53 protein-coding genes, 1 tRNA gene, 1 pseudogene and 1 riboswitch (1 of these 56 cut by a window edge) are annotated in these 55549 nt (G+C 65.6%); of the genes and pseudogenes, 34 read left to right on the plus strand and 21 right to left on the minus strand.

The window, feature by feature from the left end; translation table 11 throughout:
* Window positions 1-234: pseudogene (locus tag AC1DZT_RS20915) on the plus strand (IS110-like element ISHne4 family transposase); the annotation flags it as partial.
* A gap of 69 nt (window positions 235-303) precedes the next feature.
* Complete coding sequence (locus AC1DZT_RS20920) at window positions 304-657, plus strand: hypothetical protein (protein WP_478008588.1); 354 nt, start codon at window positions 304-306, stop codon at window positions 655-657.
* A 119-nt stretch (window positions 658-776) separates the two neighbouring features.
* On the opposite strand, the gene AC1DZT_RS20925 is transcribed toward AC1DZT_RS20920, so the two are convergent.
* Together AC1DZT_RS20925 and hemB are read right to left on the minus strand one after the other, a co-directional pair.
* Complete coding sequence (locus AC1DZT_RS20925) at window positions 777-1346, minus strand: lipid-binding SYLF domain-containing protein (protein ID WP_478008589.1); 570 nt, start codon at window positions 1344-1346, stop codon at window positions 777-779.
* 211 nt (window positions 1347-1557) lie between these two features.
* Complete coding sequence (hemB, locus tag AC1DZT_RS20930) at window positions 1558-2565, minus strand: porphobilinogen synthase (RefSeq protein ID WP_478008590.1); 1008 nt, start codon at window positions 2563-2565, stop codon at window positions 1558-1560.
* An 84-nt stretch (window positions 2566-2649) separates the two neighbouring features.
* Between hemB and AC1DZT_RS20935 the strand changes: the two genes are divergently transcribed.
* Complete coding sequence (locus tag AC1DZT_RS20935) at window positions 2650-3174, plus strand: component of SufBCD complex (protein WP_478008591.1); 525 nt, start codon at window positions 2650-2652, stop codon at window positions 3172-3174.
* A 3-nt stretch (window positions 3175-3177) separates the two neighbouring features.
* Window positions 3178-6621, plus strand: a complete 3444-nt coding sequence (gene mfd / locus AC1DZT_RS20940; RefSeq protein WP_478008592.1) for a transcription-repair coupling factor — start codon at window positions 3178-3180, stop codon at window positions 6619-6621.
* Window positions 6622-6726: 105 nt separating this feature from the next.
* On the opposite strand, the gene AC1DZT_RS20945 is transcribed toward mfd, so the two are convergent.
* From AC1DZT_RS20945 to AC1DZT_RS20955, 3 genes are read right to left on the minus strand one after another with little or no spacing between them, the layout of a single operon-like run.
* Window positions 6727-7920 carry an MFS transporter gene (locus AC1DZT_RS20945; RefSeq protein ID WP_478008593.1) on the minus strand — a complete coding sequence of 398 codons (1194 nt, stop codon included), beginning with the start codon at window positions 7918-7920 and terminating at the stop codon, window positions 6727-6729.
* Between the two features lie 7 nt (window positions 7921-7927).
* Entirely contained in the window at window positions 7928-8572 is a 645-nt protein-coding gene (locus AC1DZT_RS20950) for a DsbA family oxidoreductase (RefSeq protein ID WP_478008594.1), read from the minus strand.
* Window positions 8569-9777, minus strand: coding sequence for an MFS transporter (locus AC1DZT_RS20955; protein ID WP_478008595.1), 1209 nt, complete (start codon window positions 9775-9777; stop codon window positions 8569-8571). Before AC1DZT_RS20955 ends, AC1DZT_RS20950 begins: the two co-directional genes overlap by 4 nt.
* 144 nt (window positions 9778-9921) lie before the next feature.
* Here AC1DZT_RS20955 and AC1DZT_RS20960 point away from each other — a divergent pair, with 144 nt between their 5' ends.
* The gene (locus tag AC1DZT_RS20960) at window positions 9922-10566 is read left to right on the plus strand and encodes a DNA-3-methyladenine glycosylase family protein (RefSeq protein WP_478008596.1); all 645 of its coding nucleotides are present in this window, start codon (window positions 9922-9924) and stop codon (window positions 10564-10566) included.
* Window positions 10563-11225: an alpha/beta hydrolase gene (locus AC1DZT_RS20965; RefSeq protein ID WP_478008597.1), complete on the plus strand. Its 663-nt coding sequence runs from the start codon at window positions 10563-10565 to the stop codon at window positions 11223-11225. Before AC1DZT_RS20960 ends, AC1DZT_RS20965 begins: the two co-directional genes overlap by 4 nt.
* Window positions 11226-11265: 40 nt before the next feature.
* On the opposite strand, the gene AC1DZT_RS20970 is transcribed toward AC1DZT_RS20965, so the two are convergent.
* The 3 genes from AC1DZT_RS20970 to AC1DZT_RS20980 form a co-directional block, all read right to left on the minus strand.
* Window positions 11266-12228, minus strand: a complete 963-nt coding sequence (locus tag AC1DZT_RS20970; RefSeq protein ID WP_478008598.1) for a glucokinase — start codon at window positions 12226-12228, stop codon at window positions 11266-11268.
* 128 nt (window positions 12229-12356) lie between these two features.
* The gene (locus tag AC1DZT_RS20975; RefSeq protein ID WP_478008599.1) at window positions 12357-13385 is read right to left on the minus strand and encodes a LacI family DNA-binding transcriptional regulator; all 1029 of its coding nucleotides are present in this window, start codon (window positions 13383-13385) and stop codon (window positions 12357-12359) included.
* A 226-nt stretch (window positions 13386-13611) separates the two neighbouring features.
* A complete protein-coding gene (locus AC1DZT_RS20980; RefSeq protein WP_478008600.1) occupies window positions 13612-14493 on the minus strand; it encodes a LysR family transcriptional regulator in 882 nt (293 codons plus the stop codon).
* Between the two features lie 153 nt (window positions 14494-14646).
* Here AC1DZT_RS20980 and AC1DZT_RS20985 point away from each other — a divergent pair, with 153 nt between their 5' ends.
* Together AC1DZT_RS20985 and AC1DZT_RS20990 are read left to right on the plus strand one after the other, a co-directional pair.
* Window positions 14647-15414: a phytanoyl-CoA dioxygenase family protein gene (locus tag AC1DZT_RS20985; RefSeq protein WP_478008731.1), complete on the plus strand. Its 768-nt coding sequence runs from the start codon at window positions 14647-14649 to the stop codon at window positions 15412-15414.
* A gap of 151 nt (window positions 15415-15565) precedes the next feature.
* Window positions 15566-16633 (plus strand): SLAC1 family transporter, encoded by a 1068-nt coding sequence (locus AC1DZT_RS20990; RefSeq protein WP_478008601.1) that lies wholly within the window; start codon window positions 15566-15568, stop codon window positions 16631-16633.
* A 52-nt stretch (window positions 16634-16685) separates the two neighbouring features.
* Here the strand turns inward: AC1DZT_RS20990 and AC1DZT_RS20995 are convergent, their stop codons facing one another.
* Entirely contained in the window at window positions 16686-17411 is a 726-nt protein-coding gene (locus AC1DZT_RS20995) for a type 1 glutamine amidotransferase (RefSeq protein WP_478008602.1), read from the minus strand.
* Between the two features lie 163 nt (window positions 17412-17574).
* Between AC1DZT_RS20995 and guaB the strand changes: the two genes are divergently transcribed.
* From guaB to AC1DZT_RS21030, 7 genes are all read left to right on the plus strand, one after another.
* On the plus strand, window positions 17575-19023 hold the full coding sequence (gene guaB, locus AC1DZT_RS21000) for an IMP dehydrogenase (protein ID WP_478008603.1): 1449 nt from the start codon (window positions 17575-17577) through the stop codon (window positions 19021-19023).
* Window positions 19023-19754 carry an SDR family NAD(P)-dependent oxidoreductase gene (locus AC1DZT_RS21005; protein ID WP_478008604.1) on the plus strand — a complete coding sequence of 244 codons (732 nt, stop codon included), beginning with the start codon at window positions 19023-19025 and terminating at the stop codon, window positions 19752-19754. The genes guaB and AC1DZT_RS21005 overlap by 1 nt, the downstream gene beginning before the upstream one ends.
* A complete protein-coding gene (locus AC1DZT_RS21010; protein ID WP_478008605.1) occupies window positions 19751-20896 on the plus strand; it encodes an RsmB/NOP family class I SAM-dependent RNA methyltransferase in 1146 nt (381 codons plus the stop codon). The genes AC1DZT_RS21005 and AC1DZT_RS21010 overlap by 4 nt, the downstream gene beginning before the upstream one ends.
* A gap of 186 nt (window positions 20897-21082) precedes the next feature.
* Window positions 21083-23326 carry a hybrid sensor histidine kinase/response regulator gene (locus AC1DZT_RS21015; RefSeq protein ID WP_478008606.1) on the plus strand — a complete coding sequence of 748 codons (2244 nt, stop codon included), beginning with the start codon at window positions 21083-21085 and terminating at the stop codon, window positions 23324-23326.
* Window positions 23327-23549: 223 nt separating this feature from the next.
* Window positions 23550-24635: a recombinase RecA gene (gene recA / locus AC1DZT_RS21020; RefSeq protein ID WP_478008607.1), complete on the plus strand. Its 1086-nt coding sequence runs from the start codon at window positions 23550-23552 to the stop codon at window positions 24633-24635.
* A gap of 147 nt (window positions 24636-24782) precedes the next feature.
* Entirely contained in the window at window positions 24783-27437 is a 2655-nt protein-coding gene (gene alaS / locus AC1DZT_RS21025; protein WP_478008608.1) for an alanine--tRNA ligase, read from the plus strand.
* Window position 27438: 1 nt separating this feature from the next.
* Window positions 27439-27729 carry a DUF1330 domain-containing protein gene (locus AC1DZT_RS21030; protein ID WP_478008609.1) on the plus strand — a complete coding sequence of 97 codons (291 nt, stop codon included), beginning with the start codon at window positions 27439-27441 and terminating at the stop codon, window positions 27727-27729.
* A 95-nt stretch (window positions 27730-27824) separates the two neighbouring features.
* Here AC1DZT_RS21030 and typA read toward each other — a convergent pair whose 3' ends face one another.
* The 3 genes from typA to AC1DZT_RS21045 all read right to left on the minus strand — a co-directional run bounded on the left by typA (window position 27825) and on the right by AC1DZT_RS21045 (window position 30985).
* Complete coding sequence (gene typA / locus AC1DZT_RS21035) at window positions 27825-29645, minus strand: translational GTPase TypA (protein ID WP_478008610.1); 1821 nt, start codon at window positions 29643-29645, stop codon at window positions 27825-27827.
* Window positions 29646-29746: 101 nt separating this feature from the next.
* Window positions 29747-30349, minus strand: a complete 603-nt coding sequence (locus tag AC1DZT_RS21040) for a YitT family protein (RefSeq protein ID WP_478008611.1) — start codon at window positions 30347-30349, stop codon at window positions 29747-29749.
* 24 nt (window positions 30350-30373) lie between these two features.
* The gene (locus AC1DZT_RS21045) at window positions 30374-30985 is read right to left on the minus strand and encodes a YitT family protein (RefSeq protein WP_478008612.1); all 612 of its coding nucleotides are present in this window, start codon (window positions 30983-30985) and stop codon (window positions 30374-30376) included.
* Window positions 30986-31474: 489 nt separating this feature from the next.
* Between AC1DZT_RS21045 and AC1DZT_RS21050 the strand changes: the two genes are divergently transcribed.
* The gene (locus AC1DZT_RS21050) at window positions 31475-32224 is read left to right on the plus strand and encodes a hypothetical protein (protein WP_478008613.1); all 750 of its coding nucleotides are present in this window, start codon (window positions 31475-31477) and stop codon (window positions 32222-32224) included.
* A gap of 58 nt (window positions 32225-32282) precedes the next feature.
* On the opposite strand, the gene AC1DZT_RS21055 is transcribed toward AC1DZT_RS21050, so the two are convergent.
* Both AC1DZT_RS21055 and AC1DZT_RS21060 read right to left on the minus strand, forming a co-directional pair.
* On the minus strand, window positions 32283-33497 hold the full coding sequence (locus AC1DZT_RS21055; RefSeq protein WP_478008614.1) for an NADP-dependent isocitrate dehydrogenase: 1215 nt from the start codon (window positions 33495-33497) through the stop codon (window positions 32283-32285).
* Window positions 33498-33622: 125 nt separating this feature from the next.
* A complete protein-coding gene (locus tag AC1DZT_RS21060; protein ID WP_478008615.1) occupies window positions 33623-34729 on the minus strand; it encodes a hypothetical protein in 1107 nt (368 codons plus the stop codon).
* Between the two features lie 213 nt (window positions 34730-34942).
* Between AC1DZT_RS21060 and AC1DZT_RS21065 the strand changes: the two genes are divergently transcribed.
* Window positions 34943-36142 carry a hypothetical protein gene (locus AC1DZT_RS21065; RefSeq protein WP_478008616.1) on the plus strand — a complete coding sequence of 400 codons (1200 nt, stop codon included), beginning with the start codon at window positions 34943-34945 and terminating at the stop codon, window positions 36140-36142.
* Between the two features lie 4 nt (window positions 36143-36146).
* Here AC1DZT_RS21065 and AC1DZT_RS21070 read toward each other — a convergent pair whose 3' ends face one another.
* From AC1DZT_RS21070 to AC1DZT_RS21080, 3 genes are read right to left on the minus strand one after another with little or no spacing between them, the layout of a single operon-like run.
* The gene (locus tag AC1DZT_RS21070) at window positions 36147-36740 is read right to left on the minus strand and encodes an HD domain-containing protein (protein WP_478008617.1); all 594 of its coding nucleotides are present in this window, start codon (window positions 36738-36740) and stop codon (window positions 36147-36149) included.
* Entirely contained in the window at window positions 36737-37000 is a 264-nt protein-coding gene (locus tag AC1DZT_RS21075; protein ID WP_478008618.1) for a hypothetical protein, read from the minus strand. Before AC1DZT_RS21075 ends, AC1DZT_RS21070 begins: the two co-directional genes overlap by 4 nt.
* The gene (locus AC1DZT_RS21080) at window positions 37001-37660 is read right to left on the minus strand and encodes an alpha/beta hydrolase (RefSeq protein WP_478008619.1); all 660 of its coding nucleotides are present in this window, start codon (window positions 37658-37660) and stop codon (window positions 37001-37003) included.
* Window positions 37661-37825: 165 nt separating this feature from the next.
* Between AC1DZT_RS21080 and iscR the strand changes: the two genes are divergently transcribed.
* The 11 genes from iscR (at window position 37826) to AC1DZT_RS21135 (ending at window position 46670) form a co-directional block, all read left to right on the plus strand.
* Window positions 37826-38302, plus strand: coding sequence for a Fe-S cluster assembly transcriptional regulator IscR (gene iscR, locus AC1DZT_RS21085; RefSeq protein WP_478008620.1), 477 nt, complete (start codon window positions 37826-37828; stop codon window positions 38300-38302).
* Between the two features lie 90 nt (window positions 38303-38392).
* Window positions 38393-39439: a cysteine desulfurase family protein gene (locus tag AC1DZT_RS21090; RefSeq protein WP_478008621.1), complete on the plus strand. Its 1047-nt coding sequence runs from the start codon at window positions 38393-38395 to the stop codon at window positions 39437-39439.
* Window positions 39440-39478: 39 nt separating this feature from the next.
* Complete coding sequence (gene sufB / locus AC1DZT_RS21095) at window positions 39479-40999, plus strand: Fe-S cluster assembly protein SufB (protein ID WP_478008622.1); 1521 nt, start codon at window positions 39479-39481, stop codon at window positions 40997-40999.
* Window positions 41000-41086: 87 nt separating this feature from the next.
* Window positions 41087-41608: a hypothetical protein gene (locus tag AC1DZT_RS21100; RefSeq protein ID WP_478008623.1), complete on the plus strand. Its 522-nt coding sequence runs from the start codon at window positions 41087-41089 to the stop codon at window positions 41606-41608.
* 24 nt (window positions 41609-41632) lie between these two features.
* Window positions 41633-42217 (plus strand): hypothetical protein, encoded by a 585-nt coding sequence (locus AC1DZT_RS21105; RefSeq protein WP_478008624.1) that lies wholly within the window; start codon window positions 41633-41635, stop codon window positions 42215-42217.
* Between the two features lie 17 nt (window positions 42218-42234).
* Window positions 42235-43002, plus strand: a complete 768-nt coding sequence (gene sufC, locus AC1DZT_RS21110) for a Fe-S cluster assembly ATPase SufC (RefSeq protein WP_478008625.1) — start codon at window positions 42235-42237, stop codon at window positions 43000-43002.
* Complete coding sequence (gene sufD / locus AC1DZT_RS21115) at window positions 43002-44276, plus strand: Fe-S cluster assembly protein SufD (RefSeq protein ID WP_478008626.1); 1275 nt, start codon at window positions 43002-43004, stop codon at window positions 44274-44276. Before sufC ends, sufD begins: the two co-directional genes overlap by 1 nt.
* Window positions 44276-44752 (plus strand): YIP1 family protein, encoded by a 477-nt coding sequence (locus tag AC1DZT_RS21120; RefSeq protein ID WP_478008627.1) that lies wholly within the window; start codon window positions 44276-44278, stop codon window positions 44750-44752. Before sufD ends, AC1DZT_RS21120 begins: the two co-directional genes overlap by 1 nt.
* The gene (locus tag AC1DZT_RS21125) at window positions 44749-45336 is read left to right on the plus strand and encodes a YIP1 family protein (RefSeq protein ID WP_478008628.1); all 588 of its coding nucleotides are present in this window, start codon (window positions 44749-44751) and stop codon (window positions 45334-45336) included. Before AC1DZT_RS21120 ends, AC1DZT_RS21125 begins: the two co-directional genes overlap by 4 nt.
* Window positions 45329-46546 carry a cysteine desulfurase gene (locus AC1DZT_RS21130; RefSeq protein WP_478008629.1) on the plus strand — a complete coding sequence of 406 codons (1218 nt, stop codon included), beginning with the start codon at window positions 45329-45331 and terminating at the stop codon, window positions 46544-46546. The genes AC1DZT_RS21125 and AC1DZT_RS21130 overlap by 8 nt, the downstream gene beginning before the upstream one ends.
* Window positions 46547-46593: 47 nt before the next feature.
* A tRNA-Arg gene (locus AC1DZT_RS21135) sits at window positions 46594-46670 on the plus strand.
* A 64-nt stretch (window positions 46671-46734) separates the two neighbouring features.
* On the opposite strand, the gene AC1DZT_RS21140 is transcribed toward AC1DZT_RS21135, so the two are convergent.
* Window positions 46735-47331 (minus strand): TetR/AcrR family transcriptional regulator, encoded by a 597-nt coding sequence (locus tag AC1DZT_RS21140; RefSeq protein ID WP_478008630.1) that lies wholly within the window; start codon window positions 47329-47331, stop codon window positions 46735-46737.
* A 150-nt stretch (window positions 47332-47481) separates the two neighbouring features.
* On the opposite strand from AC1DZT_RS21140, the gene AC1DZT_RS21145 reads away from it, so the two are divergent.
* The 4 genes from AC1DZT_RS21145 to cobD all read left to right on the plus strand — a co-directional run bounded on the left by AC1DZT_RS21145 (window position 47482) and on the right by cobD (window position 51191).
* Window positions 47482-48306: a Rid family hydrolase gene (locus tag AC1DZT_RS21145; RefSeq protein ID WP_478008631.1), complete on the plus strand. Its 825-nt coding sequence runs from the start codon at window positions 47482-47484 to the stop codon at window positions 48304-48306.
* Between the two features lie 198 nt (window positions 48307-48504).
* Window positions 48505-49290 carry a propanediol utilization protein gene (locus tag AC1DZT_RS21150; RefSeq protein ID WP_478008632.1) on the plus strand — a complete coding sequence of 262 codons (786 nt, stop codon included), beginning with the start codon at window positions 48505-48507 and terminating at the stop codon, window positions 49288-49290.
* Between the two features lie 3 nt (window positions 49291-49293).
* Window positions 49294-50235 (plus strand): adenosylcobinamide-phosphate synthase CbiB, encoded by a 942-nt coding sequence (gene cbiB, locus AC1DZT_RS21155; RefSeq protein ID WP_478008633.1) that lies wholly within the window; start codon window positions 49294-49296, stop codon window positions 50233-50235.
* Entirely contained in the window at window positions 50232-51191 is a 960-nt protein-coding gene (cobD, locus tag AC1DZT_RS21160; protein WP_478008634.1) for a threonine-phosphate decarboxylase CobD, read from the plus strand. The genes cbiB and cobD overlap by 4 nt, the downstream gene beginning before the upstream one ends.
* Window positions 51192-51210: 19 nt before the next feature.
* On the opposite strand, the gene AC1DZT_RS21165 is transcribed toward cobD, so the two are convergent.
* The 3 genes from AC1DZT_RS21165 to cobO are packed head-to-tail and all read right to left on the minus strand — an operon-like array spanning window position 51211 to window position 53896.
* Window positions 51211-52656 (minus strand): cobyric acid synthase, encoded by a 1446-nt coding sequence (locus AC1DZT_RS21165; protein ID WP_478008635.1) that lies wholly within the window; start codon window positions 52654-52656, stop codon window positions 51211-51213.
* Complete coding sequence (locus AC1DZT_RS21170; protein WP_478008636.1) at window positions 52653-53255, minus strand: HAD family hydrolase; 603 nt, start codon at window positions 53253-53255, stop codon at window positions 52653-52655. Before AC1DZT_RS21170 ends, AC1DZT_RS21165 begins: the two co-directional genes overlap by 4 nt.
* Complete coding sequence (gene cobO, locus AC1DZT_RS21175) at window positions 53252-53896, minus strand: cob(I)yrinic acid a,c-diamide adenosyltransferase (protein ID WP_478008637.1); 645 nt, start codon at window positions 53894-53896, stop codon at window positions 53252-53254. The genes AC1DZT_RS21170 and cobO overlap by 4 nt, the downstream gene beginning before the upstream one ends.
* Window positions 53897-53933: 37 nt before the next feature.
* Window positions 53934-54142: riboswitch (cobalamin riboswitch) on the plus strand.
* Window positions 54143-54223: 81 nt separating this feature from the next.
* Between cobO and AC1DZT_RS21180 the strand changes: the two genes are divergently transcribed.
* Both AC1DZT_RS21180 and cobW read left to right on the plus strand, forming a co-directional pair.
* On the plus strand, window positions 54224-54574 hold the full coding sequence (locus AC1DZT_RS21180) for a DUF1636 family protein (RefSeq protein ID WP_478008638.1): 351 nt from the start codon (window positions 54224-54226) through the stop codon (window positions 54572-54574).
* Between the two features lies 1 nt (window position 54575).
* A protein-coding gene (gene cobW / locus AC1DZT_RS21185; RefSeq protein ID WP_478008639.1) for a cobalamin biosynthesis protein CobW crosses the window boundary here: on the plus strand, window positions 54576-55549 show its 5' portion. It continues 55 nt past the right edge of the window; 974 of the gene's 1029 nt are visible here — the first part of the coding sequence; the start codon lies at window positions 54576-54578; its stop codon lies beyond the right edge, outside the window.

The following is a 55549-nucleotide window of genomic DNA, read 5'->3' on the forward strand; positions in this document are numbered from 1 at the left end:
ACCCTGCGCGGAAGGCGCCACATCTGGGGCGGGCGACCCGCCATCAGACGCAGCCTCTACCTGGCCGGCTTCATCGCCTCGCGCCACGATCCGAACATCAAGGCCTTCAGAGCAAGACTCGCCGCTGCCGGAAAACCGACAAAGGTCGCAATCATCGCCTGCGCAAGAAAACTCCTGACAATTCTCAACGCAATGGTCAAAACAGGCAAAGACTACGCCCAAACCAAAGCCTGAAAGACAGTTGCTACCTACCGGTGGCTGGTCAGGCGCCACCGAGGCGATGTCCCGCGACCGGAGCGCCCCGTGAAACGACACAAGCCCTCGGGCGGCTTTCCCACACTCTGGCTTCCGGATGACTTTGACGCCGCCGGCGAGGAAGAGGCCAGGACGAGAGGTCTGCTGGACCATGTGACCGTGGAACTGGCCGATGGCCGACGATTTGCCATGGGCTTCCATGTCCCCAGCCGCGTCACGCAGGAGGCGGAGAGTTCCCTGGCCCATGATCCGGTCTGCTTCGCCGATCCGAGGATCGTCATGGTCAAGGACGTGACCTTGGACCTGATCCTGCAGGCCGTTCAGCATTTGGAGCGACGGAATTACTTCGATGCGCTGGTGCCCGATCCAGACCGCAGACAATGCCGGACGGTTGGTGGATAGAGACAGGGCCTGCGCGTTCAGCCAGGCCTTCCGTTTGCTGGAGGTAGGATGGGCAATTTGCCCATCTTCGGGGCTTGCGGGAGGCAAGATGGGCGGATCGCCCATCCTGCTTGCTGACCTTACGGGATGATCCGGCTGTATTTGACGCCTTCCAGCGTGGCGCCGGCGATCAGGCCTTGCTGGCCGAAGATCAGGGCCACCACCGGGTCAAGCTCGGTCGTGTCCTTGCCGATGCTCGCGCCCTGGTCGGGGGTGGCATATTCGACCCCGGCCCCGGCGGCCCAGCCGCTCGAGGTGCGGAAGGCCTGCAGCGCGTCGGAGGTCAAGAAGAAGATCGCATGGGCATATTGCTGGGCGCCGATCTGGATGCCGAAGGAGGCGGAGGTGGCCGAATAGTAATCCACCGTCACATTGTTGATCCTGAGCGCGCCCCGCCCGTAAGAGCCGCCGAAGCCGAAGCCGACCTCGGTCACCAGCGGCATGTAGAGCACGCCCTTGGCGTTGCGCGCCATGTCCTGGGTGCCCGGATAGCGCGAGAAGAGGTAGTCGCGCGTCGCATCGACCCGTGCGTCGATCTTCTGGGCGGCATTGGAGTTGACGCCATTGCCCAGAATGGCCCCATCGCAAGCCGCCAGCGTGGATGTCGCAGCCACCGCCGTGCCCAGCACCACGAAATTGCGCCGGGACATCAGTCCTTTGGAGTTCACTGTCATTTTTGCCTCTCACTGCCCCATGGGCCTGGTTCAGGCTCTTTGGCCCTTGGCGCGATGATAACAGGCCGGCTGCCCTTCGCCAAGCGCGGGGCCGCGCAGAGGCGAAGCGCCGCCGATGGGGCAGAGGGCGGGAGCCTCCGGCGGGGATATTTGCAGGACCGATGAAGGGCCGGGGCGCGTGCTCGGCTCAGGCCTTGCCGGCGCGGATCAGTTTGGCGGCCTCGGGGGCGAAATAGGTCAGCACGCCGTCGCAACCGGCGCGGCGGAAGGCCATCAGGCTTTCCAGCATCGCCTTCTCGCCGTCGATCCAGCCGTTGAGCGCGGCGCCCTTGATCATCGCATATTCGCCCGAGACCTGATAGGCATAGGTCGGCGCGCCAAAGCTGTCCTTCACCCGCCGGCAGATGTCGAGATAGGGCATGCCGGGCTTGACCATCACCATGTCGGCACCCTCGGCCAGATCGCGTTCGACCAGGCGCAGCGCCTCGTCGCCATTGGCGGGGTTCATCTGATAGGTCTTCTTGTCGCCCTTGAGCGCCGAAGTGGCACCCACCGCATCGCGGAACGGGCCATAGAAGGCCGAGGCATATTTGGCGGCATAGGACATGATCGTCACATTGGTGTGACCGCCCGCCTCCAGCGCCTGCCGGATCGCGCCGATCCTGCCATCCATCATGTCCGAGGGCCCGATGATGTCGGCGCCGCTTTCGGCCTGGGCCAGGGCCATCCTGACCAGGCATTCCACCGTCTCGTCGTTCAGGATCACCCCGTCCTTCACCAGCCCGTCATGGCCGTTGATGTTATAGGGGTCGAGGGCCACATCCGTCATCACCGCGATGCCGGGCACCGCCTTCTTGATGGCGCGGATCGCGCGGTTGGTCAGGTTGTCGGGGTTCCAGGCCTCTTCGCAGCCTTCGCTCTTGGCCTCGGGCCGCGTATAGGGAAAGAGGCAGATGGCGGGGATGCCAAGCGCTGCCGCCTCTGCCGCCGCCTCCACCACCAGATCGACCGAGCGGCGCACCACGCCGGGCATCGAGGCGATCTGCTGGGTCACCGCGGCGCCGTCGCAGATGAAGACCGGCCAGATCAGGTCGTTCACCGAGAGGGTGTTCTCTTGCGCCAGCGCCCTGAGCGGGGCCGAGGACCGCAGCCGGCGAAAGCGGAAGGACGGGTAGGGGGCGGAGATCGGACGCATGGTGGCCTCGGAAAACGGCTTGCAGCTTTCCCCCTTGCCTGACATGGAATGAAGCAAGGCTCAAGGGCTGAGAAGGAACCTGTTTTGACCTGGTACAAGATGCTGGTCGCGCTGCTCGACCTCCGCTCTTTTTCAAACCTGTGGTATTGGATCGCCCTGGCGGTCATCTGGTCATCGGCCAGCCATTGGGTCCTGGGCATTCCGCATGACATGGTCTGGCGGGCAAAGCGCGAGGGCGGTCAGGCGCAGGAGGATCTGGAGGTCCTGGCCCGGATCAACACCGCGCGGATGCTGCATTACTCGCGCCAGCGCGGGCCCTGGATGGTGGGGGTGATCTGCTTCATCGCCACCGTTCTGGTCCTGAGCGGTTTCGTCTATCACTGGGAATTCGGTCAGGCCGTGCTGTTCCTCTTCGTGCCGCTCTGTGTTTTGGGCTATCTGTCGCTGGCCGCGTCCTTGAAGATCGAGGCGGGCGAGGGGCAGGGCGAGGCCCTGCACCGCCGGCTTTTCTGGCACCGCTTCTCGGTGCAGGTGCTGGGCATGGTCTCGATCTTCGTGACGGCGCTTTACGGCATGTATTTCAACCTTCAGAACATGATCCCCTGGTAGACCATGGCAGACCGCATCCTGCTGGGCGGCGCGCCCGAGGGCTATGACGCCCGCCTTCTGGCCAAAGAGCTGACCCGCGGCCAGCCGGTCATCCATGTCGCCCGCGACGACCGGCGGATGGAGGCGATGAAGGTGGCCCTTTCGGTTCTGGCGCCGGGGACCGTGGTGCTGGAATTTCCCGCCTGGGATTGCCTGCCCTATGACCGCGTCTCGCCCAATCCGGAGATCGGGGCGCGGCGGATGTCGACTTTGGCGGCCCTGGCCTCGGGGCTGGGTGGGGCTTTCGTCGTGCTGACCACGATGGCTGCGGCGACCCAGCGCATTCCGGCCCGTGCCGTGCTGGAGACGGCGAGTTTCGCCGCTAAGGTCGGTGACCGGGTCGATGAGACGCGGCTGAAGCGGTTTCTGGCCAATATGGGCTTTTCGCCCGTCTCCACCGTGGCCGAGCCGGGGGATTATGCCCTGCGCGGCGGCATCGTCGATATCTTCCCGCCCGGCGGCGGCGGCCCGGTGCGGCTCGACTTCTTCGGCGACCAGCTCGACGGCATCCGCCGCTTTGACCCGGTCACACAGCGGACCACGCAAAAGCTGACCTCGGTCGAATTTGCGCCGATGTCCGAGGTGCTGCTGGACGAGGCCGCCATCGCCCGCTTTCGCCAGAACTACCGGGTGGAGTTCGGCGCCGGCGGCTCGGATGACCCGCTCTACGAAGCGGTCAGCGCCGGGCGCAAGCATCAGGGCATGGAACACTGGCTGCCCTTCTTCCACGAGCGGCTGGAGACGATCTTCGACTATCTGCCCAAGGCGAGCGTCCTGCTCGACGACCAGATCACCGCCGCCCGCCTGTCGCGCTGGGAGGGGATCGAGGATCAATACGACAGCCGCCACGAGGCGATGAGCGCCAAGGGCCGGCTGGATACGGTCTACAAGCCGGTGGCGCCGGGGCTTCTCTACCTTGATGATGCCGCCTGGGAGGCGGTTCTGATCGACCACCGGATGGTGCAGCTCTCGCCCCTGTCGCAGGCGCCGGGGCCTGGCGTGCTGGATGCGGGCGGGCGCATCGGCCGCAGTTTCGCGCCGGAGCGTCAGCAGGAAAACGTCAGCCTTTTCGGGGCCTTGGCGGATCATATTCGCAAGTCACTCAAAGATACCCAGGTGGTGATCGCCTCCTATTCCGAAGGCGCGCGCGAGCGGCTGAAGGGCCTTCTGGAAGACGAAAAGATCAAGGCGGTCCATGAGATCAAGGACTTCCGCGAGGTTCCCGAAGGCTCGGGCAAGCTGTTTCTGGTGATCTGGGGGCTTGAGGCCGGGTTCACCGCGCCGGGGCTGACCGTGATCTCGGAACAGGATGTGCTGGGCGAACGGATGGTCGGCAAGGTGCGCAAGAAGCGCAAGGCCGACAACTTCCTGCGCGAGGTCGATACGCTGACCCCCGGCGATCTGGTGGTCCATGTCGAACATGGCGTGGGCCGCTATCTCGGGCTGGAGACCATCACCGCCTTGGGCGCGCCGCATGCCTGCGTCGCCCTGGAATATGCTGAAAACGCGAAACTTTATTTGCCCGTCGAGAATATCGAACTCCTCAGCCGCTATGGCCACGAGGAGGGTCTGCTCGACCGGCTTGGCGGTGGCGCCTGGCAGGCCAAGAAGGCCAAGCTCAAGGAACGCATCCGCGAGATTGCCGACCGTCTGATGCGGGTCGCCGCCGAGCGCGCCCTGCGCCATGCGCCGATCCTGGAGGCGCCGCACAGCATCTGGGAGGCCTTCGCCGCCCGCTTCCCCTATCAGGAGACCGACGACCAGCTTGCCGCCATTGCCGATGTCGTGGCGGACCTTGAAAAGGGCTCGCCGATGGACCGGCTCATCGTCGGCGACGTGGGCTTTGGCAAGACCGAGGTCGCCATCCGCGCCGCCTTTGTCGCAGCCCTGTCCGGTCAGCAGGTCGCGGTGATCTGCCCGACCACGCTTCTCGCCCGCCAGCACTACCGCAGCTTTGCCGAGCGGTTCCGCGGATTCAACATCTCCGTCAAGCCCTTGTCGCGCTTTGTTGGCACGAAGGAGGCCAATGCGACGCGGGCGGGTCTGGCCGATGGTTCGGTCGATATCGTCGTGGGCACCCATGCGCTGCTGGCCAAGGGCGTCAGCTTCAAGAACCTCGGCCTGATGGTGATCGACGAGGAACAGCACTTCGGCGTCGGCCACAAGGAACGGCTGAAGGAGATGCGATCCGAGGTCCACGTCCTGACCCTGACCGCCACGCCGATCCCGCGCACGCTGCAGCTGTCGCTGACCGGGGTGCGCGACCTCAGCATCATCGCGACCCCGCCGGTCGACCGCCTGTCGATCCGCACCTATGTGTCCGAGTTCGACACGATCACCATCCGCGAGGCGCTGCTCCGCGAACATTATCGCGGCGGGCAAAGCTTCTACGTCGTCCCCCGCATCAGCGACCTGCACGAGATCGAGGATTTCCTGAAGACCCATGTGCCGGAAGTCACCTATGTCATCGCCCATGGCCAGCTTGCGGCGGGTGAGCTGGATGACCGGATGAACCAGTTCTACGACGGCAAATATGACGTGCTTCTGGCCACGACCATCGTGGAATCCGGCCTCGACATCCCGACCGCCAACACGATGATCGTCCACCGCGCCGACATGTTCGGCCTGAGCCAGCTTTACCAGATCCGCGGCCGGGTCGGGCGTTCCAAGACCCGCGCCTATGCGTATCTGACCACCAAGCCCCGCGCGCCCCTTACCCCGCAGGCGACCAAGCGGCTGCGGCTTCTGGGCAGCCTCGACAACCTCGGCGCGGGCTTCAACCTCGCCTCCCACGACCTCGACCTGCGCGGCGCGGGGAACCTTCTGGGCGAGGAACAGTCGGGCCATGTCAAGGAAGTCGGCTACGAGCTTTACCAGCAGATGCTGGAAGAGACGATCGCCAAGATCAAATCGGGCGAGTTGCAGGGCCTGTCCAAGCTCGATGACTCATGGTCGCCGCAGATCAACCTCGGCGTGCCGGTGATGATCCCGGAGGATTATATCCCCGACCTCGACGTGCGCCTTGGCCTCTACCGCCGCCTGTCCAGCCTTGCGACCAAGGTCGAGCTGGAAGGCTTCGCCGCCGAGCTGATCGACCGTTTCGGCCCCTTGCCGAAAGAGGTCAACACGCTCATGGTCATCGTCCGCATCAAGGCGCTCTGCAAGAAGGCCGGGATCTCGCGGCTGGATGTCGGCCCGAAAGGCGCCAATATCCAGTTCCACAATGACAAGTTCGACAATCCGGCGGGTCTGGTCGAATTCGTCAAGGACCAGGGCCCCGCCGCCCGCATCCAGGGCAACAAGATCGTGCTGATGGGCGAGATGAAGGCCGAAAGCGACCGGATCAAATCCGCCTTCGCCATCGCACGCGACCTCGCCGAAAAGGTCGTCCGCCCCAAGAAGACCTGAGCCAAGAAAGCCTGGGGGTGCGAGGCAACCCCCCGCACCCCCCATTTGCTCCTTTTGAAATACTCCGGGGTGAGCCGCAGGCGAGGGGCAGCGCCCCTGACCGCCTCACCCCTTGCGGGTCACCAGCAGGATCAGGACCAGCGACAGGGTGGAAAAGCCGAGGACCCCGACCTGCAAGGGCAGCGGCGTGCCGTTGAAGGCCTGGCCCACCGGCACCGCCAGCAGGACCGAACCTACGGTCGAAATCGCGGTGATCAGCGAAGAGGCGAAGCCCGCCATATGGCCGAGATCCTCCATCGCCAGCGCGTTGAGGTTGCCCATGGTCAGCCCCATCATCGCAAAGATCCCGATGCCCCAGAGCATGAAGACCGGAAAGGCCACCGGCGCCACGATGCCGCTGGCGAACCCGGCCAGCACCACCAGCGTCATGGTGACCTGCGCCACATAGGTCGCGACCAGCACTCGCCGCATCCCCAGCCGCACCACGACGCGGGAGTTGAGGAAAGACCCGCTCATCGCGCAAAGGGCGATCACGGTGAACCACAGGGGGAAACCGGCGCCACGGTCGAAATATTGCTCGAAGATGCCCTGGATCGACGACAACATCGAAAACAGGCAGGCCAGCGTCAGGGTCTGGCAGGCGGTGGCGATCAGCGCGATCCGCGTCCGGGCGAGCTCCCGGGCCGAGGCCCAGAGGAGGCCAAGCTGCAGAGGCCTGCGCGCCGCTTTCGGCAGGGTCTCGTCCTGGCGCAGCACCAGCCAGCTGTTGACCGCCAGCGAAAACACCATGCAGACGAGGAAGATATCCCGCCAGCCCGCGACCAGCGTCACGCCACGCCCGACCAGCGGGGCCACGGCCGGGACCAGGGTGAAGACCATCATCACGAAAGAGACGATCCGCGCCATCTCGCGCCCCTTGAAGAGGTCGCGCACCAAAGCCATGCCCACGGCGCGCGGCCCGGCGGCGCCAAGGCCCATCAGCAGGCGGGCAAAGAGCAGGGTTTCCAGCGTCGGGGCGGCATAGCAGAGGAACGCGGCACCAATGTAGATCGCCCCGAAGGCCACCAGCACCGGCTTGCGCCCGAATGCGTCCGAGACCGGGCCCGAGATCAGCGTGCCGAGCCCCATGCCCATCACGAAGCTCGTCACCACCAGCTGGGCGAGGTTGGGATTGGCCGGCGACAGGGTCTCGGCGATCTGCGGCAGGGCCGGCAGCATGGAATCGATGGCCAGCGAGACAGAGGCGAAGAGCATCGCCATCATGGCCACGAATTCGCGCTGCGACAGATGTTTGGGCATGGGCGGCTCAGCTGCTTTCTTTGGCCATCCGGGCCAGTTCGTCGATCACTTGACCCCACATCTCGGGCGGTTGCGCGCCCGACAGGACATATTGGTTGGCAATCAGGAAGGTCGGCACGGCATTGACGCCGCGTTCGCGCGAATGGGCCTCGCGCGCCTTGATGAGGTCGATATCGGCCTCCGAGGCGAGAAGGCGGGCCACCACGGCGCGCTCCATCCCGGCTTCGGCGCCCAGATCGGCCAGAACCTCGAGGTCGCCGATGTCGCGCCCCTCGACCCAATAGGCCCGCATCAGGGCGGCGACCATCAGGCTTTGGCGGCCCTCAAGACCGGCCCAGTGGATCATCCGGTGGGCGTTCAGCGTGTTGGGGATGCGCGGCGGCTTGTCGGGGTCCATCGCGACCCCGGCCTTGGCGGCCATGTCCTTGAAATGCTGGTGGATCTGGTTCAGCTTTTCGGTGCCACCGAAGCGGCTGCTCAGAAACTCGCGCTTCGGCACGCCTGCGGCGGGCATCTCGGGGTTCAGCTGGAACGGGTGCCACTCGATCTCGAAAGCGTGGTCGGGATGGGATTCCAGCGCCCGCTCGAGGTTGGCCTTGCCCAGATAGCACCAGGGGCAGACCGGGTCGGAAAAGATATCAAGCTTGATCATGCCGTCTCCTTGGGCCGGAAGGCCAACCAGATCAGGGCGCCTCCCGCGAGGGCGAGGAAGGGCAGCATGGCCATGTTGACCGCCTGCCATCCCGCCTGCGGCGAACCGCCCGAACAATTCATCAACCCGCCCGAGGACAGGCTGGCGAGGGTCACCCCGCCGAAAACCAGAAAGTCGTTCAACCCCTGCATCCGGCCGCGTTCTTCCGCGGTATGGGAGGAAGTGAGCATGGTGGTCGCACCGATGAAGCCGAAGTTCCAGCCGAGGCCCAGAAGCATCAGCGCGCCGAAGAAATGTTCAAGCTCCACCCCCGACATCGCGACCACCCCGGCACCGGCGAGGATCAGAAGCCCCGTCGCCATGATCTTCTCCACCCCGAAGCGGGCGATCAGGTTGCCGGTGAAGAAGCTTGGCACGAACATCGCCAGCACATGGGCGGTGACCACATTGGCCGCATCCGAGGTGTGATAGCCGCAGCCGACCACCGCAAGCGGGGAGGAGGTCATCACCAGGTTCATCAGCGCGTAAGACACCGTGGCCACGATCACCGCGACGAGGATGCGCGGGCTGCGCAGAAGTTCCATCCGGCTCCGCCCGCCCGAAGCACCCTTGCGCGCCGGGGGTTTGGGGATCTTGAGGAAGGCAAACAGGAACACGCCCAGAGCGTTGAGGCCGATCACCGCCATATAGGTGCCAAGGAAGGGCACCGCGAAACCTTGCGCTGTAAGTTTGACCAGCTCCGGCCCGAGCACCGCCGACAGAAGCCCGCCCGCCATGACCCAGGAGATCGCCTTGGGCCGGAAGGCCTCTGACGCGGTGTCGGCGGCGGCAAAGCGGAAGAAACCCTGGCTCGACTGGTAGATCCCGGTCAGGAAAGCCCCGAACAGGAACAGAACGAAGGAGGAAATCGACAGCGCATAGGCCGCCACCGCGCCGCCCGCCGCCCCGCCGCAGGTGCCCAGCACGAAGCCCGCCCGCCGCCCGAAGCGCGCCATCAGGGCCGACATCGGATTGGCCGACAGCATCGAGCCCACCACCATGAAGGTGATCGGCAACGTGGCCAGGCACACATTCGGCGCCAGCTGCTTGCCCGCCAGCCCCGCCACGGTGAAGATCATCGGCAATTGCGCGCCGAGGATCGCCTGCGCCGCCACCAGCACCAGCACATTGCGCTTGGCCGCGCGGTCGCGATCGGGCAAGCCCATGTCTGGCCCTCCAGAAACTGGACGGGTGGCCTTGGCCATGTCAGAGGTGTTTTCCATGGGGCCTATGCCTAGGCAACCAACCTGTCGGGGGCAAGGGCGAAACCTCGGCATCCGCGCACAATACCGCTGATTAAAAGGGCACATATGACAGAGGTCTCGGGTCTTGGACGGGTGATCATCGGGCCGGAGTGTCTGGCCGAGGGGGCGGAATGGCTTGCCCAGCGCGATCCGGTGATGGCACGGATTCTGGCACATGCCGGGCCGCTGCCGCTGCGCCTGCGGCCGGATGGCTTCGGCACGCTTCTGGATGCGATCCTTGGGCAGCAGGTCTCCACCGCCTCGGCGCGCGCGCTTTGGGCGAAGATGGAGGCGGCGGGGATGGTCGAGGCCGCGAGCGTGGCCCTGGCGTCCGAGGCGCAATTGCGCGCCCTCGGCCTCAGCCGGCAGAAGGCGCGCTATGCCCTTTGCCTCGCCCAGGCCGGGATCGACTATGACGCGCTGCGCCATGCCCCGGATGCCGAGGTCATGGCGACCCTGACCGCCATCCCCGGCATCGGGCGCTGGACGGCCGAGGTCTATACCATGTTCGCCCTCGGCCGCGCCGATGTCTTCGCCCCCGGCGACCTTGCCCTGCAAGAGGCGGCCCGGCTCGCCTATGGGCTGGAGGTCCGCCCGGCGCCCAAGGCCCTGTCCGAGCTTGCCGAAAGCTGGAGCCCGTGGCGCGCGGTTGCAGCCCGCGCGCTCTGGGCCTACTACGCACAGGCAAAATCGCGTGAGGGTATCCGGTGACACGACTTCTTCGATTCGGCCGTAAAGCCGCCCGTTCTGGTCAGGCCAAGAGCCTGGTGATCTTTGTGCATGGCTATGGCGCCAATGGCGCGGACCTGCTGGGTCTGGCCGATGTTCTGGCCCCGCATCTGCCCGACACCGCCTTCGTCGCCCCCGATGCCCCCGAACGCATCCCCGGCGCGCCCTTCGGCTTTCAATGGTTCGGCATCCCGCGCTTTGACGGCACCTCGCCCGAAGAGGCCGAGGCGGGGCTCAACCGCTCCACCGCGGACCTCAACGATTTCATCGACCAGCGTCTGGCCTATGAGAAGCTGACGCCGCAGGCGCTGGCCCTCGTCGGCTTTTCGCAGGGGGCGATGATGAGCCTGCATGTCGCGCCGCGCCGCGCCCAGGCCATGGCGGCGGTGATCTCGATCTCGGGCAAGCTCATGTTCCCCGAAAGGCTCAAGACCGAGGCGCTGGTGCGCCCGCCGGTGCTGGTCATGCATGGCGACGAGGATCAGGTGGTGGAGTTCAGCGAGATGACCGTGGCCTGCAATGCCCTGGTCGGCGCGGGGTTCGAGACCTTTGGCCATGTCATGGAAGGCACCGGGCACGGGATTGCGGAGGATGGGCTGGTGAATGCGCTGGCTTTCCTCAACAGGACTTTGCCGAAGTGAGGGAAGGCCGGGGGTTTTCCACCCCCGGGCCCCCGATGCCTTAGCCCTGGCCGCCGTTCGCCAGGTAGGCGGCGCAGCCGGTGAGGGCGGCGTAGTCGTCTTCGACGACCCAGACCGGGAAGGTCGACAGGAAGTCGTGGAAACGGCCCTTGTCGGTCAGCGATGCGGCAAGGCCCATCGGGCCCATATAGGGCGTCAGCGCCCGCGACATGCCGCCGATCAGGAAGATCCCGCCATAGGGCAGGTGGGTCAGGGCAAGGTTGCCGAGGGTCGAGCCGAGGATATGGACGTAAAGCTCGGCCGCCTTGGTCGCCAGATGCTCCCCGGCGTGCAGGTCGGCCATGATTTCGGCCGAGGATTTGACCACCGGCGCCCCCGCCTCATCGGCGACGAAAGCATAGACATGCTCCAGACCCCGCCCGGCAAGCGCATCCTCGACCCCGGCAAAGCCATGGGCATGGTCGCCATGGGTCTCGATGAACTGCGCCAGGGCCAGATCGCGCGCATCGCGGATCGGCATCGAGACATGGCCACATTCCGAGGGCGGCACGACGCGGCCCCAGGGCGTGTTGTGGACCGGGGCGGCATTGACCCCGGTGCCAAGCCCCACCACCAGCATCGAGGCATTGGGCACCGCATTGCCCTCCACGATCGGGCGCAGAAACTCGGGCGCGATATGGCCCAAGGCCTGACCCTGCGCCTGCAGATCGTTCAGGATCGCCACCTTGGTCGCCCCGGTGGCCCGCGTCAGCAGCGCGTGGTCGATCACCCAGGACAGGTTCGTCATCTCGGCCACGCCATGCCGCACCGGGCCTGCGGCGGCCACGCAGGCGCCCTCGACCCCGGCGATGCCGGCCTCGGCCAGATAGCGTTGCAGGATCGGCTCCAGGCTCGGGAAATCCGCATTGGCGAATTTCGCGATCGAGTTCGGCCGCACCACCTTGCCATCGGCCAGGGCCACGCGGGTGTTGGTGCCGCCGATATCGGCGAGGATGGCTGTCATGGGGTTACCTCAATCCTTGGGGCCGCGGTGGAGAAGTCGGTGGGGGGCGGCCAGATCCTTCAGGGCCGCGCTTCTGCGGGAGGCGGGCGGCCAAGACAAGGGCGAAATGCGGGAAAACCGGTTGCGCATCATGCAGCCGGGGCAGGGCCGGTCGATTGGCCGAGGATCAGCTCCGCCTCCAGCAGGCGGTGCTGGGCCGGGCTTTCCGGCTGGTTGATCACCGCAAGCAGCATCTCGGCGGCGAGCTTGCCGGCCTCCTTGACCGAGGACCTCGTGGCGGTGAAGATCGGCACATCCTCGCCATTGCGCAGATAGCTCAGATCGTCGTCGAAAATGATCACCGAGGCATCGCGCCCCATCTTCAACCCGCGCCCCTCGATCGCCCGTCGCACCCCCATGCCCTGCAGCATCGAGGCGCAGAGGAAGGCCGTCGCCGGCGCCTCCTGGCCCAGCGCGGCCTCGGCGGCACGCCAGCCGTTGATCTCGGTCATCTCGGAGGAGGTGATGAAGCGCGCCTCCGGCTCCAGCCCGCGGGCCTGCAGCGCATCGGTGAAGCCAAGCTTGCGGCGCACCGCGAAATCCATCGACTCCAGCCCGTTGACCAGGGCGATCCGCCGATGGCCAAGGTCCAGCAGAAACTCGGTCGCGCGCAGAAAGGCGCGGCGGTTGTTCACATCGACCCAGTTGTAATCGACATCCGCCCCGGTGGAGCGGCCATGCACCACGAAGGGCAGGTCCAGTTCCTGCAGGGTGCGGATGCGGGCGTCATTGGTCTTGGGCGCATGGACGATCACCCCATCCACCGTCCCGCGCGAGGCGAGGTCGCGGTAGGTCTGCTCCTCCAGATCATCGGGGACGACCGAGAGGATCATCTCGTAGCCATTGCGCGAATAGACCTCGCCCGAGCCGGAGATGAAATCGCCGAAGATCGGGTTCATGATCTCGTTATGGGTATAGACCGGGATGACATGGCCGACCGCCAGCGCGCGGCCCGTCGCCAGCCGGATGGCGCGGGCATTGGGGCGGTAGTTGTGGCGCCGGGCGGCGGCGATCACCCGCTCGCGCGTGGCCTCGTTCACCTCGGGATAGCCGTTCAGGGCCCGGCTGACCGTGGTGGGCGACAGGCCCAGTTTGGTGGCGAGTTCCTTGAGGTTCATCCGGAGGTTTGTCCTGAGCGGCTTTCGGGCCAAAACGGCTTTTGATGGGGTTTTCGCGGGGATTCTGCCGCAGTCGGGGCGAGGTTAGCCGGGAAAGCGCCGGGGTCAAAGCGTGAACTTGGGCTTTTGCACGATTTAACGCGGCCTTTTCCGCCAATTTCGCCGCCGCCCCGCCGCACAAAGCGTTTTGAGGCCGCGGCCGGGTGCTGTCAAACCGCTTTGGGCCTCAGGCGGATGCGGGCTGCAACAGCGCGGCCAGGAGAAGGGCGATCTGGCCCAGCGCCTCGGGCGGCGGGGCGTCCTTGGGGGTGGCGATGACCACGGGCTCGGTTCCGGCGTCATGGATCGGGCGCAGCACGAAGGCCTTGCCGTCATGCGACAGGCGCGGCGCGGGCTGGGTATAGGACAGGCCCAGGCCCAGCCCATTGGCGGCAAAGCTGCGCATCAGGTCCAGCGTCGCACAGCGATGGGCGATCTGGCAGGGCACGCCCGCCTGGTGGAACAGCGCTTGCAGATGGGCGATCGACAGGTCCTGATCGGTCAGGACCAGCGGCTGGTCGGCCAGATCCTGCAGCGACAGGCTCTCGTATCCCGCCAGCGGATGATCGGCCGCCAGCACCGCCTGCGGGCCGATCCGCGCCAGCACCTGGACCTGCAGTCCCGCGGGCAGGCCCAGCCCCCAGGACAGCGCCGCATCGACCTGACCGGCCTTCAGCGCCTCGGCAATCGCGGCAAAGCCCATCGGGCGGGTCTGCAGCGCCAGCCCCCGCGCCCCCGCCTCGGCGATCAGCGGGGCCAGCAGCGTCGGCGCCAGATCCTCATAGACCGCCAGCCGCAGGGGCGCGCGATGCTGGCCCGTCATCAGCGCGCCAAGCCCCGCCAGATGCGCCTCGGCCGCCTGCAGCCAAAGGGTGCCGAACCCGGTGGGCAGCATCGGTCCGCCCGGACGGCGCAGGAAGAGGCTCTGGCCCAGAAGCTGCTCCAGCTGCGCCAGCGCCACCGACAGGGCGGGCTGGCTGACATGCAGCGCCTCGGCGGCCTGGGTCAGCCCGCCATGGCGCCGGATCGCCACGGCATATTCCAGTTGGCGCAGGGTAAGGGATAGCATGGGGTTATGACCTTCATTGAAAGGTATTATTTGAATGAATGTCTGGCACAGGGCAAAGCTGAGGTCCAGCGCAACAGGAGAGATGCCATGCCCCCGACCGCAATGACCGCAGCCACGACAAGCCCCGTGTCCAAGACCCTCGTGACCGACCGGATGGTCGAGGATTTCCAGCGCGACGGCGTCGTGCTGATCAAGGGCCTCTGGGCCGATTGGGTGGAGGATCTGCGCGCCGGCATCGCCCGCAACATGGCCGAGCCCGGCCCCTATGCCGCCGAAAACCTCAAACCCGGCGAGGCGGGGCGCTTCTTCGACGACTACTGCAATTGGCAGCGCATCCCCGAGTTCGAGCGGGTGATCCGCCAGTCCGACGTGGCCGAAGTCGCCTCCCGCCTGATGAGATCCGAACGGGTGCAGATGTTCCATGACCATGTGCTGGTCAAGGAACCCGGCACCGCGAAGCCGACGCCCTGGCACCAGGACGGGCCCTATTACTTCGTGGATGGAAAGCAGACGATCAGCTTCTGGTCGCCGCTCGACCCGGTGCGCGAGGCGTCCTTGCGCTGTGTCGCAGGCTCGCACCACTGGCCGAAGGAGGTGCTGCCCAAGCGCTGGCTGTCGGACACGTCCTTCTACCCCGACCCCGAGAAATACATGCCCGTCCCCGACCCCGATGCCGAAGGGATGGAGGTGCGCGAATGGCAGATGGAGCCGGGCGATGCGGTGGCCTTCGACTACCGCACCCTGCATGGTGCGCGTGGCAACGAGGCCAAGACCCGCCGCCGCGCCTTCTCGCTGCGGCTGGTGGGCGAGGATGCCCGCTACGTCGAACGCCCCGGCCGCACCTCGCCGCCCTATCCGGGCCATGACATGCAGCCGGGTCAGCGCCTGCGCGAGGATTGGTTCCCGGTTCTGCGGGGCTAGGGGTCACGTCCACCGGAAGGAGCGGGGGGTTTCACACCCCCCGCACCCCCCGTGGGATATTTATGGACCAATGAAGGGGGGGGAGGGTGCGACCGGGAGTCCCGTAGACCTTTTGCGGTGAAGCGCGCATGAAGGGGGCAAGGAGAGTTCCATGCCCCCTGATCAAGGCCCCGCAGATCCCAAGTCCGCCCGCGTGACGCCGCCCGGCCCCGTGACGCCCAGTCCCGTGCCGCGCTGGTTTCCGCCGCCGCGGCCCATCGCTTCGCGCAAGGCGCCGCTCTTTGCCACGACGCCGCCGGCGGTCTTTCCGGTGATCCTCGGGATGCTCGGGCTTGGCCTCGCGCTCCGCCGCGCCTGCCAGGGTCTTGACCTTGGTGGTGGGGCGCTGGCCGGGCTGGTGGAGGCGGCCCTGGGTGCGCTCTTCGCGCTCTGGCTCTTTGCCGTGCTGGCCCTGAAGGTCAAGCTCTGGCGCAGGCCTGGAGTCTTGTTGGAGGATCTGCGCCCGCTGCCCGGCCGCGCCGGAATGGCCGCCGCGACGATGAGCGGGATGGCCGCAGCCGGCGTGCTGATCCCCTATGCCCCGGGCGCCGCCCTGGTGCTGGTCCTTGTCGCACTCCTTGCCCATGGTCTCCTGGCGCTTCTGGTGATCTGGGTGATGCGGGCGCAGGGCGCGGAGGGGGCCGAGGTCAACCCGACCTGGCACCTCAGCTTCGTCGGCTTCATCGTGGCCGCCCCGGTTCTGGCGCAACTGGGGTGGAGCGGGGCGGCCACCGCGATCCTCTGGCCGACCCTCGCCGTGGCGCTGGGGATCTGGGCGCTGTCGCTTCTGCAGCTCCTCCGCCGCATCCCGCCGGCGCCCTTGCGGGCGATGCTGGCCATCCACCTGTCGCCGGCGGCGCTTTGTTCCACCACAGCCGCGCTGGTGGGCGACGCCTTCCTCGCCCAGCTTCTGGCCGCGCTGGCCATCCTGATCGCGCTGGCGCTCCTCGCCTCGGCGCGCTGGGTCCTGCAGGCGGGTTTCTCGCCGATCTGGGGGGCGCTGACCTTCCCGATGGCGACCTTCTGCACCGCGCTGATGCTGCAGGGCGGGGCGGTCTTCACCCTCGGCGCGGCGCTGGCGGTCGTGGCGCTGCCTGCCGTGGGCCTGATCGGCTGGAAGGTGCTGAAGCTCTGGCCGAACGGCAGGCTCGCCGCCTTGACCAATGCGGCCACCGCCTGAGCCGGGAGCGGCGGAAAGCGGAGACCAGCGGGCCTTGCCCGCGCAGGCGACCTCAAAGGCTTGCGGCGGAGCCGCTCCGCTGGATTTGCGCGACCCAGGCCCGGGCGATCGCCAGACCATGGGCATCTGACGCATCGGCATGGGCCGCTTCCTCGGCCGCCTGCGTGCCGGACAGCCAGCCCGGCGCCATCGCCTCGCAGGCCTCGGGGAAGAGCTGCGCCCAGCTCCGCGTCACCGCGCGCGAGGCCTCGAAGTGGAACTGCATGCCGTATCCCGCCCTTCCATAGCGGTAGCATTGCACAGGCGCCACGGGCGACCCTGCCAGATGCGCCGCGCCGGGGGGCAGGGTGAAAGTGTCCGAATGCCATTCGAAGCTGCGGAAACGGGCGGGCAGGGCGGCCAGCACCGGGTCGCTCGCGGCGGCCTCATGTTTTGCCACCTCGCACCAGCCGAATTCCCGCGCCTGACCCAGCAGGTTCTCGGCCCCAAGCCCGCGGGCCAGGACCTGGCTGCCAAGGCAGATGCCCAGCACCGCCACATCCTCCGCCGCCGCCTGCGCCATCAGCGCGGCCAGCGCGCCGAGATAGGGGTGGCTCTCGTCATCCCGCGCCGATTGTTCGCCGCCAAAGACCACCAGCCCGTCGAAGCTGCCCCGCGCCGGCAGGACACCGTCGCGCCACGGGCGGTAGATCTCGACCAGCGCCCCCACTTCATGCAGCGCCACGCCGACCTGGCCGTGATGCGTCACCCTGGTATTCTCGACAATCGCCACAAGCATCTGCACACCCCTGCCAACCTCGGATGCAAGATGCCGATGCCTGCGCCCGGCGCAAGGCCGAAAACCACGTCAGGCCCCCCGATCCCCCCTTGCCAATCCCGCCGCGAAGTGAAAAGGGGAGCCGTCAAACGAACACTCCCGCCCAACCCGAATGGAGGCTCTCATGGAGATTCGCGAGGCATTGACCTTCGATGACGTCCTGCTTGTACCGGCGGCCAGCTCTGTGCTGCCCTCCGATGCGGATACGTCGACTTTCGTCACGAAATCCATCCGGATGAACATCCCGCTCTTGTCGAGCGCGATGGATACGGTGACCGAGGCCCGCATGGCCATCGCCATGGCCCAGGCCGGCGGCATCGGCGTTATCCACCGCAATCTCGACCTTGAAGCGCAAGCCCGCGAGGTCCGCCGCGTCAAGCGGTTCGAGAGCGGCGTCGTCTATGCGCCGATCACCCTGCGCCCCGACCAGACGCTCGCCGATGCCAAGGAGCTGATGGACCGCTACAACATCACCGGCTTCCCGGTGGTCGATGCGCAAAACCGCGTCGTGGGCATCGTCACCAACCGCGACATGCGCTTTGCCTCGGATGACCGCACGCCGGTGTCGGCCATGATGTCTTCGGACAACCTCGCCCTCCTGCGCGAGCCGGTGGACCGCGCCGCGGCCATTGGCCTGATGAAGCAGCGCCGGATCGAAAAGCTGCTCGTCACCGATGCCCAGGGCCATCTGACCGGACTTCTGACGCTGAAGGACACCGAGAAAGCCGTGCTCAACCCGCATGCCTGCAAGGATGACATGGGGCGCCTGCGCGTCGCCGCCGCCTCCACCGTGGGGGATGCCGGCTTTGAACGCAGCCAGGCGCTGATCGAGGCCGGGGTGGACATGGTCGTCATCGACACCGCCCATGGCCATTCCGAAGGCGTGGCCCGCGCGGTGGAGCGGATCAAGCGGCTGTCCAACACCGTGCAGGTGATCGCCGGCAACGTCGCCACGGCCGAGGCGACCCGCGCCCTGATCGGCGCCGGGGCCGATGCGGTCAAGGTCGGCATCGGCCCGGGCTCGATCTGCACGACGCGGATCGTGGCGGGCGTGGGCGTGCCGCAGCTGACGGCGATCATGGATTCCGCCGGGGCTGCCGGGGATATCCCGGTGATCGCCGATGGCGGCATCAAATACTCGGGCGATTTCGCCAAGGCGATTGCGGCAGGGGCCTCCTGCGCCATGGTCGGTTCGGCGATCGCCGGCACCGATGAAAGCCCGGGCGAAGTGATCCTCTGGCAGGGCCGCAGCTTCAAGGCCTACCGCGGCATGGGCAGCCTTGGCGCCATGGCGCGCGGCTCGGCCGACCGCTATTTCCAGAAGGATGCGGCCTCGGACAAGCTGGTGCCGGAAGGGATCGAGGGCCAGGTGCCCTACAAGGGCTCTGCCGCCGCCGTCATCCACCAGATGGTGGGGGGGCTGCGCGCCGCCATGGGCTATACCGGCAACGGCACCGTGGCCGCGATGCGGGCGAACTGCCAGTTCGTCAAGATCACCGGGGCGGGCTTGAAGGAAAGCCATGTCCATGACGTGCAGATCACCCGCGAAAGCCCGAACTACCGGGTCGGCTGATGCGGGCGGTGATCAGCGGCGCCGGCGCTCCGGCGGGCATCGGCATGGCCTGCGCCCGCGCTCTGGGGGCGGTCGGCTGCCGGCTGGTGATCTCGGGCACCTCGGGGCGGATCGTGCTGCGCCAGGCCGAGCTTGCCGCCGAGGGCTTTGACGTGCGCGCCCATCAGGGCGACCTCTCCGACCCGGTCGAGGTCGCGCGCCTCTTGACCCTGTCGGGTGAGGTCGACGTGCTGGTCAACCTCACCGGGCCCTCGAGCGCCGCCGCCCAGGAGGCGACCGAGATGGGGCCGGAGGCCTTCGGCCGCGCGATGGATGCGGCACTCAGCGCGACCGTGCTGGTGACCCGCGCCCTGATGCCGGGCATGGTGCGGCGCGGCTTTGGCCGGATCATCATGGTGGCCTCGGTCGCCGGGCCTCCGCTCTCGGGGCCGATCCTGTCGCCCCCCGGCGAAAGCGCCTATTCCGTCACCCGCGCCGCCCTTTTCGGCCTGACGCGGGCGCTGGCGCTGGAGACCGCGCCCTCCGGCGTCACCGTCAACGCGGTGGCCCCGGGCTGGATCGCCAGCGACACGCCCGCCGGGACCGAACCCATCACCCCGATGCGCCGCGCCGGAACGCCGGAGGAAGTGGCCCATGCCGTTCGCTTTCTCGCCGCGCGCGACGCCTCCTTCATCACCGGCGAGACGCTGATCGTCGATGGCGGCACCCATCTGAAAGAGCGCACCGCATGACCCCCGCCGCCCGCGTCGCCGCCGCCATCGAGGTTCTGGACCTGATCCTCGCCGGTGCCGTCCCCGATGTCGCCCTGACCAACTGGGGCCGCGCCAACCGCTTTGCCGGCTCCGGCGACCGCGGAGCGATCCGCGATCACGTCTTTGCCGCCCTGCGCTGCCGCGCCTCCTTTGCCGCCCTCGGGGGCGGGTTGACCGGACGCGGCCTGATGCTGGGCGCCCTGCGCGCCACCGGGCAGAACGTCGCGGCGGTGTTCTCCGGCGAGGGCCATGCCCCGAGGCCGGTGCAGGATGAACCCGGCACCGCACCTCAGGGCTATGCCGCGCTCGATTGCCCGGACTGGCTTGGCCCGCGGCTGGAGCGGGCGCTCGGGCCTGATTTCGCCCCGGTGATGCAGGCCCTGCAAGCCCGCGCCCCGGTCTTCCTGCGGGTGAACTCTGCCCGCACGACGCGCGAGGCCGCGATTGCGGCGCTTGCCGCCGAAGGGATCGAGGCCGTCCCGGTCGCGTGGGTGAAGACCGCGCTGGAAGTCACGGGGAATGCCCGGAAAATCCAGACCTCGCAGGCCTATCAGACCGGGCTGGTCGAACTGCAGGACGCCTCCTCGCAAGCGGTGGTGGAAAGCCTCTACCTGACGCCCGGCGCCAAGGTGCTGGACTATTGCGCGGGCGGTGGCGGCAAGACCCTGGCCCTTGCGGCACGCGGCGCCAAGGTCTGGGCGCATGACGCCTATCCCGGCCGGATGGTCGATCTTCCGGTACGGGCGACGCGGGCGGGGCTGCGGGTGATGATCACCCAGACGCCTGAGGAAGCAAAGCCTTACGACGTGATCCTCACCGATGTGCCCTGTTCCGGCTCGGGCTCGTGGCGGCGCGATCCGGCGGGCAAATGGGCCCTGACCCCGGCGCGGCTGGAGGAGCTGATCACCCTGCAGGCGCAGATCCTCGACCGGGTGATCCCGATGGTGCGGCATGGCGGGACCCTGGCTTACGCGACCTGCTCGCTTCTGGCCGAGGAGAACGAGGATCAGATCGCCGCCTTCCAGACCCGCCATGCCGGCTGGGCGCTGAAGACCCAGCGCCGCTTTTCGCCCCTGAACGGTGGCGACGGCTTCTTTCTGGCGACATTGACCCGCAGCTGAGGCCCTTTTCGGCCCGCGAAGCCCCTGCAACTGTTAGTTGTTTTTTCGGAAAATCTCCGTCAGTCTTGGCTGGGGTTAATCGCGGATTAAGAATTGTGATGCGGTATGGACTGGTGACGATTCCCGGGGGATAGAGTGAACGGTCCAGTGGCTGAGGTTGGCACGGCGTTTGAACGGCGGCGATGGATGTCTCCGGCGCTGTTGTTGTTGGCGGCGGCGGCGGCCTCGCTGGTGACGGCGGCGCTGGCGCAGACGGTGGTGCTGCGGGCGGGCGCTGCGGTGGTGGCGATGACCTTCCTGTTCCTGGTGGTCGGCCTGCGGCTGCGCGCCATCCTGTCGCGGCGGCGCGCGGCGCAAAGGATGAGCCAGCTGTCCGTGCTGGTCGGCCAGGATGCGACCCCGTGCTTCATGACCGACCGTCTGGGGCAGATCCTCTATCAGAACGCCAGCGCCCTGGCCCGTTTTCACGCCCCGACCGGCGCCACGCTGGTTTCGGCGCTGAACGACCATTTCGCCTCTCCCTCCTCGGTGCTCTACCGGTTGCAGAACCGGGCCGGTCATGCGGGCGCCGGGCGCGAGGATGTGGTGACCCGGCGCGGCCATATCCGGCTGTCGGTGCACAGGATGGCCGCGGATGGCTATATCTGGCGGCTGGAGGAGTTTCTCGACCGTGGCGGCGCGTCGCGCGGGGCGGACAGCCTCAGCCTGCCGATGCTGACCGCCAACAAGACCGGCGTGGTTCTCTTCACCAACGAGGCGATGCGCCGGCTGCTCGGCGGCAGGCCGAAGCGGCTGGACCGGATCTTCACCAGCCCGGTGCTGCATTCCGGCGAAGAGGTTGAAATCGCTGGAGTCGACGGCCCGGTGCGCGCCATCCTGGCCGAGGTCGAAGGCCCGGGCGAGCGGCGGGAGATCTATCTTCTGCCGGTGCCGACCGGGGCACCCGCCCTCGCAGCCCTCGCCGATTTCGAAAATGTGCCAGTGCCGCTGGCCAAGTTCCAGCCCGATGGCAGGCTCTTGATGGCCAATGCCGCGGCCCGCGCCACCCTGCATCTGGGCGACAGCGCTGCGCCGATGTTTCATGAGGTTTTCGAAGGGCTTGGTCGCCCCGTCTCGGACTGGCTCGATGACATCGTCAGCGAGCGCAGCCCCTCGCGGTCGGAAATGCTGCGCGCCCGCCAGGTCGAGGGCGAGGTTTTCCTGCAGGTGACGCTGCGCCGCATCGTCGAACAGGGCCGCCCCGGGGTTCTGGCCGTGTTGCAGGATGCGACGGCGCTGAAGACGCTGGAGGCGCAGTTCGTCCAGAGCCAGAAGATGCAGGCGATCGGCCAGCTTGCCGGCGGTGTCGCGCATGACTTCAACAACCTGCTGACCGCGATCTCGGGCCATTGCGACCTTCTGCTGATGCGGCATGACCGCGAGGACCCCGAATATGCCGATCTGGTGCAGATCCACCAGAACGCCAACCGCGCCGCCTCGCTGGTCAACCAGCTTCTGGCCTTCTCGCGCAAGCAGACGCTGAAGCCCGAACGGCTGGAGCTGGAAGATGTCCTGTCGGACCTCGCCCATCTGCTGAACCGGCTGGTGGGCGAGAAGATCCGCCTGCAGCTGACCCATGCCCCGGGGCTGGGGGCGATCCGCGCCGACAAGCGGCAGCTGGAACAGGTGCTGATGAACCTGGTCGTCAATGCCCGCGACGCGATGCCGGGCGGTGGCATCATACGGATCTCGACCGAGGATGTGACCCTGATGGAGCCGATGGCGCGCGACCGTGCGACGGTGCCCGCCGGGGATTATGCGGTGATTCGCGTCTCGGACACCGGGATCGGCATTCCCGAGGACCGGCTGCAGAAGATTTTCGAACCCTTCTTCACCACCAAGAAGGTGGGCGAGGGCACCGGCCTCGGGCTTTCGACGGCCTATGGCATCGTCAAGCAATCGGGCGGCTTCATCTTCGTGGATTCGACGCCGGGCGAAGGCACGGTGTTCCAGCTCTACTTCCCGATCCACGCCGGCCCTTCGGAAGCGGCGGAGGATGTCAGCAGGAAGGTCATCCTCAAACAGGGCGAGGGCGTGGTGCTTCTGGTCGAGGACGAGGCCCCGGTGCGCGCCTTTGCCAGCCGGGCGCTGCGGATGCGCGGCTATACGGTGCTGGAGGCGGAGAATGCCGAAGAGGCGCTGAAGGCGCTGGAGGACCCCTCGCTGTCGGTGGATGTGTTTGTGACGGATGTGGTGATGCCCGGCATGGACGGCCCCTCCTGGGTGCGCCGCGCGCTGGAGGACCGGCCGCATGTGAAGGTGATCTTCGTCTCCGGCTATGCCGAGGAATCGCTGTCGGAAAACCAGGCGCGGATCCCGAATTCGGTCTTTCTGCCCAAGCCCTTCTCGCTGGGCGATCTGACGGCGATGGTGCAGGGCCAGATGCAATAGCCGGGCTGGCCTCCGGCCAGGAGGCCAGAAGGGGCCCACAAAATTTCTGCGAAATTTTCGGCAGTGCGTTCCGCCTCAACCAATCATTAATCTTTCTGTCAAATGCTGGAACACGACGAATTTGATTGAAATGTTCCCGTTTTGATCGCATGAATGCGAAACAAAGCAGGAACATATCCGGCGATTGCCGCAGGGTCGCGGCTGTGGAATAAGGGGAAGACGAATGACTGTGGCAAACCTCTTCGAACTGGACGGAAAGCGCGGGATGGACAAGAAAGACGCCGAAAAGGCGAAGGCGCTCGAATCGGCGCTGGCGCAGATCGAACGGCAGTTCGGCAAGGGCTCGATCATGAAGCTCGGCCAGAACAATGCCGTGATGGATGTCGAGGCGATCTCGACCGGCTCTCTGGGCCTGGACATCGCGCTGGGGATCGGCGGTCTTCCCAAAGGGCGGATCATCGAAATCTACGGGCCGGAAAGCTCGGGCAAGACCACGCTGACCCTGCATGTCGTGGCCGAAGCGCAGAAGAGCGGCGGGGTTTGCGCCTTTGTCGATGCCGAACACGCGCTGGACCCGGCCTATGCCAAGAAGCTGGGCGTCAACCTTGACGAGCTTCTGATCAGCCAGCCCGACACCGGCGAACAGGCGCTGGAGATCGTCGACACGCTGGTCCGCTCCGGCGCGGTCAATGTGATCGTGGTCGACTCGGTCGCAGCCCTGGTGCCCAAGGCCGAAATCGAGGGCGACATGGGCGACATGCAGATGGGCAGCCAGGCCCGCCTGATGAGCCAGGCGATGCGCAAGCTGACCGCCTCGATCGGGCGCAGCAACTGCATGGTGATCTTCATCAACCAGATCCGGATGAAGATCGGCGTGATGTTTGGCTCGCCGGAGACCACCTCGGGCGGCAATGCGCTGAAATTCTACGCCTCGGTCCGCCTCGACATCCGCCGCACCGGCTCGATCAAGGACCGCGACACGGTGATCGGCAACTCGACCCGGGTGAAGGTCGTCAAGAACAAGGTCTCGCCGCCCTTCAAGGAGGTCGAATTCGACATCATGTTCGGCGAGGGCATCTCCAAGGTGGGCGAGATCGTCGATCTGGGAGTCAAATGCGGCGTGGTCGAAAAGTCCGGCTCCTGGTACAGCTACAAGGACGAGCGGATCGGGCAGGGGCGCGAGAATGCCAAGGCCTTCCTGAAGAGCAACCCCGCCACCGCCAAGGATATCGAGGACAAGATCCGCAGCGCCTCGGGGCTGGATTTCTCGATGACCGCCGAGGCGCGCGAAGAGGTTCTGGACGAATAAGCCCTGCCGCGCAAAGCAAAATCAGGAAAACACCCCCGGGCCGCCCTGCAAAGGCGGCCCGTCTTGCATTCATAATGGACAGGCCCCGCGCGGGGGGCTAAACGGAGGGCCGACAATTGGCACCTTTGCGCAAGGACCCCGGCCTCCATGCAATCGTTGAATGACATCCGCTCGACCTTTCTCGACTTTTTCGCCCGCAATGACCATAAAGTCGTGGAAAGCTCGCCGCTTGTGCCGCGCAACGACCCGACCTTGATGTTCACCAATTCCGGCATGGTGCAGTTCAAGAATTGCTTCACCGGGGTCGAGACGCGCGATTACAAACGGGCCACCACGGCGCAGAAATGCGTCCGCGCCGGCGGCAAGCACAATGACCTCGACAATGTGGGCTATACCGCGCGCCACCATACCTTCTTTGAAATGCTGGGGAATTTCTCCTTCGGCGATTATTTCAAGGAACAGGCGATCACCTTCGCCTGGGAGCTTCTGACCAAGGATTTCGGTCTGGACCGCAACAAGCTTTGCGTCACCGTCTATCACACCGATGACGAGGCGGCGACGATCTGGAAGAAGGTCGCGGGCCTGTCGGACGAGAAGATCATCCGCATCGCCACCGACGACAACTTCTGGCGGATGGGCCCGACCGGCCCCTGCGGCCCCTGCACCGAGATCTTCTACGACCACGGCGACCATATCTGGGGCGGCCCGCCCGGCTCCGCCGATGAGGACGGCGACCGTTTCATCGAGATCTGGAACAACGTCTTCATGCAGAACGAACAGTTCGCCGATGGCCGGCTGGTGCCGCTGGAGATGCAGAGCATCGACACCGGCATGGGGCTGGAGCGGATCGGCGCGCTTCTGCAGGGCAAGCATGACAATTACGACACCGACCTGATGCGCAGCCTGATCGAGGCCAGCGCGCACGCGACCTCGACCGACCCAGATGGCACCGGCAAGGTGCATCACCGGGTGATCGCCGACCATCTGCGCTCCACCTCTTTCCTGATTGCCGATGGCGTGATGCCCTCGAACGAAGGCCGCGGCTATGTGCTGCGCCGGATCATGCGCCGCGCGATGCGCCATGCCCATATGCTGGGCGCGCAGGACCCGGTGATGTTCCGTCTGGTCCCCGCTTTGGTCCGCCAGATGGGCACCGCTTACCCCGAGCTGACCCGCGCCCAAAGCCTGATCGAAGAGACGCTGCAGCTGGAGGAAACCCGCTTCCGCACCACGCTCGACCGTGGTCTGCGGCTGCTGGATGACGAGCTGGCCCGCATCCCCGAAGGCGCCGACTTGCCGGGCGCTGCCGCCTTCAAGCTTTACGACACCTATGGCTTCCCGCTCGACCTCACCCAGGACGCGCTGCGCGAAAAGGGCCGTGCCGTCGATGTGCAGGGCTTCGAGGCCGCGATGGACGAACAGCGCAAGAAGGCCCGCGCGTCGTGGAGCGGCACGGGCGAGGCCAAGGACGCCAATATCTGGTTCGAACTGGCCGAAGCCCATGGCGTGACCGAATTCCTCGGCTATGACACCGAAAGTGCCGAGGGGCAGATCAATGCCCTGGTCCGCGACGGCGCCCAGATCGGTGCGGCCGAAGAAGGCTCGACGGTGCAGATCGTCGTCAACCAGACACCCTTCTATGCCGAAAGCGGCGGTCAGGTCGGCGATGCGGGCTTTATCCGCACCCAGACCGGCCTTGCCGAGGTGACCGATACCAAGAAGGCCGCCGGCGTCTTCATCCATATCGCCAAAGTCGTCGAGGGCACGATCCTGAAGGGCCAGCCGGCCAAGCTGGACGTCGCGCGGGGCCGTCGCGGCCAGATCCAGGCCAACCACTCCGCGACGCACCTCCTCAACGAGGCGCTGCGCCGCACCCTCGGCGATCACGTCGCCCAACGCGGCAGCCTCAACGCGCCCGACCGGCTGCGCTTTGACTTCGCCCATGCCCATGCGATGTCGCCCGAGGAACTCGCCAAGGTCGAGGCCGAGGTCAACGAGTTGATCCGCCAGAATACCCCGGTGGAAACCCGGATCATGACCCCCGACGATGCCCGTGCCCTTGGCGCCCAGGCGCTGTTTGGCGAGAAATATGGCGACGAGGTTCGCGTCGTCTCGATGGGCAGCCTCGATGGTTCGGGCAAGGGCACCGATGGCCGGACCTATAGCCTTGAGCTTTGTGGCGGCACCCATGTCGGGCAGTTGGGTGAGATCGGCTCCTTCCTGATCCTGTCTGAAAGCGCCTCCGCCTCCGGCATCCGCCGGATCGAGGCGCTGACCGGCGAAGGCGTTCTGGCCTATGTCCGTGAAAACATGGGCTATCTCGATGCGGCAGCGCAGCAGTTGGGCGCGGTTCCGGCGGAACTCACGCCGCGGATCAAGGCCCTGATGGCCGAACGCCGCGCCCTGCAGAACGAGGTCGCCACCCTGCGCCGCGAACTGGCGATGGGCGGCAAGTCGGGCGGGCCGGAGATCAAGGAAGTGGGCGGCGTCAAGCTGATCGCCCAGGTGCTGCAAGGCGTCTCGGGCAAGGATCTGCCCGCGCTGATCGACGAGATGAAGCTGAAACTCGGCTCCGGCGCCGTGGTGCTGATCGCCGATACCGGGGCCAAGCCCGCGGTGGCGGCGGGGGTGACTTCCGACCTCACCGGCCGGATTTCGGCGGTGACGCTGGCCAAGGCCGCGGTCGAGGCTTTGGGTGGCAAGGGCGGCGGTGGCCGTCCGGATATGGCGCAGGGCGGCGGGGCGGATATCGCGCTGGCCGATGCCGCAATCAAAGCGGTTGAAGCCGCGCTGGAGGGTTGAGATGCCGCAAGCCTATTGGATCGCCCATGTCGAAGTGACCGAGCCCGAGGCCTATGGCCGCTATGCCAAGGGGGCGACGGTCGCCATCGCGGCGCATGGCGGCAAGTTCCTCGCCCGGGCCGGCCGCTATGTACAGCTCGAGGGCCGCGACCGCGCCCGCAATGTGCTGGCCGTCTTCCCGAGCCTTGAGGCCGCGGTGGAATGCTACCATTCGCCGGAATATCAGGCAGCCCTCGTCCATGCCCAGGGCGCTGCGACACGGGATCTTGTGGTCGTCGAAGCTGCGGAATGATCGGCCAGTAGGATGGGCAATCTGCCCATCTTCCAAAGCCGCCATCTTTCAGACCCGCCAAACGAAAAGGCCGCCCAACCAGGCGGCCTTTCTCTTTATTGCGCGCTGCGCGAGTGGCGCTTGCGTTCGTTCGGGTCGAGGTAGCGCTTGCGCATCCGGACGTTCTTCGGCGTCACTTCGACCAACTCGTCATCGTCGATATAGGCGATGCACTGTTCGAGCGACAGCTTGACCGGCGTGGTCAGACGCACCGCTTCGTCGGTGCCCGAGGCGCGGACGTTGGTCAGCTGCTTGCCCTTCAGCGCGTTGACTTCCAGGTCGTTGTCCCGGTTGTGCTCGCCGATGATCATGCCGCCGTAGATCTGTTCCTGCACGCCGATGAAGAAGTGGCCGCGGTCTTCCAGCTTCCACATCGCATAGGCCACCGAAACCCCGGTTTCCATCGAGATCAGCACGCCCTGACGCCGGCCCTCGATCGGGCCCTTGTGCGGGGTCCAGCCGTGGAAGACGCGGTTCAAGACGCCGGTGCCGCGGGTGTCGGTCATGAACTGGCCGTGATAGCCGATCAGCCCGCGCGAGGGCACATGGGCGATGATACGGGTCTTGCCGGCGCCGGCCGGTTTCATCTCGATCAGATCGCCCTTGCGCGGTCCGGTCAGCTTTTCGATCACCGGGCCGGTGTATTCGTCATCGACGTCGATGGTGACTTCCTCGACCGGCTCTTGCTTCACGCCATCCACGTCGCGGAAGATCACCCGCGGCCGCGAGATCGACAGCTCGAAGCCTTCGCGGCGCATGTTCTCGATCAGCACGCCCATCTGAAGTTCGCCGCGGCCGGAAACCTCGAAAGCGTCGCCGCCGGGGGTGTCGGCGACCTTGATCGCGACGTTCACCTCGGCTTCGCGCATCAGGCGTTCGCGGATCACCCGCGACTGCACCTTGTTGCCGTCCTTGCCGGCGAGCGGCGAGTCGTTGATGCCGAAGGTCACGGTGATGGTCGGCGGGTCGATCGGCTGGGCGGGCAGGGCGACGTCGATCGAGGGATCGCAGAGCGTGTCGGCCACGGTGGCCTTGGTCATCCCGGCCACGGTGACGATGTCACCAGCCAGCGCCTCGTCCACCGCGGTCATGTTCAGCCCGCGGAAGGCCAGAACCTTTGTGACGCGGAAAGCTTCGATCCGCTCGCCGGTCCGGCTCAGCGCCTTCAGCTGGGTGCCCACGGTCAGCCGGCCGGCTTCGATGCGGCCGGTCAGGATGCGGCCGATGAAGGGGTCGGCGGACAGGGTGGTCGCGAGCATCTGGAAGGGCTCGTCGACGCGGGCGATTTGCTTCGGCTGCGGCACATGGGCCACGATCATGTTGAACAGCGCGTCGAGGTTCTTCCGCGGCCCATCCAGCGAATCGTCGGCCCAGCCGTTGCGGCCCGAGGCGTAGAGATGCGGGAAATCCAGCTGTTCGTCCGAAGCGCCGAGGTTCGCGAAAAGGTCGAAGACCTCGTTCAGCGCGCGCTCGGGCTCGGCATCGGGCTTGTCAACCTTGTTCAGCACCACGATCGGGCGCAGGCCAAGGGCCAGGGCTTTCGCCAGCACGAACTTGGTCTGCGGCATCGGGCCTTCGGCGGCGTCGACCAGAAGGCACACGCCGTCCACCATCGAGAGGATCCGCTCCACCTCGCCACCAAAGTCGGCGTGGCCGGGGGTGTCGACGATGTTGATGCGGATGCCGTCATGTTCGACCGAGGTGCACTTGGCCAGAATGGTGATGCCGCGCTCGCGTTCGATGTCATTGCTGTCCATCGCGCGTTCGGAGACTTGCTGTCCCTCGCGGAAAGAGCCAGACTGTTTCAGAAGCTCGTCAACGAGCGTGGTTTTGCCATGGTCGACGTGCGCGATAATGGCGATGTTGCGAAGCTCCATCGGGAGGGTCTCTTTCGGTTTTCTGCGGTTGCGAGCGCCTTACAGGGTTTTGCGTCCCTTTGCCAGAGGGACGCGGGCCTATTCGGCATGATGGCTTGGGCTCAGGCCACGATATAGCGGTCGCGGCGGTGGTTGATGGCGATCACGACATTGACCACGACGGCGCCCAGAAAGCTGATCGCCACGGTTTTCACATCGCGCAGGGCGAAGGCCGCGGCAAACAGCACCGCGTCAAAGCCAAGCTGCACCCAGCCCGCGCGCCAGCCGAGGCGGTCCTGCAGGATCAGGGCGACGATGCCGATGCCGCCGAGGCTCGCGCCATGGCGGAACAGCGCCAGCAGGGCAGAGCCTGACAGGAAGCCGAAGAGAACCGCCCCCAGCACCGGGTTCAGGCTGGCAAAGCTGATCTGATGCGGCATCCAGACCGAAAGCCCCGACAGCAGCGCCACCGCCAGGAAGGTCTTGACGGTAAAGCGCCAGCCCATCCGGAAATAGCCCAGGATATAGAAGGGGATGTTGATGGCGAAGAAGACCGGGCCGAAACTCCACCCCGTCGCATAGGCGATCAGGACGGCAAGGCCCGCGGTCTGGCCGGTGACCAGGCCCAGATGGGTCAGGATGACGATGCCGAAGGCCGCCATGGTCGCGCCATAGGCGATGCCCTGGGCATCCTCGATCATTGTGTGTTTTGCGGCCTCGGCCATCGGACAAGCTCTTTTCGGGCCGGGTCAGGTCACCACATACCAGTCGCGGCGGTGGTTGAAGGCGATCACGGCGTTCAGGATGACCGCCCCTAACAGCGAGTAGAGCACCCGGTCAAGCGGCAGCAGGAACAGCGCCACGGTGAAGAGGATCAGGTCATGGATCAGCTGGGTCCAGCCCGCCTTGAAGCCGAAACGGTCCTGCAGCACCAAGGCCACGATGGACACGCCGCCGAGGCTGCCCGAGTGGCGGAAGAGGCCCAGAAGCCCTACGCCCGCGCTGACGCCGAACAGCACCGCCGAGGCCGCCGGATGGATCTGGCCGATCACCACAAGCGGTTTCAGGACCTCGGCCATGGCCGAGACGAAGACCACGGTGGCGAGGCTCTTCAGGCAGAACACCGGCCCGCGCACCCGGTAGGCAAAGCCGAAGAAGGGCAGGTTCATCACCAGGAACACCAGAGAGAAGTTCCAGTGGAACACATAGGACAGGATCAGCGCCGTCCCCGCCGTGCCCCCGGTGACCAGCCCCGCCGCGCGCAAGAGGTGGATGCCAAGTGCCGCCTGGGCAGAGGCGATCACAAGGCCCTGAAGGTCCTCGAAAATGGTGTAGCGGCGGGGTGAAAGGTCAGCGTCCATGACCTGTTTTACCGCGCCCGCACCCCGCTTGTCTACGGCGCCCCGCACATGGCAGGCTTGCAGTGGTGGGGGAGCAGGCTTCGCAATTCTCCACCCGCCGTAATTGCCTTATTTCAGGCCAATTGTCGCCTTATTCTGCAATTGCAATTCGCATTTTAATATGTGCGCCAATGAGTCTTTTAGCGTCCTTTCCAAGGCTCACAAGCGCGGAGTCAATCCGAATTGCGGGGGATTTTCGCGGAATCCTAGGCTTACGGTTGAATGATGAACCGTAAGCCATTGTTATTGATATTTTATTTAATGTTGAAAATTCGGGCGCTCCGTGTTTTAATCAATCTGGAGTAGACAGATCATCCAATGTGAGACCTGCCTACATCCAAGTCTGACCCTGTTGTTCAAAGCCGGCTGGCGCGTCTGTCGCATGTTGCGACGGTCCTCTCCTGTTGCATCCGGCTCTCTGGTAAAAGTAACCCTTTGGAGGACTTTGCAATGACATTTAAAACGGGATTCAAACCGCAAGGCAAAACCGGCTTTGGCGCGATCTGGCAGATGCCGGCGCAGACCTCGGTGGCGATGGCGCTGATGGCGGGGCTTGGGCTCGGGGCCAGCGCGGCCTCGGCCAATGGCATCCTCGGCGGCGGGCTTCTGGGCGGTGGATCGGTCGCCGGGGTTTCGGCCTCGGTCGGCGGCGGGTCTCTGGCCAGCGTCGGGGCCAATGTGGGCGGCCTGCAGGTCGGCGCCTCGGTGCTGGATGGCACCTCGGTGGCGAGGGGCTGCGTCGGCACCTGCGGCACCACGGCAAGCACGACGCCGTCCGGCGGGATCGGCGTCACGGTGGGCGGCACGACGCCGACCACTGGCGGCGTTACAGTCGGCGTCACGGTGGGCGGCACCACCACGCCCGGCACCACCACCACGCCGCCGACCTCGCCGCCGACCACGCCCACCACGGTCAGCAGCACCGGCACGCCCAACCCGATCGCCCGCAAGGTGATCCCGGCCTCGGCGCTGCATTGCGCGGGCGCGGGCAACAGCGCGGTCTACAACGGCTATCCGGTGGTGGACCGCAACGGCGTTCTGGCCGGCTGGGTGCATGACACCCGGCTCAGCCCCGACCTGAAGATCGTCCAGGTCCAGTTCGAGGCGCTGGACAAGCGCTGCGTCAACCTCTCGGGCGGCGGCATCAAGGCGGCGGGCTACCAGATGCGCGTCAACATCGACAAGACCGCGATGCAGTAAGAGGCAGCAAAAAGGGGCCGTGTTGTGCCCGGCCCCCTGATCCTTGCAGGCTTGCGTCTCAGCCAGCCAGCGCCTTGTTCAGATATTCATCGACCTTTTCGAGATAGCCGATGGTCGAAAGCCATTTCTGATCCGGGCCGACCAGCAGGGCGAGGTCCTTGGTCATCCAGCCATCTTCCACCGCATCCACGGTGACCTTTTCCAGCGTGGTGGCAAAGCGCATCAGCTGTTCGTTGCTGTCCAGTTTCGCGCGGTGCTTCAGGCCGCCGGTCCAGGCGAAGATCGAGGCGACCGAGTTGGTCGAGGTCTGCTGACCCTTCTGGTGCTGGCGGTAGTGGCGGGTCACGGTGCCGTGGGCCGCTTCGGCCTCGACGATCTTGCCATCGGGCGTCATCAGGACCGAGGTCATCAGGCCCAAGGAGCCGAAGCCCTGCGCCACGGTGTCGGACTGCACGTCGCCGTCATAGTTCTTGCAGGCCCAGACATAGCCGCCCGACCATTTCATCGCCGAGGCCACCATGTCGTCGATCAGACGGTGTTCGTAATGGATGCCGGCGGCCTTGAATTTCTCTTCGAATTCCTCGGCATAGACCTTGGCGAACAGATCCTTGAAGCGGCCGTCATAGGCCTTGAGGATGGTGTTCTTGGTCGAAAGGTAAACCGGCCAGCCCTTCATCAGACCATAGTTCATCGACGAGCGCGCAAAGTCGATGATGCTGTCATCAAGGTTGTACATGCCCATGACCACACCGGCCGAAGGCGCGCTGTAGACGTCTTTCTCGATGACGGTGCCATCGTCGCCGACGAATTTCAGCGTCAGCTTGCCCTTGCCGGGGAAGCGGAAGTCGGTGGCGCGGTATTGATCGCCAAAGGCATGGCGGCCGACGACGATCGGCTTGGTCCAGCCCGGCACCAGGCGCGGCACGTTCTTGCAGATGATCGGCTCGCGGAAGATCACGCCGCCGAGGATGTTGCGGATCGTGCCGTTGGGCGACTTCCACATCTGCTTCAGGCCGAATTCCTCGACCCGTGCCTCGTCCGGGGTGATCGTGGCGCATTTGACGCCGACGCCGTATTGCTTGATCGCCTCGGCCGCGTCGATGGTGATCTGGTCATTGGTGCGGTCACGCTCCTCGATGCCGAGGTCGTAATACTTCAGATCAATGTCGAGATAGGGAAGGATCAGCTTCTGCTTGATGAAATCCCAGATGATCCGGGTCATCTCGTCGCCGTCGAGTTCGACGACGGGGTTGGCCACCTTGATTTTGGTCATGCATCTGCCCCTTGGCGTAAGTGGATTCGGTTGGCGTTACTGTAGGCAAAGATAAGCGTCTTGAAAAGACGGTATGCGATTGCATACCGAGATGTCGCACCCCGGCAGCGGGGCCTTGCCCAAGTTCAGTCCTCCAGCGTCAGATTGGCCAGAAAATCGCGCACGGCGGCGTTTTCGCAGTGGTCGGGCGCATCTTGGCGCAGCGCGTCGAGGGCGGCGCGGGCGGCCTCCATCTCGGGGATCTCGCGGCAGATCCGGGCGGCTTCCAGATCGGGGAAGAAGGCCGCGACGCCAAGGCTTTTCGACAGGCCGGCATGGACCGATTCAAAGGCCGCCAGCAGCCCGTCGCGATTGGCCTGGCCAAAGAGCTCGACCTTGCTGTTGGGGGCATAGGCAACACGCTCGCTCGCCCCCTGGAGATAGGCCTGCAAGGCGTGGCAAAGCTCCGGCGCGTGAACATTGGCGAGGCGGGCGATCTCGGCAAAGGCATGCGGGATCGAGGAGTTCGACTGCTGGTCGGCGTCGACCGGCACATGGTCGATCCCGGCCTGGGCGAAGAAATCCACCACCGAGCCGCCGGCGCGTTTCACGTCGTCGTAATTGCGCGCCACCATCTGGGCCTGGGGGAAATGCTGCTTCCAGTCCTCGACGATGCGGTCATAGCGGAAATGCACCAGCGGGTAGTAATGCGCCTGGGCGCCATGGCGCAAGGGATTGATCGGATGGCCGAATTTCAGCCGCTGCAAATGCCAGGAGGCGATATATTCGTCGATCCGCCGCAGGTTCAGGACCACGGTGCAGTCATGCCGGCCAAAGCGGTTGGCCATCCGCGGCAGCATCTTGCGCATGCCCTTGCCGGCAAAGCGGGTCATGATCTCGGAACACAGGACCACCTGCTTGGGCTGCAGGGCCTGGATCTGCTTTTCGATCAGCACCAGCATCTGGAACCCATTGGGCAGATCGGGGTGCCATTCCGGCATCTGTTCGCCATTGGCCTCGTTCAGGATGCGGAAGGACAGGGCATTGTGCGGCTCGCGCTGGTTGAAACACCAGGGGTCGATCTCGGTATCCTGACCGCGCAGGGCGGTGGCGAGATTGGCCGAAATGCCCTCGGATTCGACTGCCGGATAAAGGATGCCCTGCCGCAGCAGGCTCAGATAATGATTGGCGAGGTAATTCTGCAGCGAGGTCGAACCGGTCTTGTGATGGCCGATAAAGAAGGCAACTTTCATCGAGGTCCTGCGGGTTGGGGCTAATGCGCCGTCAAGTTATCGCCGCTTGACTGCGCGAGGGCAACATGATCCCGCACAATTTCCGCGTGCGGTGCGGCAAATTCGTGCCGGGCCGGGCACCTTGTCTTGCGACGCCGAACCGGGGCAGCATAAGGGGACAGAGGGCGCAGATTCGTCTGGCCGTCCAAAGACCTTTTTGCGGAGCTTTCCAAGATGACGACAGAGCCGACCTCCCCGCGCACGCTGGTTTTGCACATCGGAGCCCACAAGACCGGGTCTTCGGCGATTCAGAGTTTCCTGAAACAGAACCGCGAGACGCTGGAATCCGAGGGCTGGTCCTATTGCACCCTGCCGGGGCGGCCGCTGAACTGGGGCTTTCTCTTCGATGTGGCCAAAAGGGACGAGGGCGCCGCCTTCAGCCTGCTGCCCGAGGTCTTTGCCCGGCTTCTGGCGCAGATCGACGCCGGCACGGGCAATGTCATCCTCAGCATCGAGGATCTGTTCTTCCTCGATTCCGCCAATATCGCGATCTTCACCTCGGCGATGACAAAGCGCTTCGCCGCGATCCGGGTGATCACCTATCTGCGCCGCCAGGACCAGATGGCGATGTCGCATTGGGCGCAGGGCGCCAAGACCATCCAGTCGGCGCTGATCTTCGGCAAGCAGGATTACCCCTTGCCGGCGCTGACGCCCGCGGTGCGCGACTATCTCGACTATGCCGCCCTGATCGAAAGGTGGAAGCGCGCGCTGCCCGATGCCAGCTTCGTCCTGCGGCTTTATGACCGCGACCAGTTCGAGAACCGCGACGTGATCGCCGATTTCCTGGTGGCCAGCGGCATCGATATTCCCGCCACCCATGCGATTTCCGATGTGAATGCCTCGATGGGGGCCAGCAGCGTCCGGCTTTTGTACCTGCTGCGCAATGCGGGCCTTGGGCAAAAGCAGATCCGGCGGCTGGTCAATGGCAATGAAGTGCCCCAGACCAAGGACAAGGTCTATCCCTCGCGGGCCGAGGCCGAGGCCTTCGTCGCGGCCTTTGCCGAAAGCAACCAGCGTCTGGCCGAGATGGCGGGGCGCGAGACCTTCTTTGCGCAGGATTTCTCCGCCTATCCCGAAACCGCCGAGATGCCGCCGCTCGACCCGGCCTTCGTGCAGGACAGCCTGCTGAAATTCCTCGTCAATACCGCGAAACTGGTGCCGGCCGCGGCGCTGGAGCCGGGCACGACGCGGCCGGGCCAAGGTCCTGGCAAGGGGCCGGGGAAGGGGGCGGGCAAAGGCCCGGCCGGTAAAGGTCCGGGTGCCAAAGGTCCGGGGGCCAAGGCTTTGGGCGGCAAGAGTCCGGGTGCAAAGGGGCCGGGCGCAAAGGGGCAGGGCGCAAAGGGTCCGGGGCGCAAGGCGCAGGGTCAGGCTTGACGCCTCAGCCGAAATAGGCGCGGGTCTTGGCGCGGACCCAGTCCCAGAGCCGCGGCGCGCCCTTGGCGATCTTGACGCCGACCCGCTGGTCCAGCTGGTCGGAGGTCACGTTGTATTCGACCCAAGTGCCGCCGCCGGACATCAGGTTGGCCATCACCGGCTGCACCCGGTCGAGCGATTTGGCGAAGATCGCATCGGGGCTTTCCGCCGCCTCGAACTCCTGCCAGAGCGCCTTGAGATCGACGCCCAGATCGGAAGGCAGCAGGCCGAAGATCCGCTCGGCGGCGCGGGCCTCGGCCTCTTGCGTCGTGGTCGAGCCATGGGCCTGGCCATTGGCCGAATGGATCGGCACGTCGCCCACGTCGATCTCGACGAGGTCATGCAGCAGAAGCATCCGGATCACCCGGTCGATATTGACCCCCGGCGCGGCCTGATCGGCGAGGATCAGGGCGTAAAGCGCCAGATGCCAGGAATGTTCGCCCGAATTCTCGCGCCGCGAGCCATCGACGAGGGACGTAGCGCGCAGGACCGATTTCAGGCGGTCGGCCTCGTTGAGGAAGGCGAATTGCGCCTCCAGCCGGTCGGCGGCGCCGCTCAATGCGACGGGTCCGAGCCGCGCGGCGCCACCGGGGCGGTGCCGCCGTCGCGCTTGGCACTCAGGCTCATCTCGATGAACTTGCGCGCCCGCTTCTCGGCGACGCGGACGCGGTAGGCCGTGGTATAGGCCTCGAGCAGGGTGGGAGAGCCGTCGGCAACCACTTTCGCGACCTTGTCGAAAAAGCGGTCATCGCCCAGCGTGTCCATCGCCTCGATCACATCGCGGGCCAAGGCGTCGCCCAGTTCCTCGATGATCGACATTCAGCGCGAGACCTCACCCAGACGACGCTTCACATAGGTCGAGACAGAAGAGATCATCGGCTTCATATGCGCCTCTTCATCCTTGAAGAAGTGGTCGGCGCCCTCGATCGTCTCGTGGGTGATGGTGATGCCCTTCTGCTCGTGCAGCTTGTTGACCAGGGTCATCGTGTCTTTCGGCGGGGCGACCTTGTCGGCGCTGCCGTTGATGATCAGGCCGGAAGCCGGGCAGGGGGCGAGGAAGCTGAAGTCGTAGAGGTTCGCGGGCGGTGCGACCGAGATGAAGCCGGTGATCTCGGGCCGCCGCATCAGAAGCTGCATCCCGATCCAGGCCCCGAAGGAAAAGCCCGCGACCCAGCAATGTTTGGCGTTCTGGTTCATCGATTGCAGGTAGTCGAGCGCCGAGGCGGCATCGGAGAGCTCGCCGATCCCCATGTCATATTCGCCCTGGCTGCGCCCGACGCCGCGGAAGTTGAAGCGCAGGACCGAAAAGCCGAGGTTGTAGAAGGCGTAATGCAGGTTGTAGACCACCTTGTTGTTCATCGTGCCCCCGTAATTCGGGTGCGGATGCAGGACGATGGCGATGGGCGCGTCGCGGTCCTTTTGCGGATGGTAACGACCTTCAAGACGCCCCTCGGGGCCGGCGAAAATAACTTCGGGCATTTTACATCGTCCAGTCTTGGGCCAAAGCCGCCTGCCGATTGTTGACAAAATCGGTCAGGGAACTTAGAACCATTCCAAAGGGGCCCAGTGCCACCTTCTCGTTCCGGTTTCAGGTAATGGCCGGGGCGGCTCACGTCAATGGGAATGCACGAGAGGCGGGACTGCATGAAGCTGTCGACCAAGGGGCGTTATGCGATGGTGGCGCTGGCCGACCTCGCGCTGGCCGAGATGAAGCCTGCCAAGGGCGATGAGCTGATGTCGCTGGCCGATATTGCCAAGCGCCAGGACATCAGCCTGCCCTACCTGGAACAGCTTTTCGTCAAGCTGCGCCGCGCCGGTCTGGTCGAGGCGGTGCGGGGGCCGGGCGGCGGCTACAAACTCGCCCGCGCGCCTTCTGAGATCCGGGTGTCGGAGATTTTGACGGCGGTCGAGGAAAACGTCGATGCGATGCATGCCGGCGCGGGCGCCTCGGGTGGTGTTTCTGGCACGCGGGCGCAGAGCCTCGCCAACCGGCTTTGGGAAGGGCTTTCGGCGCATGTCTATGTCTTTTTGCACCAGGCCCGCCTGTCGGATGTGATCCGCAACGAGATGCAGCCCTGTCCGGCGGTGCCGGCGCTGTTCGCGGTGGTGGATGAAGAGTAGGGTTCGATTTTTCTGCGAAAAATCAGGGGGCTGCCGGCCCCCTCGCATGCTGCGCATGCTCACCCCCCGGGGATATTTGGATCTGGATGAATGAAGAGCAGGGTCTATCTCGACTGGAACGCGACGACGCCCGTCAGGCCCGAGGCGCGGGCGGCGATGGTTGCGGCGATGGATGTGCAGGGCAATCCCTCCTCGGTGCATGGCGAGGGGCGGGCGGCCAAGGCGTTGATCGAGCGGGCGCGGGCGCAGGTGGCCGCGGCCCTCGGGGCGGAGGGGGCGGATATCGTCTTCACCTCGGGCGCGACGGAGGCTGCGGCCCTGGCTTGCGCGGGGCGGGGTCTGCATTGTTCGGGCGTCGAGCATGATGCGGTGGCGGCCTGGTGCGCGGTGGATCTGGCGACGGCGGCTTCGGGCCTTGTGACGGTGGGCGATCCGGCCCAGAGCGCCTTGCAGCTGGCCAATTCGGAGACCGGGGTGGTGCAGGATCTGCCCGAGGGGCTGGCCGTGTCGGACCTGACCCAGGCCTTCGGCAAGCTGCCTTTGGCCTTCAACTGGCTTGGCTGTCAGATGGGGCTGGTGGCGGCGCACAAGCTTGGCGGGCCGAAGGGTGTGGGGGCATTGGTTCTGCGCCGGGGGCTGGAGGTCGAGGCTTTGCTGAAGGGCGGCGGGCAGGAGATGGGGCGGCGGGCGGGCACCGAGAACCTGATCGGCATCGCCGGTTTTGGCGCCGCCGCCGAGGCCGCCGCGCGCGATTTGGCCGATGGGGTCTGGGAGCGGGTCGGCGAACTTAGAAATACTCTAAAAGAGGCGTTGTCCTCGCAGGGATTTGATACTATTTCTGTCGGGAATAGCGCGCGAACGCTGCCGAATACCTTGTGCCTGATTGCCCCGCACTGGAAGGGCGAGACCCAGGTCATGGCGATGGATCTTGCTGGCTTTGCCGTCTCGGCCGGGTCGGCCTGTTCCAGCGGCAAGGTCAGGGCAAGTCGCACGCTGAAGGCAATGGGCTATGACGAGACCCTGGCGGGGCAGGCGATCCGCATCACGCTGGGCCCGTCGAACACCGAGGACGAGATCTTGCGCTTTGCCGAGGTCTGGGGCCGGGAATACAGACGCATCCTGTCGCGGGTTGCATGAGGAACAGGCCGCAAGGCTTTGGAGCTTAAGGATAAGATCATGACCGAAGCCGCTTTGGATACCCAAGCTTTGGAGGTTCGCGAAGGCGTGGACCGCGAGACGATCGAGACGGTCGCCTCGATGGGCGCCTATAAATACGGCTGGGCGACCGAGATCGAGACCGATTACGCGCCCAAGGGCCTGAACGAGGACATCGTTCGCCTGATCAGCGAAAAGAATGGCGAGCCGGAGTGGCTGCTGGAATGGCGTCTGGCGGCTTACCGGCGCTGGCTTGGCATGGAAGAGCCGCATTGGGCGATGCTCAACTATCCGGTGATCGATTATCAGGACCAGTATTACTACGCCAAGCCGCGCTCGATGGCGACCAAGCCGAAGTCGTTGGACGAGGTCGACCCGAAGCTTTTGGCCACCTACAAGAAGCTCGGCATCCCGTTGAAAGAACAGGCCTTGCTGGCCGGCGTCGAGGCGCCTGAGGGCGAGCGGCGCGTGGCGGTGGATGCGGTCTTCGATTCCGTCTCGGTCGGGACCACCTTCAAGGCGGAACTGGCCAAGGCCGGGGTGATCTTCTGTTCGATCTCGGAAGCGGTGAAGGAACATCCCGAACTGGTGAAGAAATACCTCGGCTCCGTCGTCCCGCCGACCGACAATTTCTTTGCCACGCTGAACTCCGCCGTCTTCTCGGATGGTTCCTTCGTCTATATCCCGCCGGGCACCCGCTGCCCGATGGAGCTTTCGACCTATTTCCGGATCAATGCCGAAAACACCGGGCAGTTCGAGCGGACGCTGATCATCTGCGACAAGGGGGCCCATGTCTCCTACCTGGAAGGCTGCACCGCGCCGAAGCGGGACACCCACCAGCTGCATGCCGCGGTGGTGGAAATCGTCATCCTCGAGGATGCCGAGGTCAAATATTCGACCGTGCAGAACTGGTATCCGGGCGACGAGAACGGTCTCGGCGGGATCTACAACTTCGTCACCAAGCGTGCCGATTGCCGGGGCGACCGGGCCAAGGTGATGTGGACGCAGGTGGAGACGGGGTCGGCCATCACCTGGAAATACCCGTCCTGCATCCTGCGCGGCGATGACTCCCAGGGCGAGTTCTATTCGATCGCCATCGCCAACAACCATCAGCAGGCCGATACCGGCACCAAGATGATCCACCTGGGCAAGCGGACGAAAAGCCGCATCGTCTCCAAGGGGATCAGCGCGGGTCATGCGCAGAACACCTACCGCGGGCTGGTGTCGATGCATCCCAAGGCCAAGGACAGCCGCAACTACACCCAATGCGACAGCCTGCTGATCGGCGACAAATGCGGCGCCCATACCGTGCCCTATATCGAGGTCAAGAACGCCTCCAGCCGCGTTGAACATGAGGCGACCACCTCGAAGGTGGACGAGGATCAACTCTTCTACTGCCGCTCGCGCGGGATGGATGAGGAAGAGGCGGTGGCGCTGGTCGTCAACGGCTTCTGCCGCGAGGTCCTGCAGGCGCTGCCGATGGAGTTTGCGATGGAAGCGCAGAGCCTTGTGGCGATTTCGCTTGAAGGTTCGGTGGGCTGAGCGCGATCTTGGCCCAAATCGCACCTCTCCTTGCGCAATTTTGCCGCAGTTCTGCGGTTTCCTCTGCCGTGAGCGGAGGAGACGCGGATGACTTCCATTTCGGATACGCAGGCCGAATTTTCTGCCCGCCTGGCGCGGATCGAAGCGGGCAACCGGGCGCGGACGCAGCGGGTTTTCGTGGGCACGGACGAATCCTACACGGTGCCGCGGCATTCCCGCGTCGGCAAGGTGCGGCCGAAGCGCAGGCTTTCCGGCCTCGTGCAGGCGCCGCTGGCCCTGGGTCTTGGTCTTGCGGCCGAGGCACTGGGGGTGATCTTGCGCTTTCACGCGCAGGGTCTGCCGGACCTGCAGGCCAGCCCGGATCAGGAGATGGCGATTGCGGCGGGGCTTGGCCTGATGCTGGCGCTGGCACTGGCGCTTCTGCTGCGGCTGCGCAGCAAGGGGATGCTGTTGCCGGGCGTCGTGCTGGGGCTGTTGTTCCTGCACAACGCGGTGCATCTTTGGCCGCAGGAGGTTGCGCAGCTCACCTCGCAGCCCTTCGTGGCGCAGGTGATGGCGCAGACCAAGCCGCATTCGCTCTTGTGGCGCGGCGTGAGCTATCCGCTCTAAGCCCCGGAAATCACGGGGTTCAGCATGGCTGAGGCCCCGAAACTGACCATGCCCGAACCCGAGGCGGAGCTTCTGCGCGCGACCTATCGCGATGCGGGGGTCATCCTGGAATATGGCATGGGCGGATCGACCCTTGTCGCGGCCGAGTCGGCCTCGACGGCGGTGATCGCGGTCGAAAGCGACCGGGCCTGGTTCCTGCGGATGCAGGAATGGCTGCGCATCAACCCCGCCAAGGTGCCGGTGACGCTGCACCATGCCAACATCGGCCCGACCAAGCGCTGGGGCTTTCCCGCCAATGGCAACAGGGCCGAGCGCTGGCCGCATTACGCGCTTGGGGTCTGGGACCGGCCGGATTTCCAGCACCCCGATGTGGTGCTGGTCGATGGCCGCTTCCGCCTTGCCTGCCTGCTGACCACGCTGATGCGCATCACAAGGCCGATCCGGGTGCTGTGCGACGATTACGCCGGTCGCGCCGCCTATCACCGGATCGAAAGCCTCGTCGGTCCGCCCGAAATGACCGGCCGCATGGCCGCCTTCACCTTCACCCCGCAAAGCTTGCCCGTGGCACAGATGGGCTGGATCATCCCCGCCTTCGCCACCCCGGCCTGAGACTAAAGGACAATAAAATGCTTGAAATCAACAACCTGCATGTGAAACTTGAAGAAGAAGACAAGCAGATCCTGAAGGGGGTCACCCTCTCGATCGGGCCGGGCGAGGTGCATGCCATCATGGGGCCGAACGGCTCGGGCAAGTCCACGCTCTCCTATGTCCTCTCGGGCCGCGAGGGCTATGAGGTGACCGAGGGGACCGCGACTTTGGAGGGCGAAGACCTGCTGGAGATGGACCCCGAGGTCCGCGCCGCCAAGGGCCTGTTCCTCGCCTTCCAATACCCGGTCGAGATCCCCGGCGTCGGCAACATGACCTTCCTGCGCACCGCCCTGAACGCGCAGCGCAAGACCCGGGGCGAGCCCGAAGTGTCCGCCGGCGACTTCCTCAAACTGGTGCGGGAAAAGGCGAAAAGCCTGAAGATCGACGCCGAGATGCTGAAGCGTCCGGTCAATGTCGGCTTCTCGGGTGGTGAGAAAAAGCGCAACGAAATCCTGCAGATGGCGATGCTGGAACCGAAGATGTGCATCCTTGACGAGACCGATTCCGGCCTGGACGTCGATGCGATGAAGCTGGTCTCCGAAGGGGTGAACGCCCTGCGCTCGGAAGGGCGCAGCTTCCTGGTGATCACCCACTATCAGCGCCTGTTGGACCATATCAAACCCGATGTCGTCCACATCATGGCCAATGGAAGGATCATCAAGACCGGCGGCCCGGACCTCGCGCTGGAGGTGGAGAACAACGGTTACGCCGATCTTCTGGCGGAAAACGCGGCTGAGGTGAAGTGATGGGCGCGATTTCTCCCCGGGCCGAGGCGCTGGCACAGCGGCTTGCCCCCCTGACCCGGCCCGCCGGTCTGGATGCCGCGCGCAAGGCCGCCGCCGACCGGCTCGAGGCGATGGGCCTGCCGATCCGCCGTGACGAATACTGGCGCTACACCGATCCCACTTCCTTGACCGCCGTGGTGGCGCCAGAGGCCCCGCTGTTCAAGGGCGTGGTCGAGGCCCCGCTGTTCGACGCCGTGGACCGGGTCAAGCTGGTCTTCACCGATGGCGTTTTCGACGCCGCGGCCTCCGATCCGCTGGAACTGTCCGGGGTGACGATCACCCGTCTGGCCCAGGTCGAGGCCGGCCATTGGGCCGAAGACCTCTATGGCACGCTGGAGGCCGCCGGGCAAAAGCCCGTGGCGCGGCCCTTGGCGGCGCTCAATTCCGCCTATGCCAGCGACGGTCTGCTGATTGACGTGACCGGGCAGGCGGCCAAGCCGATTTCGGTGATTTACAACCAGTCTTCAAGCACTTCCGATGCGATCCTCCACCATGTGATCCGTCTTGCGCCGGGAGCGGAGCTGACGCTTCTGGAGGATGGCCCCGCCGCCGCCCGCCTCAACGCGCTCTTGGAGGTCGATCTGGCCGATGGCGCGAGGTTCCACCACATCCGCGCCCAGGGCCGCACCCATGACCGCCGCGCCGCGAGCCATATGTTCGCGCGTCTCGGCGCCGAGGCGACCTTCAAAAGCTTCACCCTGACCGCCAATGGCGTGCTGACCCGCAACGAATCCGTCATCGACTTTACCGGCGATGATGCCGTGGCCCATATCGCCGGGGCCGCGATGGGGGATGGCGCCTTCCACCATGACGACACCGTTTTCATCACCCATGGGGCCGAGCGCTGCGAAAGCCGCCAGGTCTATAAATCGGTGCTGAAACATGGTGCGGTTGGCGTCTTCCAGGGCAAGATCCTTGTGAAGAAAGGCGCGCAAAAGACGGATGGCTATCAGATTTCCCAGGCCCTGCTTCTGGACGAGGAAAGCCAGTTCCTCGCCAAGCCGGAACTTGAGATCTATGCCGATGACGTCAAATGCAGCCATGGTTCGACCTCGGGCGCGATTGATGAGACAGCACTTTTCTACCTGCAATCGCGCGGCGTGCCGCGGCGGGTGGCGCAGAGCCTGCTGATCCTCGCCTTCCTCGCCGAAGCGATTGCCGAGATCGAGGATGAGGCGATTGCCGAGGACATCCGCGCAAGGCTGGAAGGCTGGCTGGAAAGGCACGACGGCTGATGGCCCTGACCTCGGACATCGTGGAAAGCTGGCGCAGGCCGAGGGTGGTGATCCGCAGGCTGCAAGCGAGGGGAAGGTCGGAAGCCTTTGTTTTCACGTTTCTTTTCGTCTTCTTGATGCTGGCGGTCGTCTCGGTGTCGCCGGCACTCGCACGGCAGGCGGCGCTGGAGGGCAAGCCCTTTGCGCCATATCTGCTGGGAGCCTGTTTCGGCGCGGTTGTGGCACTGCCGTTCTTCTATGCAGTTGCAGCCCTTGGCCATCTGGTCGCTTTGCTGATGGGCGGGCGGGGTGGCTTTTACGAGGGGCGGCTCGCGCTCTTCTGGGCGCTGGTCGCGATCACCCCGGCCATGCTGCTCTATGGCCTGGTGCGGGCCTTTGCCGATGGATCGGCCGGTGTTCCCGTGGTCGGGTTTCTGACATTCCTTTTGTTTATCGTGCTTTACACGGTGATGCTGCGCGAGGTTGAAGGCCAATGAACATCACGCCCCAAGCGATTTTCGCGGCGGCCCGTGCCACCCTGTCGGACCCGGCCGGGGCGGCCCGCCAGGTCATGGCGCTGCGCCTGACCACGGGCGAGGGGCTGATGGCGATTGCCGCCATGGCCGCGCTCGACGCCGTGCTGACCGTGCTAACCTCGAAACTCGCCGGGCCGATGCCCGAGGCCCCGGTGCAGGCGGTGCTGGACCGGCCCTTCCTTCTGGCGGTCAGCTACTTTCTGGTGCTGATCTTCGGGGCTTTCCTGATGTGGCGGGTCGGCAAGGCCTTCGGCGGCACCGGCACTTTCGCCAAGAGCCTGGCCCTGACCGCCTGGCTGGAGGTGGTGCTGACCTTCCTCAAGATCGGGCAGATCGTGGTCCTACTGGCGCTGCCGGTGCTGGGCGCGCCGGTGCTGCTCGCCTCGACCTTCGCCTATTTCTACCTTCTGTCGCAGTTCACCGCCACGCTGAACGGATTTTCCTCTCCGCTCAAGACCTTCTTCGGCATTCTTCTCACCCTGTTCGCCATCAGCTTCCTGCTCGGCCTGGCGATCGCCCTTCTGGTCCCGGTGCCCCATGTATGACGTTGACGCCATCCGCGCAGACTTCCCGATCCTCAGCCGCGAGGTGAACGGCAAGCCGCTGGTCTACCTCGACAATGGCGCCTCGGCGCAGAAGCCGCGCGTTGTGATCGATGCGATGACCAAGGTCTACGAACAGGAATATGCCAATGTTCACAGGGGCTTGCACTATCTTTCGAACCTTGCGACCGAACATTACGAATCCGTCCGCGGCCGCATTGCGCGCTTTCTGAACGCTGATGAGAACGAGATCGTCTTCAACACGGGGGCGACCGAGGGGATCAACCTCGTCTCCTACGCCTGGGCCGCACCGCGCCTGCAGGCGGGGGATGAGATCGTCCTGTCGGTGATGGAGCATCATGCCAATATCGTGCCCTGGCATTTCCTGCGCGAGCGGCAGGGCGTCGTCCTGAAATGGGTGGAGTGCGACCTGAACGGCGACCTCGACCCGCAGGCGGTGATCGACGCGATCGGGCCGCGCACCAAGCTGGTGGCGGTCACCCATATGTCGAACGTCTTGGGCACCGTGGTGGACGTGGCCGCGATCTGCAAAGGCGCTGCCGCCAAGGGCGTTCCGGTGCTGGTCGACGGCTCTCAGGCCGCGGTCCACATGCCGGTGGATGTGAAGGCCTTGGGCTGCGATTTCTATGCCATCACCGGACATAAGCTTTATGGCCCAAGCGGTTCCGGCGCGATCTTCATCCGCGCCGATCGTCAGGCCGAGATGCGGCCCTTCCTCGGCGGCGGCGACATGATCCGCGAGGTGACCCGTGAGGCGATCACCTGGAACGACCCGCCGATGAAGTTCGAGGCCGGAACCCCCGGCATCGTCCAGCAGATCGGTCTGGGCGTGGCGCTCGACTATATGACCGGGCTTGGCATGTCGAACATCGCCGCGCATGAACGGCGCATCCGCGACTATGCCCGCACCCGGCTCAATGGGCTCAACTGGCTGAACGTGCAGGGCAATTCGGCGGGTAAGGGGGCGATCTTCTCCTTCACGCTGAACGGGCCGGCCCATGCGCATGACATCTCGACCGTGCTGGACAAGCGCGGCATCGCGGTCCGCGCCGGCACGCATTGCGCCATGCCGCTTCTGAGCCTCTTCGGCCAGACCGCCACCTGCCGCGCCTCCTTTGGCCTTTACAACACCGAGGCCGAGGTCGACGCGCTGGTTTCGGCGCTGGAGTTCTGTCAGGAGCTTTTCGGCTGATTTGCGGTTGCATGGGGTTCGGCTTTCGACTATCTGAACCCCATCCTGCACCCATAGCTCAGCTGGATAGAGCGTTGCCCTCCGAAGGCAAAGGTCGCACGTTCGAATCGTGCTGGGTGCACCAAATTTCCCGATGCTTGGACAACTCATCCCGCTGGCGCAGCCGGGATGTAGGCGCTGGACGGCAGTCAGCTCCGCCTCGCCAGCAATCCCTCTGCCATCAGACGAAAGGTCTCGACCGCCTTGGGCAGGACGAGGTCCGGCGCGTCGCTGGCGGCGACCCAGAGCGCCGCGTTGAAGGCGGTTCCGCTCAGAAGGCGTGACGCCGCCTCGACATCGACCGGTTTCATGATGCCCGCAGCGATCAGATCGCTGACCGCCTGTTTGGTCAGGGTCAGGCAGGCATTCTGGCTTGGCCATGTCGAAGGGTCGCCCAGAAAGGCCGGCCCGTCGAGGAGGACAATCCGCCGAACCTCCGGGTCGAGGGCCAGTTCGATATAGGCCACCCCTTCGGCCAGCAGCCTCTCCCACGGCGTGGCCGCCTGCGCTGCCGCCAGATGCGCGCGCGCGGCCATTTCGCCATCGACCTGGGCCACGACGGCGGCCAGCAATCCCTTCTTGTCACCAAAGCCGTGATACAGCGCGCCGCGGGTCAGCCCGACCTTGGCCGTGAGATCATCCATCGATGCCGCAGCAAAGCCTGCGGTGGCAAAGGCCTGCCGCGCCGCCCCGATCAGTTTGGCGTGGTTTTCCGCCATCGTCTCTTCGCGGCGCTTCTTGACCAAGATGATCCCCTAATTCACATACGTCGCGTATTTGGACTTGACGGAGAGTGTCCGTTATCCATATACGCTGTGTATGTGAATACAACGGTGTCCTTGAAAAGTCCAGCGGCGCTGGTCAGGCACCCATGCCCCCATGAAAAGGATGAAGATATGACCCAGCGCGAAGCGATATTTCCCGCCAACCGGCATGCCCTTTACGAACAGCACGGCTATTCGGCGGCGGTGCGTTCAGACGATCTTCTCTTCGTCTCCGGCCAGGTCGGCAGCCGCCCGGATGGGTCGCCGGAACCCGATTTCGCGGCCCAGGTCCGCCTGGCCTTTGCCAACCTCGAGGCCACCTTGCGCGCCGCGGGCTGCGGGTTTGATGACATCGTCGATGTCACGTCCTTTCATACCGATCCCGAACAGCAGCTTGGCACGATCATGGCGGTGAAGGGCGAAATCTTCAAAGACGCGCCTTACCCGAACTGGACGGCGCTTGGGGTCAACTGGCTCGCCGGGTTCGATTTCGAGATCAAGGTGATCGCGCGGATACCCTCTGCTGCGCGCGGCTCGGTCAGCCGCCATAACCCTCCGACCATCTGGGATATGGCTTCGGCCGGATATTCGCAGATCAGCGTCGCGGAACCGGGCCGCATCGCCTTTCTGTCGGGCCAGGTGGCCTGGCTGCCGGGCGGTGAGGCGGCGCCCAAGGATGTCGCCGGTCAGGCGCGGGTCGCGGCGGCCAATCTTGCCGCCGCGTTGAAGGAGCTTGGGGCTTCGGGCAAGGACATCGTGCTGCTGCGGCTTTACGTCGTCGATGCGACCACGGAGAAGTTCCAGCAGGCCCAGGTCGCGCTGGATGCGCTCAAGGGCGACGGGATGCCCAGCATCACGACGATCGGCGTCCAGAGTCTTTATGCGCCGGATATCCTGGTCGAGATCGAAATGGTGGTGCGTGTCCCTGAAGAGGCGAAGCCTGCCCTGCGGTCCTGACCGCCCCAAGCGGCGCAGCTTCCCTCGGCAGCGAAGCGGGAGCCGCAGCCCTTGAGAAAGCGGCTTTGGCCGGCTGAGAGGCAGAGGCCGCGATCCTGTTTCGGCCCGGCTGCACCAATTTCCCGCCTGACCCCGGTAAAGGCCCCTTGTGCGCCAGCCCTTGGCTTGGCAAGTCTGCCCGGCGTGACGGGGGGCGGGATGGCGCGGGTTTTCGGGCATTTTGGTGAGTTGATGCAGGGCAGGATCGGACCTTCGGGGCCGGTGGCGCTGATCACCCTGCCATGCCCGGCGCTTTGGGCCGAGGCGGTGGCGGCGCCGGCCCGCAGCCTTGCGCTTTATCAGCCGGTGCCGGTGGTGGCGCGGGCGCGTCTCTTGCGGGTGCTGCGGCGGCTTGACCTTGCGGCGGGGGGGCGGTTCCGGCTGCGTCTGAACATGCCGGTCGGTGGCGGGGCCGGGGCCTCGACCGCGGCGCTGATGGCGCTGGCGCTTGCGGCGGGGGCCCGCGAGGACGCGGCGCTGGTCGCGGCGGTGCTGGCGGCGGAGGGCGCCTCGGACCCATTGCTGTTTCAGAACCCCGAGCGGCTGCTCTGGGCCTCGCGGCGCGGGGTGGTGCTGGCCGATCTGCCCGCCCTGCCGCGGTTCGAGGTGCTGGGCGGCTTCCTCGGCCCCGGGCAGCGCACCGATCCGCGCGATGCGGATTTTCCCGATATCAGCGATCTGGTGGCCGAATGGCCGGGTGCGGACCTTGGGCAGATGGCGCGTCTGGCCAGTATTTCGGCGCGGCGGACCCTGGCCCTGCGTGGACCAAAGGGCGACCCGACCGAGGCGCTGGCGCATCGCCATTCCGCCCTTGGTTTCAGCATCGCCCATACCGGCGCCGCCCGCGCCTTGATCTTTGCGCCGGGAACCGTGCCTCAAGCGGCGGCAGCAGACTTGCGCAAGGCCGGATTTTCGCGGATCACCCGGTTCAGATGCGGGGGATAGGGCATGTTTGCAGGGGCGATGCTGGTGGCGATGGCGGTGGATGCGGCTCTGGGCTGGCCCGACCGGATTTATGACCGCATCGGCCATCCGGTGACCTGGATCGGCGCCGTGATCGAGAAGGCCGATCAGGAGATGAACCTCGACAGCGACCCGTTCTGGAAGCGGCGGCTGAAGGGCGTCATCGTCTGCCTCGGCATCACCTCTTTTGCGATCCTGGTGGCGCAGCTTCTGGTCTGGTGCCTGCCGGGCGGGATCTGGGGCGGGGTGCTGACCGGGATTCTGGCCTGGCCTCTGGTCGCCGGACGCTCGCTTTACGACCATGTCCGGCGGGTGGCGACGCCCTTGGCGCGGCGCGATCTGCAGGGCGCGCGGGATGCGGTGGCGATGATCGTCGGGCGCGACCCGATGCAGCTGGACACCCCGGGCGTGGCGCGCGCGGCTTTGGAGAGCCTGGCCGAGAATGCCTCGGACGGGGTGGTGGCGCCCTTGTTCTGGGGCGCGATCTTCGGCCTGCCGGGGATTGCGGCCTACAAGGCGATCAACACGATGGATTCGATGATCGGCCATATGAGCGCGCGGCACCGGGCCTTTGGCTGGGCGGCGGCGCGGCTGGATGATCTGGTGAACCTGGTGCCGGCGCGGCTGACCGCCTTGCTGTTCATCGCCGTGGCCGGGGTGACGCGGGGGCGGGCGACCAAGGTGATGATCGCCGATGCTGGCCACCACCGCTCGCCCAATGCCGGCTGGCCCGAGGCGGCGCTGGCCGGGGCGCTTGGCGTCCGGCTTTCGGGCCCGCGGAGCTACCACGGCGCGATCTCGGCCGAGCCTTGGGTGAACGAGGGGGCGCCGGACCCCGGGGCGCTGGACCTCGGGCGGGGGTTGAACCTGTACCTCGCCGCCGTGCTGGTGCTGGCCGGGCTGATGGCGGTGGTGGCTCTGCTATGAGCGATCACGCCAGGGATCACGGCGGCAACCTCGATGAGGCGCGGGCGAAGTTTGGCGGCAACGACTGGATCGACCTGTCGACCGGGATCAACCGGGTGCCCTATCCCGTGCCAGTGCTGTCGCCGGAAAGCTTCACCGCCCTGCCGACCCGGCCCGCGATGACGGCCCTGCTGGCCGCCGCTGCCGAGGCCTTTGGCACCTCGGCGCCGATGGTGGCCCTGGCCGGGGCGCAGGCGGCGATCCAGATGGTGCCTATGCTCCGGCCGCGGGGGCAGGCGCGGGTGCTGGCGCCGACCTATAACGAACATGCCGCCACCCTGCGCGCCTGTGGCTGGCAGGTGGCGGAAGTGCCGGGGCTGGAAGACCTTGCCGGGGCAGATCTGGCGGTGGTGGTCAATCCCAACAACCCCGACGGGCGGCATTGGACGCGCGCGGCGCTGCGGGCTGTGGCGGGCAAGGTCGGGCTTCTGGTGGTGGATGAAAGCTTCGCCGATCCGATGCCGCAGGAGAGCCTCGCCGCCGAGGCCGGGCCGGGCCTGATCGTCTTGCGCAGCTTTGGCAAGTTCTATGGGCTGGCCGGGGTGCGGCTGGGCTTTGCGCTAGGGGCTGAATCCGATGTGGCGCATCTGCGCGATCTGGCCGGGCCCTGGCCGGTGGCGGGCCCCGCGATCGAGATCGGCACAATGGCCTTGCGCGATGCGGCCTGGGCGCGGGCGACCACCGAAAGGCTGGTCGAGGAGGCCGCGCGGCTCGATGCGATCTGCACGAGGATCGGCTGGCAAAGCCTTGGCGGCACACCGCTTTTCCGGCTGTACGACACGCCGGATGCAGGCGAGGCGCAGGCGTTTCTGGCCCGCAAGCAGATCTGGAGCCGGATCTTCCCCTATCACCCGGGCTGGATTCGCCTGGGATTGCCGGGGGGCGATCTGGAATGGGCGCGGCTGTCAGACCTGTAAGATGGGCAGATTGCCCATCCTACCGGCCAGCGAGGCGCAGGAGGCCTTCGACATCCAGATGCGCCTCCAGATGGGCGGCGAGCGCGTCGAGCGTCGCCTCGACCTCGGCGCCATGGTCGCGCTGCGTGGCTGGCAGGCCAAGGCCGGTCAGGAAGGCCGCGCGGAAGGCGTCGCCGGCGAACATGCCGTGCAGATAGCTGCCCATGACCCTCCCATCGGCGGAGGTGGCGCCTTCCGGGGCGCCCGCGATCAGGGCGAAGGGGCGGGCGCGGTCGGGGCCCTCGGAGCGGCCGATGTGGATTTCGTAAGCGTCGATCGGCAGGTTCGAGGCGGCATGGGTGGCCTTGGTCCGGGTCAGGCGCTTGTCGGGCGTCATGGTGGTGGTGATGTCGAGAAGGCCGAGACCTTTGGTTTCGCCTGCCGGGCCTTCGATACCTTCGGGGTCTGAAACAAGGGTGCCAAGCATCTGATATCCGCCGCAAATCCCAAGGATACGCCCGCCGCGCCGGTGATGCGCCAGAAGGTCGATATCCCAGCCCTGGGCGCGCAGAAAGGCGAGGTCGCCGCGGGTGGATTTGCTGCCGGGGATGATGACCAAAGCGCAATCGCCGGGGATCGCCTCGCCGGCGCGGATCATCTGGACCTGCAGGCCGGGTTCGGATTTCAGCGGGTCGAGGTCGTCGAAATTGGCGATGCGCGAGAGTTGCAGGCAGGCGATCTTCACGCCCGCGCCGGTGGAGGCCACGATGTCGAGCGCGTCTTCGGCGGGCAAGCGCCAGGCTTGCGGGAAATAGGGCAGGACACCGAAGCCGGGCCAGAGGGTGCGGGATTCGATCAGCCGGTAACCCTCGTCAAACAGACGAGGATCGCCGCGGAACTTGTTGATCAGAAAGCCTTTGATCCGGGCATTGTCAGCGGGCGACAGCACGGCTTGTGTGCCCACCAGCTGGGCGATCACCCCGCCACGGTCGATGTCGCCGACCAGGATCACCGGCACGCCAGCGGCCTCGGCAAAGCCCATGTTGGCGATGTCACCGGCACGCAGGTTCACTTCCGCCGGAGAGCCTGCGCCTTCGACGATCACCAGGTCATGCCGGGCGGCAAGGCGTTGAAAACTTTCCAGAACCGGGGCCATCAGGCTGGGCTTCAGCGCGGCATAGTCGCGCGCCTTGACGGTGGCGATGCGCTTGCCCTGCACGACGACCTGGCTGCCGACCTCGGATTCCGGTTTCAGAAGCACCGGGTTCATGTCGGTATGCGGCTCCAGCCCGCAAGCCAGCGCCTGCAGGGCCTGGGCACGGCCGATCTCGCCGCCATCCACCGTCACAGCGGCATTGTTCGACATGTTCTGCGGCTTGAAGGGTGCCACGGACAGCCCGCGCAACCTTGCGGCGCGGCAGAGGCCGGCTACGATCAGCGACTTGCCGACATTGGAGCCGGCACCTTGAATCATGAAGGCTGTCATGGGGTTACGCCCAGAACCTCGGGCAGGTGGTGCCGGGTTTCCTCGGTGAAGTGAAAGACCTGCCAGCCGCGGGCGCGGGCGGCCTCGATGTTCCTTGCGGCATCGTCGATCAACAGAATCTCCTCCGGCGCATGGCCGGACCAGGATTCGATCTCGGCAAAGAACCCGGCGTCGGGCTTCTTCACCCCCATCCGGCCCGAGGCGAAGATATGGCGGAAGTGCTGCGACAGAGCCAGGCCATGCCAGATGTGATCGGCGCGGTGGGTCTCGTTGTTGGTGGCGATGACGCCGGGCAGGGCGCAGGCCTGAAGCCAGCCCAGAACCTGCATGTCCAGATTGGCGTCCTTGGCGAGCCAATAGTCCAGCACCACGCGCGGGCTGTGCGGCACCTCGTATGCCGCGACGTAATCGGCCAGAAGCGCCATCAGGTCGAGCTTTCCGGTCAGAACCGGGACGAAATTGCGCTCGTTATAGACGAAATCGGTGAAATCCCGGGCCGAGACGCCGAGATCTTCCTCGAAAGTCCTTTGCCAGGCCTCGAAGCCATGGGCATAGCCGCGGTTCAGCACGCCGTCGAAATCCCAGGCGACCAGTTTCAAAACTCAACCCCCGGCTGGGCCTTGATGCCGGAGCGGAAGGGGTGCTTGACCAGGGTCATCTCGGTGACCAGATCGGCGGCCTCGATCAGCGCGTCCGAGGCGCCGCGGCCGGTCAGGCAGACATGGGTCAGGGGCGGTTTCTCGGCCTTCAGAAAGGCCACGACCTCATCGACGTTGATGTAATCGTAACGCATCGCGATGATGATCTCGTCCAGCAGGACAAAGCGGATGTCGGGGTCACGGATCAGATCCTTGGCCTTGGCCCAGCCGGCCTGGGCTGCGGCAATGTCGCGGGCGCGGTCCTGGGTTTCCCAGGTAAAGCCTTCACCCATCGCATGAAACTCGCAAAGATCGGCGAAGTTTTCGGTGAGCAAGCGCCGCTCGCCGGTATCCCAGGCGCCCTTGATGAACTGGACCACGGCGCAGGGCATCTCATGCGCGACACAGCGCAGGATCATCCCGAAACCGGAGGAGGATTTGCCCTTGCCCGTGCCGGTATGAACGATGATCAGCCCGTGATCGCCGGCCTTGCCCGCCATGATCTTGTCGCGCGCGGCCTTCTTCTTGGCCATCTTGGCATTGTGGCGCGCATCCGGATTGACGGTATTTTCAGGCGAGGTGTCGGTTTCAACAGATGACATGGCGGCTCGTGTCCTTGACGTTATGCGCCCATCCTGCCAGAGGTACGGCGGTGCTGGTGCCCGTTTTGAGACTGATACTCTTACGACAGGCGAAAAGGGAATGCGACAGGTGAAAACCTGGGAAGCAGCCGCCCCCGCGACCGTGACCGGAGAGGTCGTCCAAGCCACTGGGAAACCGGGAAGGCGGGCGACCGGGGGAAACCCAGCTCCGCAAGCCGGGAGACCTGCCAGCACCTGAGACTTTGACGGACGGGGTGTGCCGTGGCGAGTTGGGGGTTTTCCCCCTTTTCGCGGCATTGCCCCCAGAGATTGCCCCGTGGGAGGAAGATGACCGCGCGACTGCATATCTGCATGACCTGCAAGGCCGGGCTGGCCGAGGAGGGCCCCTGCATGGGCGCCCGGCTTTGGGCTGCCATCGCCGCCCTGCCGGTTCCCGAAGGGGTTCAGGTCCTGCCGGTCGACTGTCTTTCGGCCTGCAACACCGGCGCTTCGGTCGCCCTGTCCAAACCCGGCGCCTGGGGCTATGTCTATGGCCGGATGTCGGAGGAGAACGCCGCCGATATTCTCGCCGGGGCCGCCGCCTATGCGCGCACCTCGGATGGTCTGGTGCCCTGGCGCGAACGTCCGGTGATCTTCCGCAAACAATCCATCGCCCGCATTCCCCCTATGGAGGTCTGACATGACCGATCTTGCAAAAATTCCCGTCACGGTGATCACAGGCTTCCTTGGCGCGGGGAAAACCACGCTGATCCGGCACCTTATGGCCAATCCGCAAGGCAAGCGCCTGGCCGTTCTGGTCAATGAATTCGGCACCGTGGGTGTCGATGGCGATATCCTGCGCTCTTGCGCCGACGAGAATTGCCCGACCGAGAATATCGTCGAGCTGGCCAATGGCTGCATCTGCTGCACCGTCGCGGACGAGTTCATCCCGACGATCGAGGCTTTGCTGGCCCTGCCCAAGCGCCCCGATCATATCCTGATCGAAACCTCGGGCCTGGCTTTGCCCAAGCCCTTGCTCAAGGCCTTTGACTGGCCGGGCATCCGCAGCCTGATCACCGTCGATGGCGTGATCACCCTGGCCGATGCCGAGGCGGTGGCCGCAGGCCATTTCGCGGGCGAGCTGACCCCGGCGCAGATCGCCGCGGGCGAACATGACACGCCTTTGGGCGAGGTATTCGAGGATCAGATCGCCTGCGCCGATATCGTGCTTCTGACCAAGGCCGATCTGGCCGGTGAGGCTGGTGTCGCCGCCGCCCGCGAGGTCGTCACCGCCGAGGCCGCCGAAAAGGGCCGCAAGCTGCCGATCCTGACGATGAGCGAAGGGGTGATCGACCCGCGGGTGATCCTTGGCCTCAACGCCGCAGCCGAGGACGACCTCGCCGGCCGGCCCAGCCACCACGACGGCGAGGACGGCCACGAACATGACGATTTCAACTCGATCGTCGTCGAACTTGCCGAGGTCGCCTCGGTCGAGGATCTGACCGCCGCAATCCTGAAACTGGCGCGCGACCAGAAGATCCTGCGCGTCAAGGGCTATGTCGCGGTCAAGGGCAAGCCGATGCGCCTCTTGGTACAGGCCGTGGGCGAGCGGATCCGCACGCAATACGACCGGCTCTGGGGCACCACGCCGCGCAGCTCGCATCTGGTGGTGAT

The organism is Rhodobacter sp. P1_C2, from assembly GCF_056406375.1.

Coding starts and splice junctions, on each gene's coding strand:
- AC1DZT_RS20975 (WP_478008599.1), bottom strand. CDS start 13,385: ATGAACCTCAAGGAACTCGCCACCAAACTGGGCCTGTCGCCCACCACG.
- recA (WP_478008607.1), top strand. CDS start 23,550: ATGACTGTGGCAAACCTCTTCGAACTGGACGGAAAGCGCGGGATGGAC.
- guaB (WP_478008603.1), top strand. CDS start 17,575: ATGGAGATTCGCGAGGCATTGACCTTCGATGACGTCCTGCTTGTACCG.
- AC1DZT_RS21050 (WP_478008613.1), top strand. CDS start 31,475: ATGACATTTAAAACGGGATTCAAACCGCAAGGCAAAACCGGCTTTGGC.
- AC1DZT_RS21045 (WP_478008612.1), bottom strand. CDS start 30,985: ATGGACGCTGACCTTTCACCCCGCCGCTACACCATTTTCGAGGACCTT.
- AC1DZT_RS20955 (WP_478008595.1), bottom strand. CDS start 9,777: ATGGGCTTGCCCGATCGCGACCGCGCGGCCAAGCGCAATGTGCTGGTG.
- sufD (WP_478008626.1), top strand. CDS start 43,002: ATGGGCGCGATTTCTCCCCGGGCCGAGGCGCTGGCACAGCGGCTTGCC.
- sufB (WP_478008622.1), top strand. CDS start 39,479: ATGACCGAAGCCGCTTTGGATACCCAAGCTTTGGAGGTTCGCGAAGGC.
- AC1DZT_RS20960 (WP_478008596.1), top strand. CDS start 9,922: ATGACAGAGGTCTCGGGTCTTGGACGGGTGATCATCGGGCCGGAGTGT.
- AC1DZT_RS21040 (WP_478008611.1), bottom strand. CDS start 30,349: ATGGCCGAGGCCGCAAAACACACAATGATCGAGGATGCCCAGGGCATC.
- AC1DZT_RS21065 (WP_478008616.1), top strand. CDS start 34,943: ATGACGACAGAGCCGACCTCCCCGCGCACGCTGGTTTTGCACATCGGA.
- AC1DZT_RS21150 (WP_478008632.1), top strand. CDS start 48,505: ATGGCGCGGGTTTTCGGGCATTTTGGTGAGTTGATGCAGGGCAGGATC.
- AC1DZT_RS21120 (WP_478008627.1), top strand. CDS start 44,276: ATGGCCCTGACCTCGGACATCGTGGAAAGCTGGCGCAGGCCGAGGGTG.
- AC1DZT_RS21055 (WP_478008614.1), bottom strand. CDS start 33,497: ATGACCAAAATCAAGGTGGCCAACCCCGTCGTCGAACTCGACGGCGAC.
- cbiB (WP_478008633.1), top strand. CDS start 49,294: ATGTTTGCAGGGGCGATGCTGGTGGCGATGGCGGTGGATGCGGCTCTG.
- AC1DZT_RS21030 (WP_478008609.1), top strand. CDS start 27,439: ATGCCGCAAGCCTATTGGATCGCCCATGTCGAAGTGACCGAGCCCGAG.
- AC1DZT_RS21100 (WP_478008623.1), top strand. CDS start 41,087: ATGACTTCCATTTCGGATACGCAGGCCGAATTTTCTGCCCGCCTGGCG.
- AC1DZT_RS20970 (WP_478008598.1), bottom strand. CDS start 12,228: ATGACAGCCATCCTCGCCGATATCGGCGGCACCAACACCCGCGTGGCC.
- cobO (WP_478008637.1), bottom strand. CDS start 53,896: ATGTCATCTGTTGAAACCGACACCTCGCCTGAAAATACCGTCAATCCG.
- mfd (WP_478008592.1), top strand. CDS start 3,178: ATGGCAGACCGCATCCTGCTGGGCGGCGCGCCCGAGGGCTATGACGCC.
- AC1DZT_RS21015 (WP_478008606.1), top strand. CDS start 21,083: ATGTCTCCGGCGCTGTTGTTGTTGGCGGCGGCGGCGGCCTCGCTGGTG.
- sufC (WP_478008625.1), top strand. CDS start 42,235: ATGCTTGAAATCAACAACCTGCATGTGAAACTTGAAGAAGAAGACAAG.
- AC1DZT_RS20985 (WP_478008731.1), top strand. CDS start 14,647: ATGGTCGAGGATTTCCAGCGCGACGGCGTCGTGCTGATCAAGGGCCTC.
- AC1DZT_RS21010 (WP_478008605.1), top strand. CDS start 19,751: ATGACCCCCGCCGCCCGCGTCGCCGCCGCCATCGAGGTTCTGGACCTG.
- AC1DZT_RS20990 (WP_478008601.1), top strand. CDS start 15,566: ATGCCCCCTGATCAAGGCCCCGCAGATCCCAAGTCCGCCCGCGTGACG.
- AC1DZT_RS21060 (WP_478008615.1), bottom strand. CDS start 34,729: ATGAAAGTTGCCTTCTTTATCGGCCATCACAAGACCGGTTCGACCTCG.
- AC1DZT_RS21165 (WP_478008635.1), bottom strand. CDS start 52,656: ATGACAGCCTTCATGATTCAAGGTGCCGGCTCCAATGTCGGCAAGTCG.
- cobD (WP_478008634.1), top strand. CDS start 50,232: ATGAGCGATCACGCCAGGGATCACGGCGGCAACCTCGATGAGGCGCGG.
- AC1DZT_RS21090 (WP_478008621.1), top strand. CDS start 38,393: ATGAAGAGCAGGGTCTATCTCGACTGGAACGCGACGACGCCCGTCAGG.
- AC1DZT_RS21130 (WP_478008629.1), top strand. CDS start 45,329: ATGTATGACGTTGACGCCATCCGCGCAGACTTCCCGATCCTCAGCCGC.
- AC1DZT_RS21075 (WP_478008618.1), bottom strand. CDS start 37,000: ATGTCGATCATCGAGGAACTGGGCGACGCCTTGGCCCGCGATGTGATC.
- AC1DZT_RS20925 (WP_478008589.1), bottom strand. CDS start 1,346: ATGTCCCGGCGCAATTTCGTGGTGCTGGGCACGGCGGTGGCTGCGACA.
- typA (WP_478008610.1), bottom strand. CDS start 29,645: ATGGAGCTTCGCAACATCGCCATTATCGCGCACGTCGACCATGGCAAA.
- iscR (WP_478008620.1), top strand. CDS start 37,826: ATGAAGCTGTCGACCAAGGGGCGTTATGCGATGGTGGCGCTGGCCGAC.
- AC1DZT_RS21180 (WP_478008638.1), top strand. CDS start 54,224: ATGACCGCGCGACTGCATATCTGCATGACCTGCAAGGCCGGGCTGGCC.
- AC1DZT_RS21145 (WP_478008631.1), top strand. CDS start 47,482: ATGACCCAGCGCGAAGCGATATTTCCCGCCAACCGGCATGCCCTTTAC.
- alaS (WP_478008608.1), top strand. CDS start 24,783: ATGCAATCGTTGAATGACATCCGCTCGACCTTTCTCGACTTTTTCGCC.
- AC1DZT_RS21125 (WP_478008628.1), top strand. CDS start 44,749: ATGAACATCACGCCCCAAGCGATTTTCGCGGCGGCCCGTGCCACCCTG.
- AC1DZT_RS21005 (WP_478008604.1), top strand. CDS start 19,023: ATGCGGGCGGTGATCAGCGGCGCCGGCGCTCCGGCGGGCATCGGCATG.
- AC1DZT_RS20995 (WP_478008602.1), bottom strand. CDS start 17,411: ATGCTTGTGGCGATTGTCGAGAATACCAGGGTGACGCATCACGGCCAG.
- AC1DZT_RS21105 (WP_478008624.1), top strand. CDS start 41,633: ATGGCTGAGGCCCCGAAACTGACCATGCCCGAACCCGAGGCGGAGCTT.
- AC1DZT_RS20980 (WP_478008600.1), bottom strand. CDS start 14,493: ATGCTATCCCTTACCCTGCGCCAACTGGAATATGCCGTGGCGATCCGG.
- hemB (WP_478008590.1), bottom strand. CDS start 2,565: ATGCGTCCGATCTCCGCCCCCTACCCGTCCTTCCGCTTTCGCCGGCTG.
- AC1DZT_RS21080 (WP_478008619.1), bottom strand. CDS start 37,660: ATGCCCGAAGTTATTTTCGCCGGCCCCGAGGGGCGTCTTGAAGGTCGT.
- AC1DZT_RS20945 (WP_478008593.1), bottom strand. CDS start 7,920: ATGCCCAAACATCTGTCGCAGCGCGAATTCGTGGCCATGATGGCGATG.
- AC1DZT_RS20950 (WP_478008594.1), bottom strand. CDS start 8,572: ATGATCAAGCTTGATATCTTTTCCGACCCGGTCTGCCCCTGGTGCTAT.